Source organism: Citrobacter sp. Cf072, from assembly GCF_030334485.1.
GTDB lineage: Bacteria > Pseudomonadota > Gammaproteobacteria > Enterobacterales > Enterobacteriaceae > Citrobacter > Citrobacter freundii.
Genome location: NZ_JAOWDX010000015.1, coordinates 1 through 57,671, shown reverse-complemented (window position 1 = coordinate 57,671; position 57,671 = coordinate 1). Strand labels below are relative to the sequence as shown.

Below are 57,671 nucleotides of genomic sequence, written 5' to 3'. Positions count from 1 at the left end.
GGCGGAAGAAGGTTTTGGCGACGTGCTGGTTGGCGAGGTCTCTTCTGTTAATGACGACGACCACGACAACCATTTTCTGCAACCGATTTCCCGCTACAACGACATTGAAGAAGACGAACCGGCGCTGCTGGTACTGTGTAACGAATATCGCCTGTTCCGCTAACCAAGGAGCACATTATGCCGTTGATCTCACTCGCTGATGGCCTTGCCCATGCCCGCGAGCACCGCTATGCCTTAGGGGCGTTTAACGTTCTGGATTCACATTTCCTGCGCGCGTTGTTTGCCGCAGCAAAGCAAGAACGTTCGCCGTTTATTATCAACATTGCCGAGGTGCATTTTAAATATATCTCGCTAGATTCTCTGGTCGAAGCGGTCAAATTCGAAGCCGCGCGGCATGACATTCCGGTAGTGCTGAATCTTGACCACGGCCTGCACTTTGAGTCGGTGGTGCGAGCGTTACGCTTAGGTTTCAGCTCAGTGATGTTCGATGGCTCCACGCTGGAGTACGAAGAAAATATCCGTCAGACCCGCGAAGTGGTGAAGATGTGCCACGCCATCGGCGTGTCGGTGGAAGCTGAGTTGGGCGCAGTCGGTGGCGATGAAGGCGGTGCGCTGTACGGTCATGCCGACGAATCACTGTTTACCGACCCAATGCTGGCGCGTGATTTCGTTGACAGAACCGGGATTGACGCGCTGGCGGTCGCCATTGGCAACGCCCACGGCAAATATAAAGGCGAACCGCTGCTCGACTTCCCGCGTCTGGACACCATTCGCCAGCAGGCGGCAATCCCGCTGGTACTGCACGGTGGCTCCGGCATCAGCGACGACGATTTCAAGCGCGCAATTGAACTCGGCATTCACAAAATCAACTTCTATACCGGCATGTCGCAGGCGGCGCTGTCGGCAGTGGAGACGCGGATGGCGAATCGTCAGCCCTTATACGACGAATTCGCTGAACTGCTGCTCGGCATTGAGGAAGCCATTACCGATACCGTTTCAGAACAGATGCGCATTTTTGGCAGCGCGGGACGGGTCTGATGGAACGCAAAGGCGTTATCGCCGCAGGCAACATGCTGGTCGATCATGTGCATCAAATTGTGCAGTGGCCGGAACGCGGCTGGTTGGCGGAAATCACCCGTAGCGAACGCGCCACGGGCGGTGCGCCGCTTAATGTGCTGCTGACGCTGGCAAAAATGCACACTGGGCTGCCGTTGCAGGCGGTGGGGTTAATCGGTCAGGACAGCGATGGCGACTACATCATGGCGATGCTGGAGCAGTATCACGTTAATCGCCAACACGTGCAGCGCACGACATTCGCGCCCACGTCAATGTCGCAGGTGATGACCGATCCCAGCGGCCAGCGCACCTTTTTCCACTCGCCGGGCGCCAACAGACTGCTGGATTTGCCCGCTTTTGAGCAACTGGATACCTCGATGAAAATCTTCCATCTGGGATATCTGTTACTGCTCGACAGTCTGGACATGCCGGATAAGGAGTACGGGACGCGTAGCGCAAGGCTGCTGGCGCAAATGCGCGACAACGGCTTTGAAACATCGCTGGATCTGGTCTCACGCAAGGGCGACCCGCGCTACCAGCCACTGGTGATGCCAGCCTTGCGCCATCTCGACTATCTGGTAATTAACGAGCTGGAAGCCGGAGAATTTAGCGGGCTGGAGATCCGCCAGTCCAACGGCGAGCTACATATCCCGCATATCGCTACCGCCGCGCGCGAATTATTGGATGCAGGCGTACGCCAGCGGGTGGTTATTCACTGTCCGGAAGGTGCCTGGGGTGAAGCGCCGGATCTGCCGGGCGTCTGGATCCCGTCGCAGTACCTGGCGCAGGAGGAGATCGTTGGCAGCGTCGGGGCGGGTGATGCGTTTTGCGCCGGATTTTTGTATGGCTGTCATGAGCGCTGGTCGCTGACGGACAGCGTCAGGTTGGCACACGCCTGTGCGCGGGCAAGCTTGCTGTGCGCCAATGCGATAGACGGCGCGAAGACGCTGGCAGAGTTAAAAGCGACTATGGCTGATGCCTGATGCGCTACACTTATCAGGCCTACGGGGTCGTTATCGCTTTTGTAGGCCGGATCAGGCGTTTACGCCGCATCCGGCAACTGCACACGATCACGCCGCCTTATCGTGATGCTGCACGTCGGCGGCAAACACATAACCCAACCCGCGCAGGGTTTTGATCAACATCGGTTGATGCGGGTTAATCTCTATTTTTCGCCGCAAGCGCATGATTAACACGTCAATAGTGCGGTCAAACACCTCAACACTGTCGCTACGCGTCAGCTCCAGCAGTTGTTCCCGGCTCAGCACCCGGCGGGCATTTTGAGCCAGCGCCAACAGCAGGCTGTATTCCCCCTGCGTCAACTCCACCTTCAACTGCTGGGGATTACGAAGCTGGCAACCGGCGGTATCGAGATGCCAGCCATTGAAAGAAAGCCCCGTGGTCTGTGGGCCGCCGTTTTCTGCCGTTAACACGCCAACGCGTCTGAGCACCGCCTTTACCCGAGCCACCAGCACCCGCGCATTGAACGGTTTACCGATATAGTCGTCAGCGCCCATTTCCAGCCCGACCACCACATCCGACTCGCTGCCAAGCCCGGTCAGCATCACCACCGGTAATCCGGGCCTCATCTTTTGCACCTGCTGCAGCACCATCAGACCGTTGATGTCGGGCAACATCATATCCAGCAATACCAGCGCGATCTCCGGCTGAGTCTCAATGCAGCGCAACGCCTCCTGCCCGGTGTGACAAGCGGTCACCGCAAAGACGTGTTCGTTCAGCACATCCTGTAAAAGCGAGCAGACTGCCACGTCATCATCCACAACCAGAACAACGGGTTTCATCATTCGACTCCGTCCACTTCGTTATCATCTTATTGTGAGTAATATCAGGCGAAGTGAAAGAGCACACATGATCTATCTGATAAAAATATAATCCTTGTCACACTATTCAGTAAACATAATAGGTTTTCCTCTGCTCAGCACTTTGGGCACAAATACCTAATAAGAATAACTACGCAGATCACACTTCCTTTCTTTAAAATAAAACATTCGAACTTATGATAATGACAAAATTAAAGCAGCGATATTTACTATTTTAATAAATTCACAGTACATATGATAAATGGAGATTCATATGAATAAATCTCAGCCGTTCCGCCTGAGCAGGATTTTTATTGCATTGGTCGCGACTACCGGAATATTAGTTAATCCTGTATTTGCCAGTGAATCATCCCAACCAGCGTCACAATATACAAAGCAACAGAATCAGCGTTATTTAACATCATTACCTTTTGCCGATCGCCAGGATTTTGACGATGCGCAGCGTGGTTTTATCGCACCACTGCCTAACCAAGGTATTCTTAAAAATGCCGACGGAAAACCCTTTTATCGCGCAGAAGATTATAAGTTTGATATCAATGCCCCTGCACCAGAAACAGTAAACCCCAGCTTATGGCGACAGTCGCAGATCAACGGTATTTCGGGCTTGTTTAAAGTAACTGAACGGATGTATCAGGTACGCGGCCAGGATATTTCCAATATCACTTTTATCGAAGGTGATACAGGTATTATCGTTATCGACCCATTGGTTACCGCTGGGGCAGCAAAAGCCAGCCTGGACCTCTACTATCAACATCGTCCGCAAAAACCGATTGTTGCCGTTATTTATACCCATAGCCATACCGATCACTATGGCGGTGTGAAAGGCATTGTCTCTGAAAATGACGTGATATCTGGCAAAGTGCAGATTCTCGCCCCGGCAGGCTTTATGGAAGAAGCCATCAGCGAAAACGTCTTGCTGGGCAATATTATGAGTCGCCGTGCTCTGTTCTCCTACGGCCTGCTTCTGCCTCGTAACCCACAAGGAAATATCGGCAACGGTCTGGGCGTCACGCTGACAACAGGTCTGCCGACTATCATTGCCCCAACCCAATCAATCATCAAAACCGGTGAGAAAAAAGTCATCGACGGCCTGGAGTTCGATTTCCTGATAGCGCCAGGCAGCGAGGCGCCTTCCGAAATGCACTTATATATTCCGGCGCTCAAAGCGCTCTGTACGGCAGAAAATACGACGCACACGCTGCATAACTTCTATACGCTACGCAGTGCAAAAACACGCGATACCAGCAAATGGACCGAGTATCTGAACGAAACACTTGATATGTGGGGCAGCCAGGCAGAAGTGTTGTTTATGCCGCATACCTGGCCCGTCTGGGGTAATCAGCATATTAACGACTATATCGGTAAATATCGCGACACCATCAAGTATATCCACGATCAAACTCTGAATATGGCTAACCAAGGCTATACGATGAATGAGATTGGCAACATGATTCAACTACCACCAACGCTCGCCAATAACTGGGCCAGTCGTGGCTACTACGGTTCGGTCAGCCATGACGCGCGTGCGGTCTACAACTTCTACCTCGGCTACTTCGACGGCAACCCGGCAAATCTGGATCCTTACGGACAGACAGATATGGGTAAACGCTACGTCAAAGCGTTGGGTGGTGCAAAACAGACCATTGAGCTGGCTCAGGAAGCCTATGACAAGGGTGATTATCGCTGGACGTCAGAACTGCTCAAGCACGTGATTTCCGCTGAACCAGACAACCAGGCGGCTAAGAATCTGCAAGCGAATGCGTTTGAACAGCTGGGCTATCAGGCCGAGTCCGCCACCTGGCGCGGTTTCTACCTCACCGGCGCGAAAGAACTGCGTGAAGGCGTGCGTAAATTTACACACGGCACCACCAATTCCCCGGACACCATCAACGGAATGAGCGTAGAAATGCTGCTCGATTACATGGCCGTTCGTCTGGACAGTGAGAAAGCATCAGGTAAACACATCAGCCTGAACTTCAACCTGGACAAAGGCGAGAACCTGAATCTGACGCTCAACAACAGCGTGCTCAATCATCGTCAGACCCTGCAACCAGATGCCGACACCTCATTCTATATCAGCCGTACAGATCTGCACGACGTGCTGACAGGCCAGGTGAAAATGAGCGATCTGGTACACGCGAAGAAAGTCAAAGTGATTGGCAAAGCCGCGAAGTTGGATGAAGTGATAGCGATGCTGGATCAATTTGATTTGTGGGTTAATGTCGTTACACCCAATTAATAACAAGCCGCTTCCAGAGATATTTTCAATCTCTGGAAGCATATTTATTCACACAACAATGTGCAATCGCAAAAACAATAGAATAAATAAATGAGTTATGAACTCGGTGGGCATGCAAAGATATTTTATCTCGTTAAAAAATTGCCATGCTGCTGACGCTTTATATTTTTATATTCACTCATGATATTGTTCGCGATAAACAGGATGTATTTTGTTATGCAAACGGTTAACTCCAGCATTGTGATACCGCTGAGAATAATAGGCTGGTTCCTCTCGCTGCCATTATTAACAGGATGCAACTTCTCTCCCGCCATTCCGGTCATCGGTGCTTACTATCCCGACTGGCTGTTCTGCCTCATTGGCGGTGTCATCCTGACACTCATAACCCGAAAATTCATTCTGCATAAATATAGCGGATTGGCCTTTATCGGGATTATTTATACCGCCCTTTTTGCCCTCTACTCCATGCTGTTCTGGCTGGTATTTTTCTAACTTATTTTGAGACGCCCCTATGGAAAGCTCGTCGAAAAAAGCTCCGCGTAACAAACTTCCCGCGCTGATGCTGTTGGTACTTGCGCTGGTTATTTTGGTCTTCGTCATCTGGAAACTGGATAGCTCACCCGCGACCAATGACGCCTACGCCTCAGCCGACACCATCGATGTCGTGCCAGAAGTCAGTGGTCGCATTGTCGAACTGGCTGTTTCCGATAACCAGCAGGTCAAGCAAGGAGATGTGCTGTTTCGTATCGATCCCCGTATCTATGAAGCGAATCTGGCAAAAGCACAAGCGTCGCTCGCCGCTCTGGATAAACAGATCATGCTGACCCAGCGCAGCGTAGATGCACAACAATATGGTGCTGACTCCGTACGGGCTACGGTAGAAAAAGCGCGAGCAGCCGCTAAGCAAGCCAGCGATACTCTGCGCCGTACCGAACCACTACTGACGGAAGGTTTTGTCTCCGCGGAAGATGTTGATCGCGCCAGAACGGCACAACGCGCCTCAGCGGCAGATCTTAATGCGGTGTTATTACAGGCGCAGCAGGCTGCCAGCGCGGTGAGTGGCGTTGATGCCCTGGTAGCTCAGCGCATCGCCGTAGAAGCCGATATCGCCCTGACCAAACTGCATCTTGAAATGGCAACAGTACGCGCACCCTTCGATGGCCGCGTGGTGGCATTAAAAACCTCCGTCGGGCAGTTTGCTTCCGCCATGCGACCCATTTTTACCCTGATTGACACCCGTCACTGGTACGTAATCGCCAATTTTCGCGAAACAGAGCTGAAAAATATCCATGCAGGCACACCAGCCAATGTTCGCCTGATGAGCGACAGCGGCAAAGTGTTTGTCGGTAAAGTGGATTCAATCGGCTACGGTGTATTACCTGATGATGGCGGTATGGTGCTGGGCGGTTTGCCGCGTGTTTCCCGCTCTATCAACTGGGTTCGCGTTGCCCAACGCTTCCCGGTAAAAATCGTGGTAGATAAACCGGATGAAGAGATGTTTCGCATCGGCGCATCGGCGGTTGCTACCCTTGAGCCACAGAAATGAAAGCACTTAACTGTTTGCCTCTGCCACTGGTCAGGCTATTGGCGTTTTTTCACGAAGAATTAAGCGAACAACGTCCCGGAAGACTCCCACAAATCATGCAGCTCTGGGCGGGTTGCCTGCTGGTGGTACTGATCTCGATGACCTATGAGATCCCCTTCCTGGCGCTTTCGCTTGCCGTACTCTTTTATGGTATCCAGTCCAATGCTTTCTATACCAAATTCGTGGCGATTCTCTTCGTCGTCGCCACAGCATTAGAAATTGGTAGTTTATTTCTGATCTACAAATGGTCTTATAGCTACCCTCTGGTCCGTCTGATCATTGCCAGCCTGATCGTTCTGGCCTGCATGTTCCTGATGCGAACCCATCGTCTGGGGCTGGTTTTCTTTGCCGTGTCGATTGTTGCAATATACGGGCAATCTTTCCCCGGCATGCTCGACTACCCCGAGGTCGTCGTTCGCCTGACGTTATGGTGCATCGTCGTTGGTCTGTACCCCACGCTACTGATGACGCTGACCGCCGTTTTGTGGTTTCCCAGCCGCGCTGTCAACCAAATGCGCGAGGCCCTGCGTGCCAGGCTGGGTGATGCCCTCAATCACCTGACGGCACCGACAACACCGCTTGCGGAAAAATACATCGAACGAGAAGTGCTGGCGCTGCAAAAGCTGAACATCTTTTGTCTGGCAGATGACGCAGACTGGCGAGAAAAGAGTGCCTGGTGGCAGGCTTGCGTTGCCACAACCACCTATCTGTACACCACGCTCAATCGCTACGATTTCACGGCACATAACCCGGCAACCCGCGATCTCCAGCAGAAACTGTGCTGTGAAATAACCGCACTGCAAGATGCGGTTGCTCGAGGTATGCCCTGGCAAAGTGAATGGGAACTCAGTCAGGCAGAAGCCACAACGGCCCGCGAATGCGACCTGGAACCCCTGTGCCAAACCCTGCTACAGCTTGGTCACATGGACCCTAATACGCCGCCAGCTCCTGTCGCTAAACCGCCCTCAATGGTATCTGACGCGTTCACCAACCCAGGCTATATTCGCTACGCGTTAAAAACACTGCTGGCATGTCTGATTTGCTATGTCTTTTACTCCGGTACCGACTGGGAAGGCATTCACACCTGCATGCTGACCTGCATTATTGTCGCGAACCCCAGTATCGGCTCGTCATACCAGAAGATGGCACTGCGCTTCGGCGGCGCATTTTTCGGCGCAATTCTGGCCCTGCTGATGACGATTTTTGTCATGCCCTGGCTGGACAATATCGTCGAACTTCTCCTGGTGCTGGCGCCACTTTTTCTGATGGGTGCCTGGATTGCCACCGGCTCAGAACGTTCCTCTTATATCGGAACCCAAATGGTCGTCACCTTCGCGCTGGCAACACTTGAAAACGTCTTTGGCCCAACCTACGACCTGGTGGAAATCCGCGATCGCGCCTTCGGCATTTTGATCGGCACTCTTGTTTCCGCGGTGATCTACACCTTTGTCTGGCCGGAAAGCGAAGCCAAAGCGCTGCCACAAAAACTGGCAAGCTCGCTGGGACTGCTCAGCAAATTACTGCGGATCCCACGTCAGCAGGATGCTGTTCTCATGCGCACTTATCTTCAGATGCGTATTGGTCTCCATGCGACGTTTAACGCCTGTGATGAAATGTGCGAGAGGGTCGCGCTGGAACGCCAACTCCCCGGCGATGAACGCATGGCGCTTATTCAACGTAGTCAGCGCGTTATTCACCTGGGCCGTGACATTCTCTATGCCTGGGATACCACCCGAAATGACGCCCCGACGCTGGATAACGCGGTATTGCTGGAGAGCGCAACACACCTGGCCGATGCGCTGGAAAAATACGCAGCCGACCTGGCGACAGCATCCAGCCTTCCGCCGTCGATTGAAAACCTGTCCCCATCTCAAGACATTTTACCAACGTTACCCAAACAGGAGCGCTGCATCATACAGCAGATAACCTGTTTACCCGACTGGACTCACCCGACGCTAATACCAGCAAGCGAGCAGGAGCAAGGAACCTCCCAATAATGAACCGATATCTCCCTCGATTACTCCTCTGCGGCATACTCAGCGGCGCAACGGTCCTTTCCGGCTGTGCACTGATCCGCAAAGATTCTGCACCACATCCGCAATTACAGCCTGAGCAGATCTCACTGGCTAAAGACATTCATCTGGCAAGCTCAGGATGGCCACAGGCACAGTGGTGGCGGCAGTTTAACGACCCACAGCTAAACTCGCTTATTGAAGCAACGCTGTCTGGCTCCCATAACCTCGCCGAAGTGAAGCTGCGTGAAGAGAAAGCGCAGTCGCAGACTGAACTGCTGGAAGGGCGTTCTCAGCTCCAGATGGCAGCGCTGGGCATGGTTAACCGCCAGCGAGCGTCTGCCAACGGTTTCCTCGGCCCCTACGCACTGGATGCGCCACGATTAGGGATGGACGGCCCCTACTACACTGAAGCGACGATTGGTCTGGTCGCCGGACTGGATCTCGACCTGTGGGGCGAGCATCGTTCCGCTGTCGCGGCAGCTATTGGCGCACAAAATGCCGTGATTGCCGAAACCGCAGCAGTGGAACTCTCCCTGACGACCGGCGTCGCGCAGCTGTATTACAGTATGCAAGCCAGCTACCAGATGCTTGATTTGTTGCAGCAGACCCACGATGTTATTGATTATGCCGTGAAGGCCCACCAGAGTAAGGTCGCTCACGGGCTGGAAGCAAAAGTACCGTACCATGGCGCACGTGCGCAATTGCTGGCAGTGGACAAGCAAATCGTCGCGGTTGAAGGACAAATCAAAGAAACTCGGGAATCACTCCGGGCGCTGATCGGTGCCGGCGCAAAAGATCTGCCTGAAATCAAACCGGTCGCACTGCCAACTGTCGATACAGGAATACCCGCAACGCTCTCCTACGACCTGCTTGCCAGGCGTCCGGACTTGCAGGCTATGCGCTGGTATGTGCAGGCTTCGCTAAACCAGGTCGAGGCCGCTCGCGCCCTGTTTTATCCGAGCTTTGATATCAAAGTCTTCTTCGGTTTAGACGCTATCCATATCGATCAACTGTTCAAAAGCACCAGCAGGCAGATCAACTTCATCCCCGGCCTGCGTTTACCGCTGTTTGACGGAGGTCGTCTGAATGCCAATCTGGAAGGCGCCCGCGCAACCAGCAATATGATGATAGAGCGCTACAACCAGTCGGTGCTCAATGCAGTGCGCGATGTCGCGATTAACGGAACACGTCTGCAAACGCTCAATGAACAACGGGTAATGCAGATGGAACGCGTAGATGCCACGCATTACACGCAAGCAGCAGCAGACGCGGCTTACCAGCGAGGCCTGAGCAGTCGCCTGCTGGCAACAGAGGCCAAATTACCCGTGATCGCAGAAGATATGTCGCTCCTGGTCATAGATACCCAACGACTCATGCAGAATATTCAACTCATCAAAGCGCTTGGCGGAGGTTATCAAGCCCCTGCTAACAAGAAGTAGCGTTCTCCGACCTCGCCGCGTGATATCCGTCACGCGGCATTTTCTTTCGTCACGTCAAATATGACGACAGCCTGTTTTTCGTCAGGGTTTTGCGCAAAATTCGCCCGTAATATCGATGAATGCCCCTGATAAAAACATGGCATAAAAGATGCATAACTAAAGCGACAGCGCGTATGCGCGATTTGATTAACTGGAGCGAGACCGATGAAAAAAGTCGTCACGGTTTGCCCATATTGCGCATCAGGTTGCAAAATCAACCTGGTGGTCGATAACGGCAAAATCGTCCGGGCTGAAGCGGCGCAGGGGAAAACCAACCAGGGTACTCTGTGTCTGAAGGGCTACTATGGCTGGGATTTTATCAACGATACCCAGATCCTGACCCCTCGTCTGAAAACCCCAATGATCCGTCGCCAGCGTGGCGGCAAACTGGAATCTGTTTCCTGGGATGAAGCGCTTGATTACGTCGCCACTCGTCTGAGCGCCATCAAAGCGAAGTATGGCCCGGACGCTATTCAGACGACCGGTTCATCTCGCGGTACGGGTAACGAAACCAACTATGTAATGCAAAAATTCGCGCGCGCCGTTATTGGTACCAATAACGTTGACTGCTGCGCTCGCGTCTGACACGGCCCATCGGTTGCAGGTCTGCACCAATCGGTCGGTAACGGCGCAATGAGTAATGCTATCAATGAAATTGATAACACAGATTTAGTGTTCATCTTCGGGTATAACCCGGCGGATTCCCACCCGATCGTGGCGAATCACGTGATTAACGCTAAACGTAACGGGGCGAAAATCATCGTCTGCGATCCGCGCAAAATTGAAACCGCGCGTATTGCCGACATGCACATCGCGTTGAAAAACGGCTCGAACATCGCGCTGCTCAACGCCATGGGTCATGTCATCATCGAAGAAAAACTGTACGACCAGGCGTTCGTCGCCTCCCGTACGGAAGGATTCGAAGAGTACAGCAAGATTGTCGAAGGTTACACGCCGGAGTCCGTCGAAGATATCACTGGCGTTAGCGCGCAGGATATTCGTCAGGCTGCACGTATGTATGCCACGGCAAAAAGCGCGGCTATCCTGTGGGGTATGGGTGTTACCCAGTTCTATCAGGGCGTGGAAACCGTGCGTTCACTGACCAGCCTCGCAATGCTGACCGGCAACCTCGGTAAGCCAAGCGTGGGCGTTAACCCGGTTCGTGGTCAGAACAACGTTCAGGGCGCATGCGATATGGGCGCGCTGCCGGATACCTATCCGGGCTATCAGTACGTTAAGTTCCCGGAAAACCGCGAGAAATTCGCTAAAGCCTGGGGCGTGGAAAGTCTTCCTGCACATACCGGTTATCGCATCAGCGAACTGCCGCACCGTGCTGCGCATGGCGAAGTCCGCGCGGCGTACATCATGGGTGAAGATCCATTACAGACCGATGCTGAACTCTCCGCAGTGCGCAAAGGCTTTGAGGATCTGGAACTGGTCATCGTGCAGGATATCTTCATGACCAAAACCGCCGCTGCCGCAGACGTTATTTTACCGTCTACGTCATGGGGTGAGCATGAAGGCGTATTCTCCGCGGCTGACCGTGGCTTCCAGCGCTTCTTTAAAGCCGTTGAGCCGAAGTGGGATCTGAAAACGGACTGGCAGATTATCAGTGAAATCGCCACCCGTATGGGCTATCCGATGCACTACAACAACACCCAGGAAATCTGGGACGAGTTGCGTCATCTGTGCCCGGATTTCTACGGTGCCACTTACGAGAAAATGGGCGAACTGGGTTATATCCAGTGGCCTTGCCGCGACACCTCAGAAGCCGATCAGGGGACGTCTTATCTCTTTAAAGAGAAGTTCGACACCCCGAACGGCCTGGCGCAGTTCTTCACCTGCGACTGGGTAGCGCCAATCGACAAACTCACCCCAGAGTACCCAATGGTACTGTCTACGGTGCGTGAAGTCGGCCACTACTCTTGCCGTTCGATGACCGGTAACTGTGCGGCGCTGGCCGCGCTGGCGGATGAACCGGGCTATGCCCAGATCAACACCGCCGACGCAGAACGCCTGGGCATCCAGGACGAAGAACTGGTGTGGGTTAACTCGCGTAAAGGTCGGGTCATTACCCGTGCGGCAGTCAGCGATCGTCCAAACAAAGGCGCGATTTACATGACCTACCAGTGGTGGATTGGCGCATGTAATGAGCTGGTAACCGAGAACTTAAGCCCGATTACCAAAACGCCAGAGTATAAGTACTGTGCCGTTAACGTTGAACGCATTGCCGATCAGCGCGCTGCCGAGCAGTATGTTATTGATGAGTACAACAAGCTGAAAGCCAGTCTGCGCGAAAGCGCGATGGGTTAGTCCGTTTACGTACCTGTTCTGCAACAGCCTCCGCCCGGAGGCTGTTTTTTTATCCATACGATCTCTTTATACTGTTCATTCCGTACCCTAAATAAAACTCAAAATGAAACAACTCATTGCATTGATGTTCTTTATGACATTCTTTGCCCATGCCAGTGATACTGAGCCAGGAAGCCAGTACTTACAGGCCGCTGAGGCAGGGGACCGTCGCGCACAGTACTTTCTTGCCGATACCTGGTTCAGTTCGGGCGATTTGAGCAAAGCCGAGTATTGGGCGCAAAAAGCCGCCGACAATGGCGATGCCGACGCCTGCGCGCTCCTGGCGCAAATCAAAATTACGAATCCGGTCAGTCTGGATTACCCCCAGGCCAAAACGCTGGCGGAAAAGGCAGCCAAAGCGGGCAGTAAAGCGGGAGAACTGACCCTGGCGCGGATTCTGGTCAACACCCAGGCAGGACACACAGATTACCCCAAAGCCATTACCTTGCTGCAAAACGCCTCTGAAGATCTGGAAAATGACTCCGCCGTCGACGCGCAAATGCTGCTCGGGCTGATTTACGCCAACGGCGTGGGGATCCCCGCAGACGATGAAAAAGCGACGTGGTATTTCAAACGCAGCTCCGCCATCTCCCGCACCGGTTATTCCGAGTACTGGGCCGGAATGATGTTCTTAAACGGCGAGCAGGGCTTTATCGTGAAGAATAAACAGAAGGCGCTGCACTGGCTGAATCTGAGTTGTATGGAAGGGTTCGATACCGGATGCGAAGAGTTTGAAAAGTTAACAAACGGGTAATGGTTTGCATTGCCGGATGGCGGCATAAACGCCTTATCCGGCCTACAGTTCACCGTCTTCCGTAGGCCGGATAAGCGCAGCGCCATCCGGCAATCTTTCATTAATTAATGATTAGCGGTCTTATCAAATTTACCCAGCATCTCGCGCTCGTAAGCCAGCGCCTTCTTGCGGTCAAATTTGTGCTCCCACTTGGCGATAACCAGCACCGCCAGCGCATTCCCCACCACATTCAGCGCGGTACGCGCCATGTCGAGGATACGGTCAACACCGGCAATAAACGCCAGGCCTTCCAGCGGGATCCCCACGCTGCCAAGCGTAGCCAGCAGTACCACGAAGGAGACGCCCGGCACGCCCGCAATCCCTTTCGAGGTCACCATCAACGTCAACACCAGCACGATTTCCTGCCACAGCGACAGGTCGATACCATACAGCTGCGCAATAAAGATCGCGGCAATACTCTGGTACAGCGTTGAACCATCAAGGTTGAATGAGTAGCCGGTCGGCACCACAAAGCTGGTGATTGAAGCCGGTGCGCCATAGGCTTCCATCTTCTCGATAATACGTGGCAGTACGCTCTCGGAACTGGCGGTAGAGTAAGCCAGAATCAGCTCATCTTTCAAAATGCGGATCAGGATCCAGATGCTCAGACCGCAGATACGCGCCACAATCCCCAGCACCACCAGCGCGAAGAACAGGATGGCAAAATGCACCAACAGCACCAGTTTCGCCAGCGGCCACAGTGAGGCAAAACCGAAGTTCGCGACGGTCACAGCAATCAGCGCAAAAACACCGACTGGCGCATAACGCATCACCATGTGGGTAACTTTAAACATGGTTTCTGAAATCGAGCGGAACACAGTCACCAGCGGCTCGCGGTGGGTTGCTGGTAGTGAAGACAAGCCTAAACCAAACAGCACCGAGAAGAAGATAATCGGCAACATATCGCCTTTCGCCATCGACGCGACGATATTAGTCGGCACCAGCGACACAATCGTGCCCATCAGGCCATGTGCGTGGCTCTGCACTTCTGCGGTCGTATTTTGATATTTCGAAATATCCACGGTCGCCAGTTGCGACATATCAATCCCGGAACCCGGCTGGAACACATTCGCCAGCGTGATGCCAAGAATAATCGCTACGGTGGTGATCACTTCGAAATAGAGAATGGTTTTGGCGCCAATACGGCCCAGCTGTTTTGCATCACCCACCCCGGCAATACCAACCACCAGCGTGGAGATAACAATCGGCACGACGATCATTTTGATCAGATGGATAAAGATATCGCCCGCCGGAGACAGCAAGTTGACCACCAGCCATTCGCGGCTGTCGCTATGGTAATGCAGGTAACTCCCTAGCAGAATGCCCAGCACCATGGCGATTAGAATCTGCCATGCCAGGCTGACTTTCAAATTTTTCATAACAACGGACTTCCTCGATGGAGCGCTATTCCACATGCGGTGTGTGGGAATAGTACATACTGAAAGGGTATGAATTGTGTTGCGTTCGTTTATGGAGTTTTTTAACGCTTATTATCATTATCATCTGCATGGCATTCCGCGCAACCCTCTAAGAACAGGGCTTTTGGCTGAATTTATGCATAAAAATGCAATTTTATCGCGGTATTGATGAATAACTTTTTGTTATAAAAGAATTTTAATATGTTCAAAAATGAAGAAGTCATAGCGTGAGTTTTTTTCGCTCACCAGTTCGTTTGCCTGTTTTTTAAACAGGCAAAATGATACAAATCACAAATAAAACAAATTTATTTTTGCCGATTCTGCAACAACTTCGCCATATTAATAGAGTCAACGAGCTGTGCCCGGTTCACCCTCGGCGAGTTTAAATCCATAACTTTTTGCCAAACTGAAATAGCCTGGGCGTAGTCTGCCTGCATAAACGCATCTGAGGCTAACAACATCAGCGCGGTGACCTCTGCCGGGTCCAGCGCCAAGGCCTTATCAATCATCTCGCGAGTGGGCGGCGCCATATGTTGTCCGGCCTGGTAATACAATACCGTTGCCATCGCTGAATAGATCTCAGCATTTTCACCGCCGACACGCAGCGCCTGCTCGTAGGCCAGCAGCGCATTATGATACGCGTTTTGCCAAAGATAGTACTCCCCGAGTTGCGCCCATTTCACGCCGTCCCGTGGATTGGCTCGAATCTGCGATTGCAGCAAAAGCAACTGTTTTTCCTGAATATTTTCATCAGAGAAAGCATGTAAAGGGTCCGCCAGTCGCGTCTGCTCCTGACGAACCGCCTGCCATTTTGGCGTCAACAGGTAGCCTCCAATGCAGGCCACAACCATCAGTACCGCCGCAGCGGTCAGCCGCTTCACGGGCATTGGGCGTAACAGCGGCTCGCACTGGCTCATTATTCACCTTCCTCCGTATGCTGACGTCTTCTCACTCGCCAGACCACGACACCTACCAGCAACAACAACAGGCACGGCAACGCCCACAGCAGCAGCGTTTGCTCATTCAGCGGCGGATTATAACGAACGAAGTCACCGTAACGCTCGGTCATCCAGGTGGTTATCTCAGCTTCACTTTTCCCTTCCGCCACCATGCTATAAACCTGATGGCGCATACTGACCGCTACCGGCGCATTGGATTCCAGCAAATTTTGGTTTTGGCACTGTGGACAACGCAGTTGGCTGGCAATAGACAGCGCTTGTTCCTGCTGCTGCGGGTTGGCAAACGTCCATGTGTCCACAACCTGGGCATGCGTAGCGAAAGTAATGAAAAACAGGACGAGCGTTAAGAGTAATAACTTTCTGCCGGATGGCGCTGCGCTTATCCGGCCTACGGTTTGCGCACCTTGTAGGCCGGATAAGGCGTTTACGCCGCCATCCGACAACGCTGTGATTAATTTACGCATCGCGTTTCCTTCCTCGCCATCCGCTCAGCAGCGCGCCAAAGACCATTAATAGTCCCCCACCCCAAATCCAGCGCACGCCGGTCTGCACGTACAAGCGCATGGCATAACGGTCTGGTCCGGTTTTTTCACCCATTACCGCATACCAGTCATGCATCAGGTTCCATCGGATCCCCGGCTCCATCATCTGTTGACGACGCGCGGCATAGAAGCGCCTTTCAGGTTGCAGGCTGCCAATGCGTTTTTCATTGTGCCACAGCGTGATCTGCGCTTTTTCACTGGTGTAGTTACCTTTGGCTTCCAGGTCGAGACGCTCAAAACGGAAAATGTAACCCGCCAGTTCAACCTGCTGCCCAGGGCTCAGGTTCAGGCTTATCTCCTGACGGCTACCGCTGGAAAAGACGATCCCCGCCGCAAACACCAGCACTCCGGCATGCGCCAGCAGTGCCGGAAGTTGGATGCGGAAAGACACTTTGCGGCTTCTGACCATTGCCAGCACAATAACCAGCAGCATCAGTAGGCCAAAGGGCAGCGTAGCGCGGTTAAAGTACGGTGCGCCCACGGAAAGCCGCCCCCAGCCGAACAGCCCGTAAATCATCGGGTAGAGCGTGCCAATCAGCACAATCAGCAGCACCGCACTAAAGAGCAGCAGCGCAACCAGAATCAGCATCTCGCGTGACCAACCGCCAAAACGAGCATTCTGCCGGACTTGCTGGCCCCGCCAGGCGTACAGCCCGAGCGACGCCAGACTCAACACGGTAAACAGCGCAAACAGCGGCGCGGCACGAACGTTATCCAGCGCGAAAGCATGCACCGAAACGAGAATGCCGGAACGCACAATCAGCGTCCCCAGCAGCGATAAAATCAGCGTGACGATCGCCAGCAGCAGCGACCAGTGGCGGAAGATCCCGCGCTGGCGCGTGATATACAGGCTATGTAGTAGCGCGCTGGCAGAAAGCCAGGGTAATAAGGAAGCGTTTTCTACCGGGTCCCAGAACCACCAGCCGCCCCAGCCCAGCTCGCAGTAGGCCCACCAGGAGCCGAGGATAATCCCCAGCGTCAGCGCGCACCAGCCGGGCAAGGCCCAGCGCCAGCACACCCAGGCGCTCTGCGCATTAAAGTCACTACGTAGCAGCGAGGCCAGCGCCACGCCTGCCGCCACCATCAAACCACCGTAACCCAGGTACAGCAGCGGTGGATGGAGGATTAACCCGAGATGTTGCAGCATCGGGTTAAGGTCGCGCCCTTCAATGGCTGGCGGAAAGATACGCACGAACGGATCGGACCATACCACCACAAACAGCAGCAGCAGGGCCGTTATCATTGAAAGGACACTGAGCGTCAGCGGAAACAGCGCGTTGGTATTACGCCGATAGCGAAGAGCAAATAGCGCGCTCCAGGCGGAAAGAAACAGCACCCACAGCAGCAGCGATCCTTCATGACCGCCCCACACCGCCGCCAGTTTTAATCCCCACGGCAGCAGGCTGTAGCTGTGCTGGGCAACGTAGACCACCGAAAAATCGCTGGTCAAAAAGCAGAATACCAGAATGGTAAAGGCCAGTAGCAGCAGGGCAAATTGCGTCCACACGCCCACGCTTGCCAGGCGCATCACCCCCTGCCAACGCTGGCGGACACCTACCAACACGGCAAGCGGGGTCAACACGTTGACCCCGAGGCTTAATAACAGCGCCAGAAAACCGGCTTCAGGAAGGAGAACGTCCAGATATCACCTTACGCAACGGTTAGCTGACCCGCATAGAGGATAAAAAAGCGCAGCAGCAGTACGCCGGTCAGGCTAGCGCCGCACACTGCCAGCACGCCATGAAACGTCGAACTGCGGTTGGCCCAGGGTTTTAGCAGCATCGGCAGTATCAACCCAAGCCCAGCCACGCCAAGCCAGAACCACCAGGTCCAGAATCCGCCGCCCAGTGCCGCCGCCAGCGCACGCATTTTGCCGTCATCGCCCAGCGCCAGGCCGACGAAGAACGCCGCCAGCAGGAAGATCTCCAGCCATACGACCGGGACTTCCATGCGATGCACAAAGTGCGCTTCCGTACTGTGCGGGTTGCTACGATGGCGTAACGCCATGGCGATCAGCGCCACTGCCGCGCCGGAGGAGATCCCGGAGAACAGAAACAGCACCGGCAGGATCGGGTTATTCAGGAACGGATAGGATTTCAGCGCCGACAGCAGGAACCCGGTATACGCCCCGAGCAGGACCGCCAGCACCAGCATCAGCGTCTCAAGCGCGCGATGGAACGGCGTGATTAGCGTCAGTAGTTTTGACACAATCGTCAGTCGCGGCACGAACCGCTGTTGCAGGGCAATCACCTCTTTTTCAAAGATTTTTGCCAGCCACAGCACTAACACCACCATATACAACTGGAACAGCATGACCCCCATCGACATCACCGAGGTGAAGCTATAGTGGAACATCAGTTTCCAGAAAGTCCATGGACGCGTCAGGTGGAACACCAGAATCAGCAAACCGAGGATAATTGCCCCCGGCCCTAACACCAGCGTGGTGCGCAGCAGCGTGCTGTCTGAACCGCCCGCCTCCGGATGGAAGCGACGCAGCAGAATCGCCAACGTGACCAGTCCGGCAGAGATACCTATCAGGAACAGATAGATGGCAATGGGCCAGTCCCACACCAGTGATTCAAAATGAAATGCAGAAGCGGATGTCATTGGCTCACCTCCCCAAATTTAAAGGGAACGCGGTAGACCTTCGGTTTTGTACCCAACGCCAGTTTGTAACGGTAGGTAGTTTTCTGCTGCAACAAACGGGATATATCGCTGTTGGGATCGTCCAGATTACCAAACGTCAGCGCCTTCGTCGGGCATGACTCAACGCAGGCAGGCTGTTTGCCCGCTTTCAGGTTGGTTTTCCGGCAGAAATCACATTTATCCGCCGTTTTGCTCACCGGATGGATAAAGCGTACGCGATAAGGACACGCGGCGATACAGTACTGGCAGCCAACGCAAAGGTCCGGGTTCACATCCACAATGCCGCTGGCGGCATCGCGATACGATGCCCCCGTCGGGCAGACGTCAACGCAGGGAGCGTGGTCGCAATGCTGGCACGAGTGACGGAAGAAGCGATACTTCACATCAGGAAATGTCCCTTGCGGCTCACTGCGGATAATCGTCAGACGCGATACGCCTTCCGGCACGTTGTTAACTTCCCGACAAGCATCCATGCAGGCCGTACAGCCAATGCATAAAGACTCATCATGAACCATACCGTAACGCACGCCGTTGATGCTCAGCGTCTTCGCCACAACGCGCCCCGCCGTCCCGCTCACTGCCACCAGCGCGCCGACGCCGGTGATAAACTGGCGACGAGAGCAACTCATGGATGCTCCTTAAGCAACGGAACCGACGCCGGGTTAAAGTTCGGATTGTTACGTTGATCGCTGTGGCAATCGACGCAAATCTTGATCCGTCCTTTATCGCTCAGCGTCTGCATCGTGTCTTGCTTCGGATGCAGTGAGTGACAGCTGGCACACGCCACTTTGGTTACGTGGACATCGTGCGGCCAGAACGCTTTTTGCAACTGCTCAGGCAGGTGACAGGACATACAGACGCTGTTCTGCTGCTCCACGTTGTACATCGGCTCATTAAAGCGCATCACATCTTTCACCCCTTCGCGGTGGTTCGGTGACGGCTGGCCGTGACAATTGGTGCAGGTGACAGGCAGTTTGTTATTCGGGTTGATGGCTTCCGCATGCTTACCATGCATACCTTCGGTATCCGGCTTGTGACAGTCCAGACAGGCGGCATCCGGATTACGCTGTTGGGTAACCGTCCAGCGTTGATCCGACTCCTGCGGCGTTGGCGTGGCAGTGATTCCACTCAGGCTCCATAACAAGCCTGACGCCAGCACCCCAGCAGTTAATAACGAACGTAATACGCTCATATTCACTCCGTTGAGTTATCCGCCCCTTGCGGGGCGAAATGGGGTTATTGGCTTAACAGACCGTTTTTACGCGCCTGTTCTTCCCACTGCGGAATCACCGTTTTGATGAAGTCCTGCTTCTCAGCATTGATTTGCTGCATGTTCAGACCAATCGCCGCCTGGGCTTTCTCTTTGGTAGAGATATCCGGTAACGGGATTTCATGCGTGATGCCTTTGGTCGCCAGCAGACGGACCAGTTTGGTACGTGCGTCAGCGGCTTTATCCATTGCGCTACCCAGCATCCGCAGACCTTCTTCCGGGGCGTGCATGTGAATACCGTGTGAGGCGATAGACAGGTCCCAACGCCATTGCGCGTGACGGATATCTTCCAGAATCGGCTTCATTTCCGCTTCGGTCGCACCCGCATCCCATGCGGCTTTCGCTTCGAAGTGCGCACGAACAAGCTGGTCTTCAACTTTGATTTTCAGGTCATGAATGGCCTGTTTACGCTCGGCGACCACTTTTTGCAGGGACGCTTTGTCCTGGGTGTGGCAGTTCGCACAGGTCTGAGCGAAGTTATCGAACGGATTACCAATCTTATGGTCGGTGTAAATCTTGCCTTCCGCGTTCTGCACTTTCGGCATGTGGCAGTCGATACAGGTCACATTGTTCTTGCCGTGAATGCCTGCGCTCCAGGTTTCATACTCCGGGTGCTGCGCTTTCAGCATCGGGGTTTTAGACAGGGAGTTGGTCCAGTCAGAGAAGGCGATGGTGTCGTAGTACTTCTCCATGTTCTCGACTTTCATGCCGTCGTCCCACGGGAACTTAACGGCTTTGTTTTTACCGTCGAAGTAATATTCCACGTGGCACTGGCCGCAGACCATGGATTGCTGGTCAAAGCGACCGGCTTTCTCAAACGGTTTGCCGATTGTTTCCATCGCGCGTTCAGCATAAGGACGCGACAGCGTCAGTTCTGGCTTGCCTTTGGCAAAGTCTGGTGACGCGGTGTTATGGCAATCGCCGCAGCCAAGATTATTAACAATTTCAGGACCGCCGCGCGCCCATTTACCGTGGAAGTAGCCATCTTCACCGTCTTTCTGGATCAGACGCGCCACATCCGGGCTTTTACAGCTCCAGCAGGCCATCGGCAACGGACCATCTTCTGCCGTTTTGGGTGCGCCGGTACGTAAGGTTTCACGAACATCGGTCACTGCATACGCGTGCCCGCGCGGTTTGTTGTAATCGCGCGAGAAGGGATATCCCGCCCACAGGATCACCAGACGAGGATCTTCTGCCAGCGCATCTTCACGGGCTGATTGCTCAGACGTGGCTTTCCAGGAGAGATATTGATCGGGATGCTGAGGGGCGAAGACTTCATTCTTCGCTTCAACGGTGACGGTTTTTGCGGGTACGGGGGTTTGTTCAGCGTGAACTGCAGAGATAAATAATAAAGGTACTAACAGGCTGAAGAAACGGCGTACGCGTGATTTTATCCTTGCCATAGGGGTCTCATCCAGATGACGCCATTATCTGCAATGGCGGTTCTTTTATTGTTTTCCATAACAGCAACCACACGAATACTGTCATGACATTGCTCCACCCTATTTGTAACAAGAAACCACACTGAAAATGTTGTCTTTAATCAATTGTAAGTGTATGTAAAATACCACTTTAGAGTTAGTAACTCCCTTTGATTGCTCCCTCTTTTGTCTAATTCAGAGACAGATCACCTTTTCAACAATCCTTTAGATAACCACATGTTATCGCGAGATTTAGTCAATTTTGCTAGCTCCCTTCAAAATTCAGTTTGTCGCTAATTTGCACAATTCGTTTATTGCGTGATCTGCCGCGCAAATACTAAACAAAACTCTCAAAGCCCCTACATTTAACGTTTATGAGACATATTATTAACATCCTACAAGGAGAACAAAAGCCATGAGCCAAATACATAAACACGCTATTCCCGCAAACATTGCGGATCGTTGCCTGATAAATCCGGAGCAGTACGCAGAGAAATACCAGCAATCCGTTAACGAACCCGACACATTTTGGGGCGAACAGGGAAAAATTCTTGATTGGATCAAGCCGTACAGCCAGGTGAAGAACACTTCCTTCGCACCAGGCAACGTGTCAATTAAATGGTACGAAGACGGCACTCTGAATCTGGCCGCAAACTGTCTTGACCGCCACCTGCAGGCAAACGGCGATCGTACCGCCATCATCTGGGAAGGCGATGACGCAACCCAAAGCAAAAACATTACCTATCGCGAGTTGCATCGCGATGTCTGCCGTTTCGCCAATACGCTACTGAATTTAGGCATTAAAAAAGGTGACGTGGTGGCCATTTATATGCCGATGGTGCCGGAAGCTGCGGTCGCCATGCTGGCCTGTGCCCGTATTGGCGCGGTGCATTCGGTCATCTTCGGTGGTTTCTCACCGGAAGCCGTCGCCGGACGTATTATCGACTCCAATTCACGCCTGGTGATCACCGCCGACGAAGGCGTACGCGCCGGGCGCGCTATCCCACTGAAAAAGAACGTGGATGATGCGCTGAAAAATCCAAATGTGAAAACCGTTGAACATGTGGTCGTGCTCAAACGTACCGGTGGAAAAACGGAATGGCAGGAAGGTCGCGACCTGTGGTGGTCCGATCTTATCGAGAAGGCCAGCTCAGAACATCAGCCGGAAGAGATGAACGCGGAAGATCCGCTGTTTATCCTGTATACCTCCGGCTCAACCGGCAAGCCGAAAGGCGTACTGCACACTACCGGCGGGTATCTGGTCTACGCCGCCACCACCTTTAAGTACGTGTTTGACTACCATCAGGGCGATATTTATTGGTGTACCGCTGACGTAGGCTGGGTAACCGGGCACAGCTACCTGCTGTACGGTCCGCTGGCCTGCGGCGCAACCACGCTGATGTTCGAAGGCGTGCCAAACTGGCCTACCCCGGCGCGTATGTCGCAGGTTGTGGACAAGCATCAGGTCAATATTCTGTATACCGCACCGACCGCCATTCGCGCCCTGATGGCGGAAGGCGATAAAGCGATTGAAGGCACTGACCGTTCGTCGCTGCGTATCCTGGGTTCAGTTGGCGAGCCGATCAACCCGGAAGCATGGGAGTGGTACTGGAAGAAGATCGGCAACGAAAAATGCCCGGTCGTCGATACCTGGTGGCAGACTGAAACCGGTGGATTCATGATCACCCCGCTGCCGGGCGCCACCGAACTGAAAGCCGGTTCTGCAACCCGTCCATTCTTTGGCGTACAGCCTGCGATTGTCGATAACGAAGGTAATCCGCTGGAAGGCGCGACCGAAGGCAATCTGGTGATTACCGACTCGTGGCCGGGCCAAGCGAGAACGCTGTTTGGCGATCACGAACGCTTTGAGCAAACCTACTTCTCTACCTTCAAGAATATGTACTTCAGCGGCGACGGCGCGCGCCGTGACGAAGATGGCTATTACTGGATCACCGGACGTGTGGACGATGTGCTGAACGTCTCCGGCCACCGTCTGGGAACGGCTGAAATCGAATCGGCGCTGGTGTCGCATCCGAAGATTGCCGAAGCCGCGGTGGTGGGGATTCCGCATAATATTAAAGGCCAGGCGATCTACGCATACGTTACGCTGAATCACGGTGAAGAGCCGTCACCTGAGTTGTACGCCGAGGTTCGCAACTGGGTGCGTAAAGAAATTGGCCCGCTGGCAACGCCAGACGTGCTGCACTGGACCGACTCCCTGCCGAAAACCCGCTCCGGCAAAATTATGCGCCGTATTCTGCGTAAAATCGCGACGGGCGATACCAGCAATCTGGGCGATACCTCGACCCTCGCCGATCCTGGCGTCGTGGAGAAACTGCTCGAAGAGAAGCAGGCCATCGCGATGCCATCATAACCATAACTGTGAAATGCCCGATGGGCGCAGCTTATCGGGCCTACAAATCCTATCCCTACCCCTCCCCTGACCGGGAGGGAAATATAAAAACCCTCCCCCAAAGGATTTCGCGTTGCAGGAAGGCGGCAAGCGAGCACATCCCCAGGAGCATAGTTCACTATGTGACTGGGGTGGGCGAGTGCGGCCAACGCACCTGCGGCCTGAAAGACGAAGGGGGCCTCTGGAGAACTCTGTGATGAATGACCAAATTTATCAGCGGATAGAAGACAGTGCGCGTTTCAGGGAGTTAGTAGAAAAACGGCAACGGTTTGCCACCATTCTGTCCATCATCATGCTGGCAGTTTATATCAGCTTTATTTTACTGATTGCCTTTGCGCCTGGCTGGCTGGGTACGCCGCTCCACGCGGGAACCAGCGTCACCCGGGGTATTCCGATTGGGGTCGGTGTGATCCTTATCTCCTTCATTCTGACCGGGATTTATATCTGGCGGGCAAACGGTGAATTTGATCGCCTGAACAATGCGGTTTTGCACGAGGTTAAAGCATCATGAAGAGAGTCCTGACGGCGCTTGCCGCCACGCTGCCCTTCGCCGCAAACGCGGCGGATGCTATTAGCGGTGCAGTTCAACGCCAGCCAACCAACTGGCAGGCGATTGTTATGTTCCTGATTTTCGTCATCTTTACGCTCGGCATTACCTACTGGGCGTCTAAACGCGTACGTTCGCGTAATGACTACTACACCGCCGGCGGTAACATCACCGGTTTCCAGAACGGGCTGGCGATTGCGGGCGACTATATGTCGGCGGCATCGTTCCTTGGAATTTCCGCGCTGGTATTTACCTCCGGTTATGACGGGCTGATTTACTCACTCGGCTTCCTGGTCGGCTGGCCAATTATCCTGTTCCTGATTGCTGAGCGTTTGCGTAACCTCGGTCGTTACACCTTTGCTGACGTTGCTTCTTATCGTCTGAAACAGGGTCCAATCCGTATTCTGTCGGCCTGTGGTTCCCTGGTGGTGGTCGCGCTGTATCTGATCGCCCAGATGGTCGGCGCAGGTAAACTGATTGAGCTGCTGTTTGGTCTGAACTATCACATCGCCGTCGTACTGGTTGGCGTACTGATGATGATGTACGTTCTGTTTGGCGGCATGCTGGCAACCACCTGGGTACAGATCATTAAAGCTGTTCTGCTGCTGTTCGGCGCCAGCTTTATGGCCTTCATGGTAATGAAGCACGTCGGCTTCAGCTTCAACAACCTGTTCACCGAAGCGATGGCAGTACACCCGAAAGGCTCCGCGATTATGAGCCCGGGCGGTCTGGTAAAAGATCCGATATCCGCCCTGTCGTTAGGTCTTGGATTGATGTTCGGTACAGCAGGTTTGCCGCATATTCTGATGCGTTTCTTCACGGTCAGCGATGCCCGCGAAGCGCGTAAGAGCGTATTCTATGCCACCGGCTTTATGGGTTATTTCTACATCCTGACCTTTATCATCGGCTTTGGCGCGATCATGCTGGTAGGCGCTAATCCAGAGTACAAAGATGCTGCAGGCGCACTGATCGGTGGTAACAACATGGCGGCGGTTCACCTGGCGAATGCGGTGGGCGGTAACCTGTTCCTCGGCTTCATCTCTGCAGTGGCGTTTGCCACCATCCTGGCGGTGGTTGCCGGGCTGACGCTGGCGGGCGCTTCGGCAGTTTCTCACGACCTGTACGCCAACGTATTCCGCAAAGGCGCAACCGAACGTGAAGAGCTGAAGGTGTCAAAAATCACCGTACTGGTACTGGGTGTGATAGCCATCCTGCTCGGCGTGCTGTTTGAGAACCAGAACATCGCCTTCATGGTGGGTCTGGCGTTCGCCATCGCGGCCAGCTGCAACTTCCCGATCATCCTGCTTTCCATGTACTGGTCGCGTCTGACCACCCGTGGCGCAATGCTGGGTGGCTGGTTAGGTCTGTTAACAGCGGTAGTATTGATGATTCTCGGCCCAACCATTTGGGTCCAGATCCTCGGTCACGAAAAAGCCATTTTCCCGTATGAATATCCAGCGCTGTTCTCCATCAGCATAGCGTTCCTCGGGATCTGGTTCTTCTCTGCTACCGACAACTCAGAAGAAGGCAACCGCGAACGCGAGCAGTTCCGTGCTCAGTTCATCCGCTCCCAGACCGGGTACGGCGTAGAACAAGGTCGCGCGCACTAACCTCCCCTCTCCTCCGGCTTTCGGGCCGGAGGATTACATCCTTTCTTAGAACATCAGCCTCGCGACCAGCGGCGCCACCAATACCATCACCACACCGGAAAGCATCATCACCAGGCTGGCAACCACGCCCTCCTGCTGACCAAGCTCATAAGAGCGCGCCGTGCCTGCGCCATGCGATGCGGCGCCAAATCCTGCGCCTTTCGCCATTCCTTCACGAATGGAAAGGCGTAAAAACAGCACATCGCCGACCGCCATGCCGAATACGCCGGTCACCACCACGAACAAGGCCACCAGGTCCGGCTGCCCGCCCAATGGCTCTGCCGCTGCCAGCGCAAATGGCGTGGTGACGGAACGCACCGCCAGACTGCGTTGGATCTCATCAGGCAACATAAACAGGCGCGCCAGCCACACGGAACTGGTGACGGCCACCAGCGTTGCCGTTACCACGCCCGCCGTCAGCGACATCCAGTGACGCTTAATCACCGCAAGGTTGTCATACACCGGAACGGCAAAAGCGATGGTCGCCGGTCCTAACAACCACAGCAACCAGTGCGATTCACCAATATAGTTTTGCCAGGAGATATGGCCGAAGACTAGCATCAGCACCAGCAGGGCTGGGGTGAGAACTAATGGCATCAGCGGTAATTTACGAAAACGGCGATACAAACGCTTATTAGCAAAGTAGATACCCAGCGTAATCACCAGACACAGCACGCTTAGCTGAAAATTACTCACGGTTTAACCTACTCATTTCATAGCGATACACTTTATCCACCACCCACGCCGTTGCGCCGAGCACCATCAGCGTACTGATCGCAATGACGGCAAATATACGCCAGCCATCAACCAGCAACAGCTGCGTGTAGTTCACAACGGCGACCACCGCCGGGACAAAAAACAGCAGCATTTCAGCCAGTAACCAGCGAGCACCTGCGCGAATCCAGTTCAGCGGGATAACCCGGCAGACAATTAACGCCAGCATCAGCACCATCCCTACCAGGTTGGCAGGAAGCGGCAGATGCAGCCAGGAGACAAGATATTGAGCAAATACAAATAGACCTGCGTACAACAGAACCTGAACGGGGATCTGGAGTCGATGAATAACAGCAGGCGTTACGCGGCTTATCGCCACAGCCATGAGGGTATGTCCTTAAAAAATAGAGAGCGCCAGTATAGAGAGCCCCCGTCCAGGACTGAAATGAATTAAACTCATTGCAGGCATAGTCTTAAGGAATAATCATGGATATCAGAACGCTGCGATATTTTGTTGAGGTGGTTCGTCAGCAGAGCTTTACTCGCGCAGCGGAGAAGCTTTTTGTCACCCAGCCCACCATCAGCAAGATGTTGAAGAACCTTGAAGACGAGCTTAATTGCACGTTGCTCATCCGCGACGGGCGGCGGTTGTTGTTAACCGACACCGGGCAGGTCGTTTTCGAACGCGGCCTGGCGATCCTCGCTGAGTTTCGCCAGCTTGAAGCCGAACTTAGCGACATTAATCACCTCAACAGGGGTGTGCTGCGCCTCGGTATCCCGCCGATGGTCGGTATGTTGATGGCCGGGCCTATTAGCCTGTTTCGCCAGCGCTATCCCGGCGTTGAGCTGAAGGTCTCTGAATTTGGCGGCTTAACCGTCCAGCAGGCGGTGATGAACGGCGATCTGGATGTCGCGATGACCGCGCTGCCGGTTGAAGAAGAGAGTGGTCTGGCGACCTTACCGCTTTTCAGTCATCCGCTCTGTGTGCTGGTCCCCCGCTCCGGTCAGTGGACAACATGCGAATCCATTTCCCCCGAGGCACTGGCGGAACATCCGCTACTGATCTACAACGAAGATTTCGCGTTGAGCCGCCAATTGCTTGAGCTGTTTAGCCAACACAACGTCAAGCCCCGCATCGCGGTACGCAGCGGGCAGTGGGATTTTCTGGCTGCGATGGTACAAGCCGGAGTCGGGATTGCCATTTTACCGGAGCCGATTTGCCAGCGTCTGGATAAGCAAACATTGCGCTGGATCCCTCTGGAGAGTGATTTACGCTGGCAGTTGGGCATGATTTGGCGCGAAGGTGTGTATCTGTCGCACAGCGCCCAGGCGTGGCTCAAATGCTGTGAAGGGTTTTGGCTACCGCAAGCGTCGTAAAATGCCGGATGCAGCGCAAACGCCTTATCCGGCCTACAACGTGCTGCCGTTTACTGATTCTCGATCAACAGCGCTTCCAGCAAGTCCAGATCGTGCAGCAGCTTTTGCAGCGTTTCATTACTGATTTCCCGCGTCGCGCGCAGGTGATAAAGCTCTGCGCGTTCTGAACGCAACGCTGCCAGGCGGAAACGTCGCTCGAGGTTTTCTTCCTGCATCGAGCTTTCCACATCGTTGCGTCCGTCGGCGCGACGACGCAGGTTACCAATCACGCGGGAACTCACCTCGGTGAGTAACTGGTTATCGATGTTCTCTTCGGTGTCCGCGGCCAGTCGCTCCTCCATTTTCTGGATCGCGACAATCGCCACTTCTGCCGTAGCAGCGCGAGCAATACGTTCCTCTTTCTGCTGCTGCGAGTGGTCTGCCACTTCCAGATGTTGTAGCAGAATCGGCAACATCACCACGCCAACAAACAGCGAGAACAGAATCACGCCTGCGGCAAGGAAGATCAGCTCATATCGCGCCGGGAATCCGCTACCGTCCGGTAACAACAGTGGAATGGAGAGCACACCGGCGAGGGTAATTGCCCCGCGCACGCCCGCAAAAGAGGCAATCAGGATTTCACGCGTTGTCCAGGAGCCGAATTCCATTGGTTTTTTCTTCAGGAAGCGCAGACTGAATTTTTTCATCGTCCACAGCCAGCCAAAACGTACCAGCATCAGCGCCACGTAAATCAGCACGATATCGGTAAACAGCATCCAGATTTCAACGTTCGGATCGACCTCTGCCGCCGCTAAGGAAGACTCCAGAATCCCCGGTAACTGTAGCCCTAACAATAAGAAGACCATGCCGTTAAACACAAACTCCAGCATTGCCCAGGTACTGTTAGCACGTAAACGCATCGCCAGTGGCGCGCGGCGCATCACCCCGGAACGGGTGATCGTCATCCCGGCAGCGACCGCCGCGAGGATACCGGAAACGCCGATGTGTTCCGCAATCAGGTAAGACGCAAACGGCAGCAGGAACAGCAGGACGATTTGCGTTGCCGGCTCGTCACCGCCCCAGCGGCTGAGGAAGCGCAGGGAGCGCCCGTACAGCCAACTGACGACAAAACCAGCCAGGATACCGCCAATCGCCACTTTGAAGAACTCAAGCGTTGCGCCACCAACGGTAAATACCATCGTCCCCATCGCCACGGCGACGGCAAACTTCAGAGAGACCAGACCGGAGGCGTCGTTCATCAACGCTTCGCCTTGCAGGATGCCCATGATTTTCTTCGGTATGCGCCCCTCCCCCACAATGCCGGAAAGGGCAACAGCATCGGTTGGCGAAAGGACGGCGGCCAGCGCAAAGGCTGGGATAAGCGGTATCCCCGGCACCAGCCAGTAAATCATAAATCCAATGCCGACCACCGTGACCAGCACCAGCGCCAGCGCAAGGCCGAAGATCTCTCGCCCATGCTCGAGAAACTCACGCGTTGGCGTCTTCCAGCCATCGGCAAAGAGCAGCGGCGGGATGAACAGCACCAAAAACAGCTCAGGATCGAATTCCACATGCAAACCAAACGTCGGCCACGCCAGCAAGGCGCCGATGGCGATCTGCATTAGGGGTAAAGGGAGTTGGAAGGGCAATACGCGAGTAAATACCCCCGACAGCGAGACCACAAGGGTCATGATGAGTATGGTGAAAAAGATTTCCATGCGTTCCCTGTTTGCGATGTTTCTTATGATTGGTGATGAGAGGCGTCGTGCCTCAATTCTATCTAATTGAGAGTAACGCAAAAGACAACGAGTGTGTTCTGAAAATAAAAACGGGCGGCCAAAGCCACCCGTTTTGAGGATCTTTATCGAATAAAAATCAGATAGCCCAGCCGCCCGCGTAGAAGGCCACCAGCGCGATAGCGATAACCACCGTGCCGATGTTCAGCTTGCGCCATTCGCCAGAGACTAGACGGCCAATCACCAGGGTAGCAAAGCCAATCATAATGCCGGTAACGATGTTACAGGTCAGCACGATAAATACGGCCGTTACCAGACCCGCCATTGCGTCGACAAAGTCAGCAAAGTCGATTTTCGCAACGTTGCTCAGCATCAACAGGCCCACATACATCAGTGCAGGCGCCGTTGCGTATACCGGTACAAGATACGAGAGCGGAGAGAGGAACAGGATCAGCAGGAACAGGACGCCAACGGTGATCGCCGTCAGGCCAGTTTTACCGCCTGCCGCCGTACCCGCTGCGGATTCAATGTATACCGCCGCAGGAGCAGCGCCCACCAGACCAGAGAACACGCTGCTCAGGGAGTCGGTGGTCAGCGCTTTGCCGCCGTCGATAATCTGTCCGTCTTTATCCAGCAAATTCGCCTGTCCGGCTACGGCACGAATGGTGCCGGTCGCATCGAAGACGGCGGTCATAACAAGCGCCAGCACGCTCGGCAGAACGATAGGATTCAGTGCGCCCATAATATCCAGGCTGCCGATCAGCGAGTTGCCGTTTTCGTCGCTCAGAGACGGCATGGCAAAAATACCGGAGAAATGCACGGCCGGGTCGAAAATCAGGCCAACAATGGAAATACCGATAATAGTCAGCAGGATGCCGCCCGGTACTTTCAGTTTTTCGAGGCCAATAATCACCGCCAGACCAACCAGCGACATAATCACCGGGAAGGTATCGAAATCGCCCAGCGCAACCGGCAGACCGTCCAGCGGATTCTTAATCACCAGACCAACGCCGTTTGCCGCAATCAGCAGCAGGAACAGGCCGATACCGATTCCCGTACCGTGCGCAACGCCCTGCGGCAGATTGCGCAGGATCCAGCTACGAATACCCGTCGCGGAAATGATGGTAAACAGGACACCCATCAGGAACACCGCGCCCAGCGCAACGGGCACGCTGATATGTTGCCCCAATACCAGGCTGAATGCGGTAAACGCCGTCAGAGAAATGGCGCAACCAATCGCCAGCGGCAGATTTGCCCACAGGCCCATCACAATAGAACCGATGCCCGCGACCAGACAGGTTGCCACAAATACAGCGGCAGGCGGGAATCCGGCTTTACCCAGCATCCCTGGAACCACAATAACGGAGTAAACCATGGCGAGGAACGTCGTTAATCCGGCAACGACTTCCTGACGAACGGTACTGCCACGAAGCGAAATTTTAAACCAGGCGTCGAGTGAACCGCCGGTACGCGCTGAAGGCGTAGACATAGAAAACATCCCCTGAGAGTTTATTTTTTCGTCATTATGCGTGCTGGACAATCCACTGCCTGCTAAACGTTTTCTCCATGTGCCAGGTTTGCGTCATTAGGGGTGTCGCAAAAAAGCAAACGTTTAGCTCCGCGCATAAAAAACGGGTGGTAAAAAAAAGCAAACGATTATCCAGCGATCATACGCCGGTTTTCAACTGAACTTTGCCGCTTTTTACTCATTTCTTCTTATAACGCACAATAAACAACCAGTCGATGCGCAAACGTTATCGTCAATGCGCAATCTGGTAACAAATTTCGCCAGATTGTCGCAACAATCGTTCTTATTTTTCGCGCAAACTCGCACAAGAAAACCGGTGAAGATGCGGTAAATTTTTTGGCTAAAAAATCATCGTTTCACTGGCAAATGAAGGGAGGTAGCTTACACTTACATTATCAACACAGGCCGGAACCTCCCCTAATGTGCTCGACTGAGGGGTGTTGATGTCGGGGGAAACCCTCCCGTGAACCAGCGGGATAGAGTGAAAGACAAAGACCGGAACCAAACTAAAGCGCCCTCTGTGGCGCTTTAGTTTTATACCCGTCATACTTCACGTTGCAGGTGTGTTGGCTGCGTTTACTCACCCGAATCACTTAGTTTACTAAGCTCATCGGGATTCGTGCTCTTGCCGCCTTCCCACAACGCGAATTATTTAGGGTATATATCCGTCATATATTTAAACCAATCAATCATCTTCCAGCAGACGCGCCCCGGTTCCTTGCTCGCCCAACTGATCGCCTGGGTTACGCAACGGGCAATCGCTGCGCGACAAGCAGCCGCAACCAATACATCCATCCAGCTCATCGCGTAGCGACACCAAAGTATGAATGCGTCGGTCCAGCTCTTCACGCCATTGCGAAGAGAGCTGTTTCCACTCTTTAGCGCTAAGTGAATGTCCTTCAGGTAATACGCCCAGCGCGTCGCCAATCGTTGCCAGCGGGATCCCAATACGTTGAGCAATCTTGATAATCGCCACGTAACGCAACACATCACGTTTGTAGCGACGCTGATTACCGCTGTTGCGCATGCTGCTGATTAACCCTTTGCTTTCATAGAAATGCAGGGTCGAAACTGCCACGCCGCTACGCTTTGCAACTTCACCTGGCGTGAGCAGCGCTTTTATCCGGGGTAATTTCTTTTCCATAAATCGCTTTACCTCAAGTTAACTTGAGGAATTATACTCGCCCACAGACAAAACGACGAATCGAATACTGAGAAAGAGGCAGCCCTATGTCCCATCAGCAGATTATTCAGACCCTTATTGAATGGATTGATGAACATATCGATCAGCCGCTGAACATTGAGGCGGTTGCGAAAAAATCAGGTTACTCGAAGTGGTATTTACAGAGAATGTTCCGCACGGTGACGCGCCAGACGCTGGGTGACTACATCCGCCAGCGACGACTTCTGCTGGCGGCGGTTGAACTGAGGACGACTGAGCGACCTATTTTCGATATCGCGATGGATCTTGGTTATGTATCGCAACAAACCTTTTCGCGCGTGTTTCGCCGCGAGTTTGATCGTACCCCCAGCGATTACCGCCACCGCCTGTAAGCTTATTGCCCGCTCTGCGTCAGTATGGCGGGCGACCGTTGTATCCAGTGCATGAACTCCTGAGACGGTAGCGCCTTCGCAAAATACCAGCCCTGACAATACTGTACGCCGCGTTCAAGCAGCCATTCGATTTGTTCCTTCGTTTCCACCCCTTCCGCAATCGTCTTCAGGTGTAAGCTTTGCGCCATCTCAATAATATGTTCGGCAATCAAGTGGCTGGTGCTGTTAGTGGACAACGTGCTAATAAACGATTTGTCGATCTTCAGGATATCGACATTCAGCGCTGATAAATTATGCAGATTGGAATATCCCGTGCCAAAATCATCAAATGCCACTTCATAACCCGCCTTGCGGAACGCCTGGATTACTGGGGTCATTTTATGTACATCTATGAACCCCCGCTCCGTCACTTCGACTTTAATTTGCTGGGCCGCCACGGAGTACTCACGATTTTTGTCGTTAATCAGAGCAATCAATCGGGATGAATGAAAGTCAGAAGCGGAAAGGTTAATCGAGATATAAAGCTGAGGATGCGCCGAAAGAAAATACCCCAAATCGTTGAATACCTCTTCAACGACATAATCCGTGATCCGCTCAATCATTCCCTCTTTTTCAGCCAACGGAATAAACTCCGTCGGGCTCATCACCTCACCTTTACAACCCGGCCAGCGCAGCAGAGCTTCAGCACCAACACATTGTCCATTCTTAATATCAATGATCGGCTGGTAATGCAGGCAAAGCTGACGTTTTTTGATCGCGCGTTTTAGTAAGCGCCGGGGAGATAAGTATTCCTGGCGCGTGCGCCACCACATTAGCAGTATCAGGATGCTGCAGATAATCCCGAAGGGAATGGTTAACGCCGCCTCGTGATAGAAAATCTGACTTACGCGGTTGTGTGAGGTCGACACAATGATCGCAATTGGGCGTTTTTCTGAATGCACGATGGTGTAAAAGCGATCGTCTTGTTGAAAGGTCGAAGCTTCACCGCGTACGAGAGGCGCGAATTGCGCAATATTTGCCGCTTCGCTGGCAGAGAAAAACGTATCTGTTACTGTGTCATATACGCCCCAGGACAGATCCGGATCATCTGACATGACTTCGCTGTAGGATAATGGATTTATGACTGCGACGTAGTTCCCACGTTGCATGTACGTCATTCTGTAGCCAGCGAAAAAAGGGGTATCGCGGTAGTAATAGATGGCGATATCCGGCGTACGTTTATAGTCGGCTGTCGGCATAATATAAGTAACAGGCGGCGCCATAGACGTAGAGCACAAAAAATGATCGCCCTGCGCATAAATTAGCTCACTGATATATAAACGACCGCGAATAATATTCAGCATACTTTTCTGATGTGCCGGGGTACACATCTTACCCTGATACAACTGGGCCATATCACGCGCCAAATCGGCTTGTAGGATTACCAATTCTGTTTTATTTAACACCAGTTGAGCAAAAGAGCGGAGTTGGTTATGGGTTTCGGTCATCGCCCGGATATGTGCAAACCAAATCGCCAGCACCACGGGGAACAATACCACCATGAATGTTCCCAGGAACTTCAGCATCTTGCGTCGCGCACTGTGATTCATGTCAGCCCTATTTCCCTGTTTCGTATATGCCAGAACCCATCAAGGCAGGATGCTATAAACACCGACTGATTAAGTTGCATGAATCTATCAGTATTAGCAACAGACTTCTCTATGTAAAAGTCTGATAATAGTTGATGATGATATTATTTTTCCGTAAGGCAAACTTAAAGTTATGCTTATTTCATAACGTTATTATCCCCACGGAGTAATTTTTTATGAGCATTATCCTGGCTGCGTTTAAGAAATTCATTAAAGTTTTTTAACGTTTAATTTAGGATAAATATAACAAGCAGACTAAATACATGTTTAAAACATGGTTATTTATTATCAACCCTTCATTAAATTAAACCACACAATCAGAGTGGTTTTAGGCCTACAAAAATAGCGTCCAATAGTGGTGAACAAACGAGCACTTGTGATATAGTTCACAAAAATAATGTAACAGAAACAATGTTTCATTCATGTTATTGCCCGTCGATAGCCAGAGTACTACACCCTCGGTGAACACCCCCGCGCTGTCCTGGGCATCCAGACTTTCTGAGGACGTTTTTCATGGCAACGATAACAACTGGCGTGGTTCTTCTGCGGTGGCAATTACTCAGTGCAGTGCTGATGTTTTTAGCCAGTACGCTCAATATCCGTTTTCGTAAATCAGACTATATTGGCCTGGCCGTCATTAGCAGCGGTTTGGGGCTGGTGTTTGCCTGCTGGTTTGCGACTGGATTGCTCGGCATAACCCTGGTGGATATGTCCACTATCTGGCAGAACATTGAAACCGTGATGGTTGATGTGATGAGCCACACACCGCCAGACTGGCCGATGGTGTTGAACTGATAACAAAATTGCATATGGCTACCCCGGTCTTGAGGTAGCCATAATTTTCAGCGAAAAGCAGAAGGATTAGAACGGAATATCGTCGTCGAAATCCATCGGCGGTTCGTTAGACGGCGCTGCCGGAGCGGACTGCTGCGGACGAGACTGCGCGCCGCCGCTGAACTGATTGCCGCCCTGCGGCTGCTGAGGCTGACCCCAACCACCCTGCTGCTGGCCGCCACCTGCCGGAGCACCACCGCCCTGACGACCGCCCAGCATTTGCATGGTGCCGCCAACGTTAACAACAACCTCAGTGGTGTACTTTTCTACCCCGGACTGATCGGTCCATTTGCGGGTACGCAGCTGACCTTCGATATAGACCTGGGAACCTTTACGCAGATATTCACTGGCCACTTCCGCCAGTTTGCCAAACAGCACAACGCGGTGCCATTCAGTCTGCTCTTTCATTTCACCGGTCGCTTTATCACGCCAGGATTCGGAAGTAGCCAGCGTAATGTTGGCAACTGCGCCACCATTCGGCATATAGCGTACTTCCGGGTCCTGGCCCAGATTACCGACGAGAATCACCTTGTTTACGCCTCTGCTGGCCATGATCGTGTCTCCTGAAAAACGTTACTGAATAAGTGTAAGCGCGGGATTGTAGCATTTCCAATAGCGCTTTTACTACGTTGCGAAGTTGATTCCAGTAAACAACCCCCGCCAGACATTGTTGCACAGGAACATGCGTTTTGCATTCCAATACTGTATATCCATTCAGGTCAGGTTGTGTCATAATTAACCGTTTGTGATCGCCGGTAGCACCATGCAGCCAGGCAAAAAAGCGTTTAATCCGGGAAAGATGAATGGATAAGATCGAAGTTCGGGGCGCCCGCACCCATAATCTCAAAAACATCAACCTCGTCATCCCGCGCGACAAGCTGATTGTCGTCACCGGGCTTTCGGGCTCAGGCAAATCTTCGCTCGCTTTCGACACCTTATATGCCGAAGGGCAGCGTCGTTACGTTGAATCCCTTTCCGCGTACGCGCGTCAATTTCTGTCGCTGATGGAAAAACCGGATGTCGACCACATTGAGGGGCTCTCTCCTGCCATCTCAATTGAACAAAAATCGACGTCCCATAACCCGCGATCCACGGTAGGTACAATTACCGAAATTCACGACTATCTGCGTCTGCTGTTTGCCCGCGTTGGCGAGCCGCGCTGTCCGGATCACGACGTTCCCCTGGCAGCGCAGACCGTTAGCCAGATGGTGGACAACGTCCTGTCGCAGCCGGAAGGCAAACGTCTGATGCTGCTGGCGCCGGTAATTAAGGAGCGTAAAGGCGAGCACACCAAAACGCTGGAAAACCTGGCGGGCCAGGGCTATATCCGCGCCCGTATCGACGGCGAAGTGTGTGACCTTTCCGATCCGCCCAAGCTTGAGCTGCAAAAGAAACACACTATTGAAGTGGTGATTGACCGCTTTAAAGTACGCGACGATCTCACCCAACGACTGGCTGAATCCTTTGAAACCGCGCTGGAACTGTCCGGTGGTACGGCGGTGGTCACCGATATGGACGACCCGAAAGCGGAAGAGCTGCTGTTCTCCGCTAACTTCGCCTGCCCTATCTGCGGCTATAGCATGCGCGAACTGGAACCTCGGCTGTTCTCGTTTAACAACCCAGCGGGCGCGTGTCCAACCTGTGACGGTCTCGGCGTGCAGCAGTATTTCGATCCTGACCGGGTGATTCAAAACCCGGAACTGTCGCTGGCCGGTGGTGCTATTCGTGGTTGGGATCGCCGTAACTTCTATTATTTCCAGATGCTTAAATCTCTGGCTGAACACTATAAATTCGACGTTGAAGCCCCATGGGCCAGCCTGAGCCCTACCGTGCATAAAGTGGTGCTGTACGGTTCGGGTAAAGAAAATATCGAATTCAAATACATGAACGATCGCGGCGATACGTCCGTACGTCGTCACCCGTTTGAAGGTGTGCTGCACAATATGGAGCGCCGTTATAAAGAGACGGAATCCAGTGCAGTACGCGAAGAATTAGCCAAATTCATCAGTAACCGACCGTGCGCCAGCTGTGAAGGGACGCGTTTACGTCGCGAGGCCCGCCACGTATTTGTTGAAAATACGCCGCTGCCCGCGATTTCCGACATGAGCATCGGTCATGCAATGGATTTCTTCAACAATCTGAAGCTTGCGGGTCAGCGGGCGAAGATTGCTGAGAAAATTCTTAAAGAGATTGGCGATCGTCTGAAGTTCCTGGTCAACGTCGGCCTCAACTATCTGACGCTATCGCGGTCGGCGGAAACGCTATCCGGCGGTGAGGCCCAGCGTATTCGTTTGGCAAGCCAGATCGGCGCAGGTCTGGTTGGTGTAATGTACGTGCTGGATGAACCGTCTATCGGTTTGCATCAGCGCGATAACGAGCGTCTGCTGGGTACGCTTATCCACCTGCGTAATCTGGGTAATACCGTCATTGTAGTCGAGCACGATGAAGATGCGATTCGCGCCGCTGACCACGTTATCGATATCGGCCCCGGCGCGGGTGTTCACGGTGGTCAGGTCGTCGCCGAAGGGACGCTCGACGACATCATGGCAGTGCCTGAGTCGCTGACCGGCCAGTACATGAGCGGTAAACGCAAAATTGAAGTACCGAAACAGCGCGTGGCGGCTGACCCAGAGAAAGTGCTGAAGCTCACCGGCGCACACGGCAATAACCTGAAAGATGTAACCCTGACGCTGCCGGTAGGTTTATTTACCTGCATTACCGGGGTTTCCGGTTCGGGTAAATCGACGCTGATTAACGATACGCTGTTCCCGATTGCGCAGACGGCGCTGAACGGTGCGACGCTGGCTGAACCTGCGCCGTATCGCGACGTTCAGGGCCTGGAACATTTCGACAAAGTCATCGATATTGACCAAAGCCCGATTGGCCGTACGCCGCGTTCTAACCCGGCAACTTACACCGGCGTGTTTACGCCAGTGCGCGAACTGTTTGCCGGCGTGCCGGAGTCACGTGCACGCGGTTACACCCCGGGGCGTTTCAGCTTTAACGTCCGCGGCGGACGCTGTGAAGCCTGTCAGGGCGACGGCGTGATCAAAGTCGAAATGCACTTCCTGCCGGATATCTACGTGCCGTGCGATCAATGTAAAGGCAAACGCTATAACCGCGAAACGCTGGAAATTAAGTACAAAGGCAAGACTATCCACGAAGTGTTGGATATGACGATTGAAGAAGCACGCGAGTTCTTCGATGCCGTTCCGGCGCTGGCGCGTAAGCTGCAAACACTAATGGACGTTGGCCTGACGTACATCCGACTGGGTCAGTCCGCTACCACACTCTCGGGCGGCGAGGCGCAGCGCGTGAAGCTGGCGCGCGAACTGTCAAAACGCGGTACCGGGCAAACGCTGTATATTCTCGATGAGCCGACCACCGGTCTGCATTTTGCGGATATTCAGCAACTGTTGGACGTGCTGCATCAGCTCCGGGATCAGGGCAACACCATCGTGGTGATTGAGCACAATCTGGACGTGATTAAGACCGCTGACTGGATTGTCGATCTCGGTCCGGAAGGCGGCAGCGGCGGCGGCGAAATTCTTGTCTCCGGCACACCAGAAACGGTCGCTGAGTGTGAAGCCTCACACACGGCACGTTTCCTCAAGCCACTGTTGTAATTACGCAACACTTATCAGGCCCACAGAACAGGCGTAAAGCTTGTAGGCCTGATAAGGCGCTTGCGCCGCATCAGGCAACGGTTGTACCTGATGGCGCTACGCTTAACAAGACCGTTCAGGGCTGCGTCAGTATCCGCCGTTTATCAGCAGGCAGCGTGTTCACAGCCTGCTGATAAGAGGCGTCAACCAGATAATAAATCTGTGAATCCGGTAGCGAGCCGTCCAGATACACCGTACTCCAGTGCGCCTTATTGAGATGCCTGCTTGGCCGAACATCGCTATGCTGCTGGCGCAACAACTCTGCCAGTTCTGGGCTGGTTTTCAGAGACACCGCCGGGCGTTCTTCCACCTCTTTTACCATGGCAAAAAGCACATCTTCGACTTTGATTTGCGTGGCCTTCCAGTCACTGTGAACGCTCTGCTCCGCGCCCATTTTTGCCATGCAGTATTGCAGCAACTCCGAATTCGTCATCTTTATTCCCCTTACCAGCATATTGCCTAATGAGAACATCATTTATTCAGTGTGCAGCAAGTCCGCAAAAGGTAAAAGCCAGCAATGTAAATTTGTTTAAAAAAACAGCAACCCGCAGCCAGTGTCCTCAATATTCCGAGTTGACGATCACCTCTTCACCAAACGCACCGGCCTGTGGCAGCGGCTTATAAGTGGAGTTAGAGGCGCGCAAAATGCGAATACCACGAATGCCCACGTCGCGAGCGGCAGTGATGTCATTATCGGAGTCACCGTAGAACATGCGGATATTTTTATCCTGTAACCACTGCGTTTTGGTGTTCTGGCCCGGCTTATCGCCGGCAAAAATGACCGGATTCATATTGCCTGCCGGGATGTGAAAGTTATCAGACAACGTTTTCGACACCGTTTCAGTCTTCGTCTGGCTACGCCCGGTCACGAAAAAGATGCTGTCACCACGACGCACATGCATATCAATTAGCTGGCGCGCGACTTCTTTTGGAATACTGAACTCGTCCCAGCCGTTATTCATTTTTTCCCAGAAGGCCGGATTCTTCAGGTAATCCTCACTGTCCGGAGAATACGTTTTTTTACCGCGCCAGAAGCCTGGGCTGGAAAAGAGGACAGTGTCATCGATATCAAACCCGACCGCCATCGGCGGACGTCCGGTCAGGCTGTTTTCAATTTGTGCCACGGAGACCCAGTGAATGGGAGCCTGCTCAGCGAGCGTTGCAACATTGGTGCCTGGATTGAGCTGAGAGGGAGAAGAAACGAGTGCCTGGGCTGGCTGATTTAGCGTGAACAATAAACAAACGGCACTCAGTGCCAACGTAAACTTGCGCATATTTTTCCCTAAGTAGTCAGTTAGTTATCATTTTTTTATTAACAACTGGTCAAAAAACTATCTGACCTTACCCCTTAGGAGGAGGGAAAGGAAGGATTTTCTCTGGTTTTGCCCTGGAAAAGGAGCACGATCACACAGGAAAGCGAGCCTGATGGCACGACGCTTATCAGACCTACAAACGAAAATCCATATACCTTTGTAGGCCGGATAAGGCATTTACGCCACCATCCGGCAACATTCAAAGCCGGTTACATGACGGCGGCAAATGCCTTTGCCACGCGCTGCACGTTACCGTGATTCAACCCAGCTACGCACATGCGACCGCTGGCGATCAGGTACACACCGAACTCATCGCGCAGGCGATCAACCTGGGCTGCGCTAAGCCCGGTATAGCTGAACATACCGCGCTGTTGCAACAGGTAGTCAAAGTTACGGCCCGGGATCTCTGCATTCAATACGTTAACCAGCTCCTGACGCATCGCCAGAATGCGGGTACGCATCTCTTCGACTTCTACCAGCCAACTGGCTTTCAGCGCGTCATCACCCAGTACCGCGGCAACTACCTGCGCACCAAAGTTTGGCGGGCTGGAGTAGTTACGACGCACCGTCGCTTTTAGCTGCCCCAGAACGCGGCTGGCGGTATCACCATCTTCACATACGACAGACAGTCCGCCGACACGCTCGCCGTACAAGGAGAAAATCTTCGAGAATGAGTTACTGACCAGAGCGGGCAAACCGGCGCTGGCAATGGCGCGAATCGCATAGGCGTCGTCTTCTATTCCACCACCGAAGCCCTGGTAAGCAATGTCCAGGAACGGAATCAAATCGCGTGCTTTCAGGATCTCAATAACGCTATCCCACTGCGCAGGAGTTAAATCCGCGCCCGTCGGGTTATGGCAGCACGGATGCAGCAGCACGATGCTGCGCGCCGGTAAGGTATTCAGCGTTGCCAGCAGGTCGTTGAAACGAACGCCGTTAGTCGTGTCGTCATACCATGGGTAAGTGCTTACTTCGAATCCAGCCCCCTCAAAAATCGCGATATGGTTTTCCCAGGTCGGATCGCTGACCCATACGCCAGAATCAGGGAAATAGCGTTTCAGGAAGTCTGCGCCAACCTTTAACGCACCGGAGCCGCCCAGCGTCTGAATAGTTGCGACGCGCTGCTGCTGGAGAACCGGATGATCTGCGCCAAACAGCAGCGGCGCAATAGTATGACGATACGTGTTCAGACCTTCCATCGGCAGATACAGCGAAGCACCATGCGGTTTGGCATTAAGTCGAGCTTCCGCTTCCGCCACCGCTTTAAGCTGAGGAATAATTCCGTCTTCGTTGTAATACAGGCCGATGCTGAGGTTCACTTTGTCGCTACGTGAATCTTCTTTGAAGCGCTCCATGAGCGATAAAATCGGGTCGCCGGCGTAGGCGTCAACTTTTTGAAACACGTGTGGTTCTCCAGGTTTACAGGCAAGGGTTAAGAACACAATAAACCGTAAGCGGGAGAAGATCGAGAGGATGTTGAGGGTAATATTGCCGGAAGGCGGTGTAACCGCCTGTCCAGCACATCATTCTGCTAATCGATATACTTCATCGCCACCCTTGAGGTCAGACGCGTAATAAGTTCGTAAGCACTTACTTTCGTCATTTCAGCAATGCGTTCAACGGGCAGTCCCTCACCCCACAGAATCACCGAATCGCCGGCTTTATCCTGCGCTTCGGGGCCTAAATCGACGCAGATCATATCCATCGCAACGCGACCGACGATCGGCACTTCACGGCCATTGACCAGTACCGGCGTCCCAGACGGCGCCGCGCGCGGATAACCATCACCATAGCCCATTGCCACCACACCCAGACGCGTGTCGCGCTCGCTCAACCAGGTACCACCATAACCAACCGGCTCGCCCGCTTTGTGCTCACGCACCGCAATCAGGCTGGAGGTCAGCGACATCACCGGCTGGCAGCCAAAATCAGCACCGATAGAGTGGTTTTCCAGTGGCGACACACCATACAGAATCAGTCCCGGACGCGCCCAGTCGAAGTGAGACTGTGGCCACAGCAGAATACCGCCCGATGCGGCAATCGAACGCTGCCCAGGTTTGCCCTCGCAAAAGCTGTTGAAGATATCGAGCTGTTTTTCGGTCGCGCCGCATTCAGGTTCGTCTGCGCGCGCAAAATGGCTGACGATATTGACCGGCTGGCGCACATTTTCACATTGCGTTAGGCGCTGATAAAACGCCTCGGCCTGCTCAGGGCGTACGCCCAGGCGGTGCATACCGGTATCGAGCTTCATCCAGACGGTAACGGGTTCAACCAGATTAGCTGCTTCCAGGGCTTCGAGCTGCTCCTGGTTATGGACGGCTGTATGCAGACGCTGCGCGGAAATAGTCGGCAGATCGGAGGCATCAAAAAATCCCTCCAGCAGCAGGATGGGCTGCGTGATCCCTCCCGCTCGCAACCGCAGGGCTTCTTCAAGACGAGCGACACCAAAAGCGTCCGCATCGGGGAGCGTTCGCGCGGTCTCTAACAGACCATGGCCGTAGGCGTTCGCTTTCACGACCGCAACCAGTTTACTGGCAGGGGCCAGTTCACGCAGACGTTGCAGGTTGTGTCGCAGAGCGCGGCGGTTAATGACTACAGTTGCCGCTTGCATTTGTATTCCTTAGAAATTACTCATCATCATATTGAGGACCGGCATAGTTGTCGAAGCGGGACCACTGTCCGTTAAACGTCAGGCGCACCGTACCGATCGGACCGTTACGCTGCTTACCAATAATAATTTCGGCGATGCCTTTTAAGTCACTGTTTTCGTGATAAACCTCATCACGATAGATAAACATGATTAAGTCGGCATCCTGTTCGATGGAGCCGGATTCACGCAGATCCGAGTTAACCGGACGCTTGTCGGCGCGTTGTTCCAGAGAGCGGTTAAGCTGCGACAGCGCCACCACCGGCACATGCAATTCTTTCGCTAACGCTTTCAGCGAGCGGGAGATTTCTGCAATTTCCAGCGTACGGTTGTCGGAGAGTGACGGCACGCGCATCAGCTGCAGGTAGTCGATCATGATAAGTCCGATACCACCATGTTCACGGGCGATACGACGGGCACGCGAGCGCACTTCCGTTGGCGTCAGGCCGGAGGAGTCATCAATATAGATGTTTCGTTTCTCCAGCAAAATACCCATTGTTCCGGAAATTCGTGCCCAGTCTTCATCATCCAGTTGACCGGTACGGATTTTGGTTTGGTCTACGCGTGAGAGCGAGGCCAGGGAACGCATCATGATCTGTTCCGAGGGCATTTCAAGACTAAAGATAAGAACCGGCTTATCCTGCAACATCGCCGCATTTTCGACGAGGTTCATCGCAAATGTTGTTTTACCCATCGACGGACGCGCGGCGACGATAATTAAGTCTGACGGCTGCAAACCCGCCGTCTTTTTATTGAGGTCGTCATAACCGGTGTTCACCCCGGTGACGCCGTCGTGCGGCTGCTGGAACAGTTGCTCGATACGCGCGACGGTGGCGTCGAGCACATCAGTAATATTTTTCGGCCCTTCGTCTTTATTTGCGCGGCTTTCCGCGATTTTAAAGACACGGGATTCAGCAAGGTCCAACAGATCTTCACTGGAACGGCCTTGCGGATCAAACCCGGCTTCCGCGATTTCGTTCGCAACCGAAATCATGTCACGAACAACGGCACGTTCGCGGACGATATCCGCATAAGCGCTAATATTCGCCGCACTTGGCGTATTTTTAGATAACTCAGCCAGGTAAGCAAAACCGCCAACGCTGTCCAGTTGTCCCTGAACCTCCAGCGACTCTGCCAGTGTGATCAGATCGATGGGTTTCCCCATCTCCTGCAGGCGATGCATTTCCGTAAAGATATGCCGGTGCGGCCGGGTATAAAAATCTTCCGCCACCACACGCTCGGCGACATCGTCCCAGCGTTCGTTATCCAGCATTAAACCGCCCAACACCGACTGTTCCGCTTCAATCGAGTGCGGCGGTACTTTCAGCCCGGCGACCTGGGGATCGCGCTCACGAGCATCAGTCTGTTGTTTGTTGAAGGGTTTATTTCCTGCCATAGTGAATGGAGTTACCGAGATAATGATTGGGTCGAAAGATTACCACATTTCTTTTGGAGGAAGCATGGCAACACGTATTGAATTTCACAAGCATGGTGGCCCTGATGTACTCAAGGCGGTGGAGTTTACACCCGTAGACCCGGCGGAAAACGAAATCCAGGTCGAGAACAAAGCTATTGGGATCAACTATATCGACACCTACATCCGCAGTGGTCTTTATCCGCCGCCATCTCTGCCCAGCGGCCTGGGTACCGAAGCTGCCGGCGTAGTCAGCAAAGTCGGCAGCAAAGTGACACACATTAAAGCTGGCGATCGCGTGGTGTACGCCCAGTCTGCCCTTGGTGCCTACAGCTCAGTGCATAACGTTCCGGCCGATAAAGCCGCCATCCTACCCAACGCTATCTCATTTGAACAAGCCGCAGCCTCATTCCTGAAAGGGTTAACCGTTTTCTATCTGCTGCGTAAAACCTATGAAATTCAGCCTGATGAGCCGTTTTTGTTCCATGCGGCTGCGGGCGGCGTCGGGATGATTGCCTGCCAGTGGGCAAAAGCATTGGGCGCGAAGCTGATTGGTACCGTCGGCAGTGCGCAAAAAGCGCAAATTGCGCTGCAGGCCGGCGCATGGCAGGTCATTAACTATCGTGAAGAAAGCATAGTTGAGCGAGTGAAAGAGATAACCGGCGGAAAAAAAGTACGGGTGGTGTATGACTCGGTGGGGAAAGATACCTGGGAAGCCTCGCTGGATTGTTTACAGCGCCGGGGACTAATGGTCAGCTTTGGTAATGCTTCCGGGCCGGTGACTGGCGTGAACTTAGGTATTCTGAACCAGAAAGGTTCGCTGTACGTGACCCGTCCTTCACTCCAGGGGTATATCACCAATCACCGCGAATTAACCGAAGCCAGCAATGAGCTATTCTCGCTAATTGCCAGCGGAGTAATCAAAGTGGATGTCGCGCCTGGTCAGACGTTCGCACTGCGCGATGCACAGCGTGCTCATGAAGTACTGGAAAGCCGGGCAACGCAGGGATCGAGTTTGCTAATCCCATAATGCTTCGACTTCCCCTAAATAATTCAAATTGCAGGAAGGCGGCAATTGAATGAATCCCCAGGAGCTTACTGGAGTAAGTGACTGGGGTGAATGAAAGCAGCCAACACACCTGCGGTTTGAATTATGACGGGGAAGTAAAGAATTAGGGCTTCCCGTGGGAAGCCCTTTCTTTTTTTAGTTCGGCTGTATGTAGGGTACAGCTCGATGAATTCGTTAACCTGGCAATAGTGACAGATTTGATAATCAATTCCTATTTGGTTCTAAAGGCAATGTTGCAGGTTGTGACGCACCACTCAATACCTTAGTAAAATCGACGGTTATTGCGCTGATACTGTGGGACTTTTGGCGCTTTTATCGCCTTGATAACCCACACCACGGCAACAGCCAGTAGCAGCCAGGGCAACAGTTTAATCATCAAGGCAAATAGTCCGCCCAGAAACATCACTGCGGTGGCTACGACCAATGCAGCCAGAACGCCCAGCAAAGATACGCCGGTGACCATCAGCATGATAAAAAATCCAATCACAAAAAGTAGTTCCAGCATGGCTCTCTCCCGAAATGAAATTCTCTCCATTGCTTTACAAGAAACATGCCAAAAATAATGTATTGATTTATAAAGAAAACGCCCCGCGACAAAGCGCAGGGCGTGGTGAAATTAACTAACTTTTGGCGAAAACTTAACGCTTGTCAGCGACCAGCTTCAGCGCATGCTCCAGTACGTTAATATCTGCCCCGGCTTTATGCGCATTTTCGCTCAGATAGCGACGCCACTGACGAGCCCCAGGGATCCCCTGAAACAACCCCAACATATGGCGCGTCACATGTCCCAAATAGGTCCCCTTACTCAGTTCACGCTCAATGTACGGGTACATGGCGCGCACCACGGTAACCGGATCGGTATCTTCGCTGGTAGCTGCAAAAATCTCGCGGTCAACGGACGCCAGAATTCCTGGGTTTTGATAAGCTTCACGACCTACCATCACGCCATCCATATGTTGCAGATGAATTTTCGCTTCTTCCAACGATTTAATGCCGCCGTTGATCGACATCGTCAGATGCGGGAAGTCACGCTTTAGCTGATAAACACGGTCATAATCCAGCGGTGGAATTTCGCGATTTTCTTTCGGGCTTAACCCGGACAGCCAGGCCTTGCGGGCGTGAATGATAAACATCTCACATTCGCCGTTGCCAGATACCGTGTTGATGAAATCGCAGAGGAATTCGTAGCTGTCCTGATCATCAATGCCGATACGCGTTTTCACCGTTACCGGAATCGACACCACGTCGCGCATTGCTTTGACGCAATCGGCGACCAGTTGCGCATTCCCCATCAGGCAGGCGCCAAACATGCCATTCTGCACGCGGTCGGAAGGGCAACCCACGTTGAGATTGATTTCGTCATAACCCCGCTGTTCAGCGAGCTTTGCGCACTGCGCCAGCGCCGCAGGATCGCTCCCGCCCAGTTGCAATGCGACCGGATGCTCTTCTTCGCTATACGCCAGATAATCGCCTTTACCATGAATGATCGCGCCGGTGGTTACCATCTCCGTATAGAGCAACGTCTGGCTGGACAGTAAGCGCAAAAAGTAGCGGCAGTGTCTGTCCGTCCAGTCGAGCATCGGCGCGATAGAAAAACGATGAGCGGGAAAAGCGGTAGACTGAGATTCAGGCAGCATGGCGAATATTCAAGCATCCGGTTAAAAAAGGGGCGCTACTATAGCATAGACCGTTACGATAGTGAGCCACATCCTCGCGGCTCACTCCCCCTGCCCCTCAACGAACGCTATTTACGCCCCAGTTTTCCGTCGTGTGATCCGAAAAACTGCGGCGGATGGTCGACCCAGCGATCCTCACGTGTAGCGGCATAGACCGGGTTAAGCGGATAATAAATGCGGTTATATTTTTTGTTCGCCTCACCCACGACTAACAGACGCACCTCTTCACTGGTGTTATTGATAAAGGTATGGCACACGCCTGTACCTGCCGGGAAACCGACGCTGTCGCCCGGCTCTAGCTTCCATAAATACCCGTTAATCCAGGCCTCAGGATAACCTTCCAGCACATAGATAAACTCTTCCTCATCGCTTTCAGCGTGCGGGTACGACGTGCGCCGACCCGGCGGCAGGCGTTCATGATGAATGCCGAGTCGTCCTAACCCCAATTTGCGGGCAAGCGGCGCGCCAATAGCAAATAGCTCATCGCTGTCGGGATAAGTGGAGTCATCAGCCCCCTCAACCTCACGCCAGTGGCGAATACAATCGGGTCTTTTCATGGTTATTTTCCAGTATTGCGATGCGTCAGGTATAGCACACCGCGGTGGATCTCGGCGTTTTAAGCAGAACATGTTAAAGTAAGGGATTAACCTTCCACGCAAATCGAGGCGCCAAATGGACAAAACCACTACGCAAGAGTTATTGGCTCAAGCTGAAAAACTCTGTGCGCAACGCAACGTGCGGCTTACGCCACAGCGTCTCGAAGTGTTGCGCCTGATGAGCCTGCAGGAAGGGGCTATCAGCGCCTATGACCTGCTCGACCTGTTGCGGGAAACTGAGCCGCAGGCCAAGCCGCCAACCGTGTATCGTGCGCTCGATTTTCTGCTGGAACAAGGGTTTGTGCATAAGGTGGAATCCACCAACAGCTATGTCCTTTGCCATCTGTTCGATCAGCCAACGCACAGTTCCGCGATGTTCATTTGTGACCGCTGTGGTGTGGTAAAAGAAGAGTGCGCAGAAGGTGTGGAAGACATCATGCATACGCTGGCGGCCAAAATGGGCTTTGCTCTGCGACATAATGTTATTGAAGCACACGGGCTGTGTCCGGCCTGTGTAGAAGTTGAGTCATGCCGCCATCCTGGCGAGTGCCAGCATGACCATACGATTCAGGTGAAGAAGAAAGTGGGGCGCTAGGTAAGCGGGAGAGCGTACATCCTTGTACTCTCAGGAGGGAGGGGTTAATTACCAGCGGTAATCATTACGTTTTTCCCAATCGTTAACTTCTTTCTCCGCCTGATCTTTCGCGTAACCGTAACGCTCCTGGACTTTACCGACCAGTTGGTCACGTTTACCTTCAATGACCGTCATATCATCATCGGTCAGTTTGCCCCATTGCTCTTTCACTTTACCTTTAAACTGCTTCCAGTTGCCGCCGACTTCGTCTTTATTCATCATCAAGTCCTCATCGTTAGGTTGTGAATAGCGAGAGTGCCATGTCCAGACACATGCTGTTTTTGCTGGACGTGAGAATAAGTGTAGTCAGTGATTCTGGGTTTTATTTACTATTCGGAATTTTTAACCATCCAGATTAGGCAAACCAGGTTCCATTACGCCAGTGACGCCGCCAGATAAAGGCCAGCGACAGCCCACGCAACGCGAGGAAAACGGTTAACGCCAGCCACAAACCATGATTTCCCAGCCACGGCAACGTCAGGAGCGTTAAGGCGAATCCCACTGCGGCAACGGCCATACTGTTGCGCATTTCTGCAGCCCGCGTCGCGCCAATAAACATTCCGTCGAGCAGATAACACCAGACACCCACCAGCGGTAACACCACCTGCCAGAAGAGATAGCGATCGGCCAGTAGTTGGATTTGCGGCAGCGAGGTCAGTAGCGCAACAATCTGCTCGCCAAACAGGGCATAAACCAGCGAAAACAGAATAGCCACAATACCGGACTGCCGACAGGCCGCCCGCCAGACGTCCAGTAACTGGCTACCATCTCGCGCCCCATAGGCCTGGCCCGAATGCGCTTCCACGGCATAGGCAAATCCATCCAGCGCGTAGGCGGTAAAGGTTAGCAGGGTCATCAGAACGGCATTAACCGCAATAATATCGCCTCCCAGACGTGCACCCAGCACCGTGATAGCGCCAAAACAGAGCTGCAGCAGCAGCGAGCGCAACATGATGTCACGGTTAAGCGCCAGCAAACGACGGAAGTTGCCACGCCACGCCTGCTTCAGCATTGCCAGCGAAATTCCGCGCATATGCAGGACTTTGCGCACCATCATCAGGCCGATCAGTAAGGTGGCATATTCAGCAATCACCGTCGCCAGTGCCGCACCTTGCACGTTCATATGCAGGCCCATCACCAGCCATAAATCGAGCACAATGTTAAGAATATTGCCAACAATCAACAGGATAACCGGCGCACGCGCATACTGAACGCCAAGCAGCCAGCCGAGCAGCACCAGATTAGCCAGCGAGGCGGGTGCGCTGAGCCAGCGGATTTCAAGGAAACGCCGGGCTTGTTCCAGTACCGCTTCACTTCCCCCGACAATATGCAGCGCTACATCGATAATCGGCGTACGAAACAGTGCGATAAGCAACCCCGCGCCCAGCGCCAGCATTAGCGGCTGCAACAGTGCGCGCGCCAGCGCCTGTGGATTTTTCGCACCAAATGCCTGGGCAGTAAGACCCGTGGTGCTCATGCGCAGAAAAAGCAGCAGCATAAAGAGAAAACTGGTTGCCGTAGCACCAACCGCAACACCGCCAAGATAGACCGGACTATCCAGATGACCAATCACCGCGGTGTCCACCAGTCCCAGCAGGGGAACGGTGATATTGGAGAAGATCATCGGTAAGGCGAGGTGCCAGAGTGCTTTATCAGAAGAGGTAAAGAAAGGCATACAGGAGGGCCTGAGAAGAAGTTAGACGAACTGGGCAATGTGATGCAGGCCCGGCAAGCGTAGCGCTACCGGGCACATTGCCGGATGGCAACGTAATCGTCTTATCCGGCCTACAGAGATTCAACAGAAAATCAGAGCCATTCACCGTTACGAATGACACCTACCGCCAGCCCTTCAATGGTGAAGCTTTGCTCACGCAGGTCGACAACGATAGGTTTAAATTCGCTATTTTCTGGCAGAAGTTCAACCTTGTTGCCCTGCTTTTTCAGGCGCTTAACCGTAACTTCGTCATCAATACGGGCAACAACAACCTGTCCGTTACGCACGTCCTGAGTTTTATGCACCGCCAGCAAATCGCCGTCCATAATACCGATATCTTTCATAGACATACCGCTAACGCGCAGCAGAAAATCGGCGTTCGGTTTGAACAATGAGGGATCGACCTGGTAGTGGCCTTCGATGTGCTGCTGCGCCAGAAGTGGCTCGCCTGCCGCCACACGACCGACAAGCGGTAATCCCTCTTCTTCTTCCTGCAGCAGTCTAATACCGCGCGATGCGCCGGAGACAATTTCCAGCACACCTTTACGCGCCAGCGCTTTCAGATGTTCTTCAGCGGCATTTGGGGAACGGAACCCCAAACGCTGCGCGATCTCCGCACGCGTCGGTGGCATACCTGTCTGGCTGATGTGATCTCTAATGAGATCAAACACCTCTTGCTGCCTGGCCGTTAACGCTTTCATTCCGCCCCCTGGGTGTATATACAGTTATGCTGTGAGTATATACAGCTAAAGGTGATTTTGGAACCGCAAACTGCACAAAAAGCAGGAGATTTATGAAGATGTGGAATCCTTATCGCAAATGCGACCACAACAGGATGCCCCAGGTAATCAGAGCGACAAAAATAGACAACAATACCGCCGCCGACCCCATATCTTTCGCCCGGCCGGAAAGTTCGTGATACTCAGAGCCTATACGATCAACTACCGCCTCAATCGCACTGTTGAGGATTTCAACGATCATCACCAGCATCACGGAACCAATCAACAGCACGCGAGTAATCGCATCGACGTCCAGCCAGCAGGCGATAGCTACGCCCAGCAGTACGGCAACGCTTTCCTGGCGGAATGCCGCCTCATTGATCCATGCGGCGCGAAAACCTTTCCAGGAATAGCCTGCAGCTTTGATAATTCGGGTGAATCCAGTGGTATTATTGGCCATCAAAAAGAACCTTTTTACATTATTAGCGTCAATGTCATTGTAACGTTACCCCGTTTGTTTCAGGGTGTGGCAAAGCAGCGCGAAGTATGACGGGATACCACAGAAATTCACTAAACTTTCTGATATCCTTGCAGCGCATTTGCATTATTAACCAGAGGCTTTACATCGTTTATGTCCGGCTGGCCACGAATTTACTACAAATTACTGAATTTACCATTAAGCGTCCTGGTAAAAAGCAAGTCTATTCCGGCAGAACCTGCCCCGGAATTGGGACTCGATACGTCTCGTCCCATTATGTACGTCCTACCGTACAATTCAAAAGCAGACTTGCTGACGCTGCGTGCCCAATGTCTGGTGCACGATCTCCCCGATCCCCTGGAACCGCTGGAGATAGACGGGACTTTACTGCCGCGCTACGTGTTTATTCACGGCGGCCCGCGTGTGTTCACCTATTACACGCCAAAAGAAGAGTCCATCAAGCTGTTCCATAACTATCTCGACTTACATCGCAGCAATCCAGACCTGGATGTGCAGATGGTGCCGGTTTCGGTGATGTTTGGCCGTGCGCCAGGGCGTGAAAAAGGTGAAGTTAATCCGCCGTTACGTATGCTAAACGGCGTACAGAAATTCTTTGCGGTTTCCTGGCTGGGTCGCGACAGTTTTGTCCGCTTCTCCCCGTCGGTCTCCCTGCGTCGTATGGCGGATGAACACGGTACGGATAAGATCATTGCCCAGAAGCTGGCACGCGTGGCGCGTATGCACTTTGCTCGCCAGCGTCTGGCCGCTGTCGGCCCGCGCCTCCCTGCCCGCCAGGATCTGTTTAATAAACTGTTAGCTTCAAAAGCGATCGCTCGCGCGGTAGAAGATGAAGCGCGCAGTAAAAAAATCTCCCACGAAAAAGCGCAGCAAAATGCCATTGCGCTGATGGAAGAGATTGCCGCCAACTTCTCCTACGAAATGATCCGTTTGACGGACCGTATCCTGGGCTTTACCTGGAACCGTCTGTATCAGGGGATTAACGTTCATAATGCGGAGCGTGTACGCCAGTTGGCGCACGATGGGCATGAAATCGTGTACGTTCCGTGCCACCGCAGCCATATGGACTATATGCTGCTGTCGTACGTTCTGTACCACCAGGGTCTGGTTCCGCCGCACATCGCAGCCGGTATCAACCTGAATTTCTGGCCAGCGGGTCCGATTTTCCGTCGTCTGGGCGCATTCTTTATTCGTCGTACCTTCAAGGGCAACAAGCTCTACTCCACCGTATTCCGTGAATACCTGGGCGAGTTGTTCAGCCGCGGCTACTCGGTTGAGTACTTTGTCGAGGGTGGACGTTCACGTACTGGTCGTTTGCTCGACCCTAAAACCGGCACCCTGTCGATGACTATTCAGGCGATGCTGCGCGGCGGTACGCGTCCTATTACTCTCGTACCGATCTACATCGGCTACGAGCACGTAATGGAAGTGGGCACCTACGCAAAAGAGCTGCGTGGCGCGACGAAAGAGAAAGAAAGTCTGCCACAAATGCTGCGTGGCTTAAGCAAGCTGCGTAACCTGGGTCAGGGCTACGTCAACTTTGGTGAACCAATGCCATTGATGACTTACCTCAACCAGCATGTGCCAGAATGGCGTGAATCTATCGATCCTATCGAGTCTATCCGTCCGGCCTGGCTGACGCCGACGGTGAATAACATTGCTGCCGATCTGATGGTGCGCATTAACAACGCTGGCGCGGCCAACGCCATGAACCTGTGTTGTACCGCGCTGTTGGCTTCCCGCCAGCGCTCTCTGACCCGTGAACAGTTAACCGAGCAGCTCGACTGCTACTTGAGCCTGCTGCGCAACGTGCCGTACGCGGCGGACTCAACCGTTCCTGCGCAAAGTGCCAGTGAACTGATCGACCACGCCTTGCAGATGAACAAGTTTGAGGTCGAGAAAGACACCATCGGTGACATCATTATTCTGCCGCGCGAGCAGGCGGTCTTGATGACGTACTACCGCAATAACATTGCGCATATGCTGGTTCTGCCTTCGTTGATGGCAGCCATTGTGACTCAGCATCGTCGTATTTCACGCGTCGCGCTACAGCAGCATATTGATGCGTTGTACCCGATGCTGAAAGCCGAGTTGTTCCTGCGCTGGGAGCGCGATGAGCTTGCCGGGGTGATTGACGAACTGGCCAGCGAAATGCAGCGCCAGGGGCTGATTACTCTACAGGATGGCGAGCTGCATATTAATCCTGCCCGCTCCCGTACGCTGCAGCTGTTGGCTGCGGGTGCTCGCGAGACGTTGCAACGCTACGCCATCACCTTCTGGCTACTGAGCGCCAACCCGTCGATCAACCGTGGCACGCTGGAGAAAGAGAGCCGCACCGTGGCACAACGCCTCTCAGTGCTGCACGGCATTAACGCGCCGGAATTCTTCGATAAAGCGGTGTTCAGCTCTCTGGTGCTGACGCTGCGTGACGAGGGATTCATCAGCGATACCGGGGATGCCGAGCCGGAAGAGACGATGAAGATCTATCAGATGCTGGCCGAACTGGTGACGTCGGATGTCCGTCTGACCATCGAGAGCGCCACACAGGGCGAGTAAGCATTAAAAAAACCGGTCGAAATGACCGGTTTTTATTTTGCAGGCTAAGCCAAACTCAAAAGTGCCAGTAGCTCATCGCCAGTCCTAAGAACAGTATTAGGCCTACATAGTTATTGTTCATAAACGCTTTAAAACAGGCATCACGCTCACGATTAACGATCAGCTTCTGCTGATACACAAACAGCGCACCCGCCACCAGCAGAGACCAGTAATAGCCCGGTCCCAGCCCGTTCAGCCACCCAACCAGCGCCATCAGCACCAGTACACCGACCTGCAGAATACCAATAATGAGTTTGTCGTTCTGGCCGAACAGGATCGCGGTCGATTTAATGCCAATCTTCAGGTCATCATCCCGGTCAACCATCGCATACTGTGTGTCATAGGCCACCGCCCAGAGAATGTTGGCGAGGAACATCAGCCAGCAGCTCAGTGGTACAGACTCGCTCACGGCGGCAAACGCCATCGGTATAGACCAGCCAAACGCCGCGCCCAGCACCACCTGCGGCAGATGCGTGTAGCGTTTCATGAAGGGATAGACCCACGCCAGCGCTAGCGCCGCAACGGACAATAAAATGGTCATCGTGTTGAGCGTCAAAACCAGCAGGAAGGCCAGCAACACCAATACGACGAACAGCGTTCGGGCTTCTTTTTCGGTGACGGCACCGCTCGGCAGCGGTCGATTCGCGGTGCGTTTAACGTGGCCGTCAAATTTCCTGTCGGCATAATCATTCACCACGCATCCAGCGGCGCGCATTAACCAAACGCCGGCGACAAATACCGCTAGGATCCACAGTTGCGGCATGCCTGGGGTCGCCACCCACAATGCCCATAGCGTTGGCCAGAGCAGCAGTAAGGCGCCGATCGGCTTATCCGTACGCATCAAGCGGTGAAACGCCAGCAGCTTATTCTGCGTCAGACTCCACTCCATCTTTATCTTCCTCTCAGTACAACGGCGATGCAGGCAGAAAAAGCTCGGTAAGCATCAACGGCTTACCGCTCAGCCGCAGGCGGGAACGACGCCCCCACAGCGCTGCATCGCGGCCAATCTCAATAAAATCTCGGGTCAATGTCGATGACGTAAACAGGTAGCGTCCGAGCGGGGTTTTCCCCAGGTTTTGTAAAGCCAGTTCAGGGCCACACAGGGTAGATTCAGGCACCACGGTACGCCCGGCAAGCCAGGGTTCACCATCCGCGCATAACAGGATTTCGCGTAACCAATAGCGGGACTCTTTAGGCAGCAGCGTCAGTTCTTCAGCCACCTCATTTTGCCCAACGAACGCTTCGCGAATCAACGTGACGGTGACTTCTTTGCCCTGCTGCTCAAAACGTTTGGTCATGGAATCTTCCAGTAACAACCAGTCGAGCAGTTGCGGGGCCAGCGCCGGGATCGCATCAAAATAACGCAGCGCACGCAGTTGCGTTAACGCAGGGTGTGGCATGCCTTACTCTCCGATTTATAACCTAAAGGCATTGTATCGCAGAAAAGGCATTACGGGGTGAGCAAACACAATTAAGTGATCGGCAGAGCAACATAAGTGTAACAATCAGCATAGAAAGCTAAAAATTACGGGGAACCCTGCCCTCTAGTTAAAAACAGAGTAATTTTCTGTTGTGCTCGACTCTGCCGGCACATCGCAGGTTCTGATTTGCAAAAAATTTAGCTAACCAGTGACCAGTATTACTTGACCGCTATAAACCGACAACGGCAGTGTCAATCACCATGCCCCCTCCACTTCCAGTGTTAAGCGCTGTCCATTTTAGTGATATAACTTTTTCCCTTTTATATCAGCGTATATCAACCGATGTTGACTGTACCGCTGCCGATAACCACGCCGCCGCAGTCAATGGCGTCACCGGTTCTGGCGGCAGGGAGGCCGTCAATAAACACAGTGCCTGAACCACTGGCTATCTTACGTGGGTGAGGCGGATGTTTGGGTTTATCGTGGGGTGTCAGTGGGTCACCCATACGGGCTGCAGGTAGTCCGTCGACAGAAACCGTTGGAGAACCCGCAGTAATAACGGTTTCGTGATAACCATCGTGCTGGGTGCCTTTGTCGTTAAGTCGGGCTGCTGTGGGCATGGGGATTCTCCATCGATCATATGAACGTCTGACAGCAGAGCAAGATCACGGATCTTTTATCTGAGAAAATTCTATTTATGTATAAAAATAAACTTTTCATGCTCTTTCTCTGCCTGGATGTTGTGTCCGTCGGATATACTCAATAATATTTTCTCAATTTCATTCAATAATTACCTTTCCTTTTCATCAAATTAAAGTGTTTCATAAGAAAAATAAAAAATGGGAAATAACACCATCCAATTAACATCACCCATGACATCATGAAAAGTACGCGCCATCGGATGATTACCCCCTCCCCTAATATTATATCAGTGATGAGCAACGAACAAAATGACACAAACCATCCACAGATACAACCGATAAACAAAGTCCATACAGGTTTCATTGTATAGAAAATGTCAAATACTACCAATAAGAAAATTGAAGATAAAAAATATATAACAAAATAAATAAAAAAATAAAAATCATGAACCTGATGTTTTTCTACAGCTTTATACAAAAAATGAAAATGAATAACCATAAAAATAAAAAGCACTAAAAAAATGAAAGCCGTTTTAAACATTTTCATCTGGCAGTATCCTTTTCTTCCAGTCTACGCTTTCTTATCTCAACCACAGCTGCCCATAACGAATTTGGTAGCGTATACGTATCCATATCAGGCTCTATATGTTGTAGCAATTTTGAAGACCATTCAGCACAACTAAATGCTCCGGGCTCCTCATCACCATCATCTAAAGCAATAGCGGCGTTTTTTAGCACCACTATCTCTTCATCCGTAACAGGTAAAGATACCATTTTAACTTTATATGGAAACCATTCACTTTCAAGTTTATCTTTCGATTCGCCCTCAGGATTTTCCTGATAAGCAATGAAATCATTCAAATTTGCAAATTCACCACTAAATAAAAAACCTGATCCACGTTGTCCATGTCCATTTTCTAGTTTCTTATATGGATTATAACTTCCATTAGGATCAAAAAGATACGGCCCCAAAGAATCATTTTTGATGTTAAAATACACAGCAGAATGATCTCCACCGATTTCATATGTTGAATGCTTTTCTATTATAGTTGATGTTATAAGTATGACTTCCGATGTATAATTTTTTTCTTTCCCGTTTATGGCGAACTCTGATTTACTATTAACCACCTTGCGTGCTGTCTGTCCGTATTGTTCTGGTTCGCCCTGATCTGTTATTTCTTCTTTTGTACCATCAGGAAAATAAGCAATATGTCTTCCTGACTCATCATCACCTAACGCCGCCAGTACACTCGGTTGTAACGTCCCTACTGGTGTTCCCGGACTCCCCCCGCTGTTGAGATTGATTTTCGGCCCCATAATGTCCACGCCGCCCGGGTGGATGACCACAAACGAACCGCCCACCTTCAGGCTTATCCGGCTGCTGCTTTCCAGCACAATATCGTCCTGTACCTTGAGCCCCAGCGCGCCGCTTATCTTCTGCGCCAGGTCTCCCTTCACCTCCAGGCTCTTCATCCCTTTCACCAGGCTGATATGGTC

General features: G+C 52.9%; 50 protein-coding genes and 1 pseudogene (1 of these 51 running past the window's edge). 20 read left to right on the top strand and 31 right to left on the bottom strand.

The window, feature by feature from the left end; all coding sequences use genetic code 11:
- The 3 genes in view from OGX66_RS01160 to OGX66_RS01150 are tightly spaced (at most 14 nt apart) and all read left to right on the top strand, a layout consistent with a single transcriptional unit that may run on beyond the window.
- A protein-coding gene (locus OGX66_RS01160; protein WP_088902833.1) for a D-lyxose/D-mannose isomerase crosses the window boundary here: on the top strand, nucleotides 1-163 show its final stretch. It extends 521 nt beyond the left edge of the window; the window shows 163 of its 684 coding nt (coding positions 522-684); the start codon falls outside the window, past its left edge; it ends in the stop codon at nucleotides 161-163.
- Between the two features lie 14 nt (nucleotides 164-177).
- Nucleotides 178-1,038: a ketose 1,6-bisphosphate aldolase gene (locus tag OGX66_RS01155; RefSeq protein WP_286510764.1), complete on the top strand. Its 861-nt coding sequence runs from the start codon at nucleotides 178-180 to the stop codon at nucleotides 1,036-1,038.
- The gene (locus tag OGX66_RS01150; RefSeq protein WP_179154422.1) at nucleotides 1,035-2,039 is read left to right on the top strand and encodes a carbohydrate kinase family protein; all 1,005 of its coding nucleotides are present in this window, start codon (nucleotides 1,035-1,037) and stop codon (nucleotides 2,037-2,039) included. Before OGX66_RS01155 ends, OGX66_RS01150 begins: the two co-directional genes overlap by 4 nt.
- A gap of 87 nt (nucleotides 2,040-2,126) precedes the next feature.
- On the opposite strand, the gene OGX66_RS01145 is transcribed toward OGX66_RS01150, so the two are convergent.
- Nucleotides 2,127-2,858, bottom strand: coding sequence for a response regulator transcription factor (locus tag OGX66_RS01145; protein WP_044702176.1), 732 nt, complete (start codon nucleotides 2,856-2,858; stop codon nucleotides 2,127-2,129).
- Nucleotides 2,859-3,150: 292 nt separating this feature from the next.
- Here OGX66_RS01145 and OGX66_RS01140 point away from each other — a divergent pair, with 292 nt between their 5' ends.
- The 7 genes from OGX66_RS01140 to yjcO all read left to right on the top strand — a co-directional run bounded on the left by OGX66_RS01140 (nucleotide 3,151) and on the right by yjcO (nucleotide 13,320).
- A complete protein-coding gene (locus OGX66_RS01140) occupies nucleotides 3,151-5,136 on the top strand; it encodes an alkyl/aryl-sulfatase (protein ID WP_270936157.1) in 1,986 nt (661 codons plus the stop codon).
- A gap of 216 nt (nucleotides 5,137-5,352) precedes the next feature.
- Nucleotides 5,353-5,628: a YtcA family lipoprotein gene (locus OGX66_RS01135; RefSeq protein WP_003844749.1), complete on the top strand. Its 276-nt coding sequence runs from the start codon at nucleotides 5,353-5,355 to the stop codon at nucleotides 5,626-5,628.
- A 19-nt stretch (nucleotides 5,629-5,647) separates the two neighbouring features.
- Nucleotides 5,648-6,682, top strand: coding sequence for a multidrug transporter subunit MdtN (mdtN, locus tag OGX66_RS01130; protein WP_044714891.1), 1,035 nt, complete (start codon nucleotides 5,648-5,650; stop codon nucleotides 6,680-6,682).
- Nucleotides 6,679-8,718, top strand: coding sequence for a multidrug efflux transporter permease subunit MdtO (gene mdtO, locus OGX66_RS01125; protein WP_248891225.1), 2,040 nt, complete (start codon nucleotides 6,679-6,681; stop codon nucleotides 8,716-8,718). The genes mdtN and mdtO overlap by 4 nt, the downstream gene beginning before the upstream one ends.
- Complete coding sequence (locus OGX66_RS01120; RefSeq protein ID WP_032941068.1) at nucleotides 8,715-10,175, top strand: MdtP family multidrug efflux transporter outer membrane subunit; 1,461 nt, start codon at nucleotides 8,715-8,717, stop codon at nucleotides 10,173-10,175. The genes mdtO and OGX66_RS01120 overlap by 4 nt, the downstream gene beginning before the upstream one ends.
- Nucleotides 10,176-10,379: 204 nt before the next feature.
- On the top strand, nucleotides 10,380-12,527 hold the full coding sequence (fdhF, locus tag OGX66_RS01115; protein WP_080602221.1) for a formate dehydrogenase subunit alpha: 2,148 nt from the start codon (nucleotides 10,380-10,382) through the stop codon (nucleotides 12,525-12,527).
- Nucleotides 12,528-12,630: 103 nt separating this feature from the next.
- Nucleotides 12,631-13,320, top strand: a complete 690-nt coding sequence (gene yjcO, locus OGX66_RS01110; protein WP_003031775.1) for a Sel1 family TPR-like repeat protein YjcO — start codon at nucleotides 12,631-12,633, stop codon at nucleotides 13,318-13,320.
- 104 nt (nucleotides 13,321-13,424) lie between these two features.
- Here the strand turns inward: yjcO and gltP are convergent, their stop codons facing one another.
- From gltP to nrfA, 7 genes and pseudogenes are all read right to left on the bottom strand, one after another.
- Complete coding sequence (gene gltP, locus OGX66_RS01105) at nucleotides 13,425-14,738, bottom strand: glutamate/aspartate:proton symporter GltP (protein ID WP_003031773.1); 1,314 nt, start codon at nucleotides 14,736-14,738, stop codon at nucleotides 13,425-13,427.
- Between the two features lie 344 nt (nucleotides 14,739-15,082).
- The gene (nrfG, locus tag OGX66_RS01100; RefSeq protein ID WP_049003568.1) at nucleotides 15,083-15,694 is read right to left on the bottom strand and encodes a heme lyase NrfEFG subunit NrfG; all 612 of its coding nucleotides are present in this window, start codon (nucleotides 15,692-15,694) and stop codon (nucleotides 15,083-15,085) included.
- Nucleotides 15,694-17,920: pseudogene (gene nrfF, locus OGX66_RS01095) on the bottom strand (heme lyase NrfEFG subunit NrfF). The gene nrfG and the pseudogene nrfF overlap by 1 nt, the downstream one beginning before the upstream one ends.
- Before the next feature lie 8 nt (nucleotides 17,921-17,928).
- Nucleotides 17,929-18,885 (bottom strand): cytochrome c nitrite reductase subunit NrfD, encoded by a 957-nt coding sequence (nrfD, locus tag OGX66_RS01090; protein WP_003031764.1) that lies wholly within the window; start codon nucleotides 18,883-18,885, stop codon nucleotides 17,929-17,931.
- Nucleotides 18,882-19,553: a cytochrome c nitrite reductase Fe-S protein gene (gene nrfC / locus OGX66_RS01085; protein WP_199400508.1), complete on the bottom strand. Its 672-nt coding sequence runs from the start codon at nucleotides 19,551-19,553 to the stop codon at nucleotides 18,882-18,884. The genes nrfD and nrfC overlap by 4 nt, the downstream gene beginning before the upstream one ends.
- A complete protein-coding gene (gene nrfB, locus OGX66_RS01080) occupies nucleotides 19,550-20,116 on the bottom strand; it encodes a cytochrome c nitrite reductase pentaheme subunit (protein ID WP_003031758.1) in 567 nt (188 codons plus the stop codon). Before nrfB ends, nrfC begins: the two co-directional genes overlap by 4 nt.
- A 44-nt stretch (nucleotides 20,117-20,160) precedes the next feature.
- Nucleotides 20,161-21,597, bottom strand: coding sequence for an ammonia-forming nitrite reductase cytochrome c552 subunit (gene nrfA, locus OGX66_RS01075; RefSeq protein WP_003031755.1), 1,437 nt, complete (start codon nucleotides 21,595-21,597; stop codon nucleotides 20,161-20,163).
- A 433-nt stretch (nucleotides 21,598-22,030) separates the two neighbouring features.
- On the opposite strand from nrfA, the gene acs reads away from it, so the two are divergent.
- The 3 genes from acs (at nucleotide 22,031) to actP (ending at nucleotide 26,185) form a co-directional block, all read left to right on the top strand.
- Nucleotides 22,031-23,989: an acetate--CoA ligase gene (gene acs / locus OGX66_RS01070; protein WP_275388267.1), complete on the top strand. Its 1,959-nt coding sequence runs from the start codon at nucleotides 22,031-22,033 to the stop codon at nucleotides 23,987-23,989.
- A gap of 235 nt (nucleotides 23,990-24,224) precedes the next feature.
- A complete protein-coding gene (locus OGX66_RS01065; protein ID WP_003031750.1) occupies nucleotides 24,225-24,539 on the top strand; it encodes a DUF485 domain-containing protein in 315 nt (104 codons plus the stop codon).
- Nucleotides 24,536-26,185 (top strand): cation/acetate symporter ActP, encoded by a 1,650-nt coding sequence (actP, locus tag OGX66_RS01060; RefSeq protein WP_003031747.1) that lies wholly within the window; start codon nucleotides 24,536-24,538, stop codon nucleotides 26,183-26,185. Before OGX66_RS01065 ends, actP begins: the two co-directional genes overlap by 4 nt.
- Nucleotides 26,186-26,230: 45 nt before the next feature.
- Here actP and OGX66_RS01055 read toward each other — a convergent pair whose 3' ends face one another.
- Together OGX66_RS01055 and OGX66_RS01050 are read right to left on the bottom strand one after the other, a co-directional pair.
- A complete protein-coding gene (locus OGX66_RS01055; RefSeq protein WP_003031745.1) occupies nucleotides 26,231-26,920 on the bottom strand; it encodes an LrgB family protein in 690 nt (229 codons plus the stop codon).
- Complete coding sequence (locus OGX66_RS01050) at nucleotides 26,913-27,323, bottom strand: CidA/LrgA family protein (RefSeq protein ID WP_003031742.1); 411 nt, start codon at nucleotides 27,321-27,323, stop codon at nucleotides 26,913-26,915. The genes OGX66_RS01055 and OGX66_RS01050 overlap by 8 nt, the downstream gene beginning before the upstream one ends.
- A gap of 101 nt (nucleotides 27,324-27,424) precedes the next feature.
- Here OGX66_RS01050 and OGX66_RS01045 point away from each other — a divergent pair, with 101 nt between their 5' ends.
- Nucleotides 27,425-28,315 carry a LysR family transcriptional regulator gene (locus tag OGX66_RS01045; RefSeq protein ID WP_003844732.1) on the top strand — a complete coding sequence of 297 codons (891 nt, stop codon included), beginning with the start codon at nucleotides 27,425-27,427 and terminating at the stop codon, nucleotides 28,313-28,315.
- 50 nt (nucleotides 28,316-28,365) lie between these two features.
- Here the strand turns inward: OGX66_RS01045 and OGX66_RS01040 are convergent, their stop codons facing one another.
- The 3 genes from OGX66_RS01040 to soxR form a co-directional block, all read right to left on the bottom strand.
- Nucleotides 28,366-30,012 (bottom strand): Na+/H+ antiporter, encoded by a 1,647-nt coding sequence (locus OGX66_RS01040; RefSeq protein ID WP_003031737.1) that lies wholly within the window; start codon nucleotides 30,010-30,012, stop codon nucleotides 28,366-28,368.
- A gap of 157 nt (nucleotides 30,013-30,169) precedes the next feature.
- Nucleotides 30,170-31,519 carry a guanine/hypoxanthine transporter GhxP gene (gene ghxP / locus OGX66_RS01035; protein ID WP_044715246.1) on the bottom strand — a complete coding sequence of 450 codons (1,350 nt, stop codon included), beginning with the start codon at nucleotides 31,517-31,519 and terminating at the stop codon, nucleotides 30,170-30,172.
- Nucleotides 31,520-32,243: 724 nt separating this feature from the next.
- Complete coding sequence (gene soxR, locus OGX66_RS01030) at nucleotides 32,244-32,702, bottom strand: redox-sensitive transcriptional activator SoxR (RefSeq protein ID WP_003031733.1); 459 nt, start codon at nucleotides 32,700-32,702, stop codon at nucleotides 32,244-32,246.
- Between the two features lie 86 nt (nucleotides 32,703-32,788).
- Here soxR and soxS point away from each other — a divergent pair, with 86 nt between their 5' ends.
- Nucleotides 32,789-33,112, top strand: a complete 324-nt coding sequence (gene soxS / locus OGX66_RS01025; RefSeq protein WP_003031731.1) for a superoxide response transcriptional regulator SoxS — start codon at nucleotides 32,789-32,791, stop codon at nucleotides 33,110-33,112.
- 2 nt (nucleotides 33,113-33,114) lie between these two features.
- Here soxS and pdeC read toward each other — a convergent pair whose 3' ends face one another.
- Entirely contained in the window at nucleotides 33,115-34,701 is a 1,587-nt protein-coding gene (gene pdeC, locus OGX66_RS01020; RefSeq protein WP_003031729.1) for a cyclic di-3',5'-guanosine monophosphate phosphodiesterase PdeC, read from the bottom strand.
- Between the two features lie 552 nt (nucleotides 34,702-35,253).
- On the opposite strand from pdeC, the gene OGX66_RS01015 reads away from it, so the two are divergent.
- Complete coding sequence (locus tag OGX66_RS01015; protein ID WP_044715249.1) at nucleotides 35,254-35,535, top strand: YjcB family protein; 282 nt, start codon at nucleotides 35,254-35,256, stop codon at nucleotides 35,533-35,535.
- A 66-nt stretch (nucleotides 35,536-35,601) separates the two neighbouring features.
- On the opposite strand, the gene ssb1 is transcribed toward OGX66_RS01015, so the two are convergent.
- Entirely contained in the window at nucleotides 35,602-36,126 is a 525-nt protein-coding gene (gene ssb1 / locus OGX66_RS01010) for a single-stranded DNA-binding protein SSB1 (RefSeq protein ID WP_003826621.1), read from the bottom strand.
- Nucleotides 36,127-36,377: 251 nt separating this feature from the next.
- Between ssb1 and uvrA the strand changes: the two genes are divergently transcribed.
- Nucleotides 36,378-39,200, top strand: coding sequence for an excinuclease ABC subunit UvrA (gene uvrA / locus OGX66_RS01005; RefSeq protein ID WP_270936131.1), 2,823 nt, complete (start codon nucleotides 36,378-36,380; stop codon nucleotides 39,198-39,200).
- 115 nt (nucleotides 39,201-39,315) lie between these two features.
- Here uvrA and OGX66_RS01000 read toward each other — a convergent pair whose 3' ends face one another.
- The 5 genes from OGX66_RS01000 to dnaB form a co-directional block, all read right to left on the bottom strand.
- Nucleotides 39,316-39,672, bottom strand: a complete 357-nt coding sequence (locus OGX66_RS01000; protein ID WP_003031719.1) for an MmcQ/YjbR family DNA-binding protein — start codon at nucleotides 39,670-39,672, stop codon at nucleotides 39,316-39,318.
- Between the two features lie 127 nt (nucleotides 39,673-39,799).
- Complete coding sequence (aphA, locus tag OGX66_RS00995; RefSeq protein WP_044702294.1) at nucleotides 39,800-40,513, bottom strand: acid phosphatase AphA; 714 nt, start codon at nucleotides 40,511-40,513, stop codon at nucleotides 39,800-39,802.
- A 248-nt stretch (nucleotides 40,514-40,761) separates the two neighbouring features.
- Entirely contained in the window at nucleotides 40,762-41,955 is a 1,194-nt protein-coding gene (tyrB, locus tag OGX66_RS00990) for an aromatic amino acid transaminase (protein ID WP_087879458.1), read from the bottom strand.
- Nucleotides 41,956-42,083: 128 nt separating this feature from the next.
- Nucleotides 42,084-43,163 (bottom strand): alanine racemase, encoded by a 1,080-nt coding sequence (gene alr, locus OGX66_RS00985; RefSeq protein ID WP_003844721.1) that lies wholly within the window; start codon nucleotides 43,161-43,163, stop codon nucleotides 42,084-42,086.
- A 16-nt stretch (nucleotides 43,164-43,179) separates the two neighbouring features.
- Nucleotides 43,180-44,595 (bottom strand): replicative DNA helicase, encoded by a 1,416-nt coding sequence (dnaB, locus tag OGX66_RS00980; protein ID WP_003826610.1) that lies wholly within the window; start codon nucleotides 44,593-44,595, stop codon nucleotides 43,180-43,182.
- A gap of 64 nt (nucleotides 44,596-44,659) precedes the next feature.
- Here dnaB and OGX66_RS00975 point away from each other — a divergent pair, with 64 nt between their 5' ends.
- Nucleotides 44,660-45,643: a quinone oxidoreductase gene (locus OGX66_RS00975; RefSeq protein ID WP_049003575.1), complete on the top strand. Its 984-nt coding sequence runs from the start codon at nucleotides 44,660-44,662 to the stop codon at nucleotides 45,641-45,643.
- 301 nt (nucleotides 45,644-45,944) lie between these two features.
- Here the strand turns inward: OGX66_RS00975 and pspG are convergent, their stop codons facing one another.
- The 3 genes from pspG to OGX66_RS00960 all read right to left on the bottom strand — a co-directional run bounded on the left by pspG (nucleotide 45,945) and on the right by OGX66_RS00960 (nucleotide 47,915).
- Nucleotides 45,945-46,187, bottom strand: a complete 243-nt coding sequence (gene pspG / locus OGX66_RS00970) for an envelope stress response protein PspG (protein WP_003031713.1) — start codon at nucleotides 46,185-46,187, stop codon at nucleotides 45,945-45,947.
- Nucleotides 46,188-46,320: 133 nt separating this feature from the next.
- Nucleotides 46,321-47,319, bottom strand: a complete 999-nt coding sequence (gene dusA, locus OGX66_RS00965; protein WP_048220033.1) for a tRNA dihydrouridine(20/20a) synthase DusA — start codon at nucleotides 47,317-47,319, stop codon at nucleotides 46,321-46,323.
- Nucleotides 47,320-47,426: 107 nt separating this feature from the next.
- A complete protein-coding gene (locus OGX66_RS00960) occupies nucleotides 47,427-47,915 on the bottom strand; it encodes a cupin domain-containing protein (protein WP_275225855.1) in 489 nt (162 codons plus the stop codon).
- A gap of 115 nt (nucleotides 47,916-48,030) precedes the next feature.
- On the opposite strand from OGX66_RS00960, the gene zur reads away from it, so the two are divergent.
- Nucleotides 48,031-48,549, top strand: coding sequence for a zinc uptake transcriptional repressor Zur (zur, locus tag OGX66_RS00955; RefSeq protein ID WP_003031709.1), 519 nt, complete (start codon nucleotides 48,031-48,033; stop codon nucleotides 48,547-48,549).
- Nucleotides 48,550-48,597: 48 nt separating this feature from the next.
- Here the strand turns inward: zur and OGX66_RS00950 are convergent, their stop codons facing one another.
- The 4 genes from OGX66_RS00950 to OGX66_RS00935 form a co-directional block, all read right to left on the bottom strand.
- Nucleotides 48,598-48,807 carry a CsbD family protein gene (locus OGX66_RS00950; protein ID WP_003031706.1) on the bottom strand — a complete coding sequence of 70 codons (210 nt, stop codon included), beginning with the start codon at nucleotides 48,805-48,807 and terminating at the stop codon, nucleotides 48,598-48,600.
- Between the two features lie 136 nt (nucleotides 48,808-48,943).
- Nucleotides 48,944-50,263 (bottom strand): MATE family efflux transporter DinF, encoded by a 1,320-nt coding sequence (dinF, locus tag OGX66_RS00945; RefSeq protein ID WP_071685128.1) that lies wholly within the window; start codon nucleotides 50,261-50,263, stop codon nucleotides 48,944-48,946.
- A gap of 131 nt (nucleotides 50,264-50,394) precedes the next feature.
- Nucleotides 50,395-51,003 carry a transcriptional repressor LexA gene (gene lexA / locus OGX66_RS00940; RefSeq protein WP_003031703.1) on the bottom strand — a complete coding sequence of 203 codons (609 nt, stop codon included), beginning with the start codon at nucleotides 51,001-51,003 and terminating at the stop codon, nucleotides 50,395-50,397.
- A 109-nt stretch (nucleotides 51,004-51,112) separates the two neighbouring features.
- Entirely contained in the window at nucleotides 51,113-51,481 is a 369-nt protein-coding gene (locus tag OGX66_RS00935; RefSeq protein WP_003826594.1) for a diacylglycerol kinase, read from the bottom strand.
- 171 nt (nucleotides 51,482-51,652) lie between these two features.
- Between OGX66_RS00935 and plsB the strand changes: the two genes are divergently transcribed.
- On the top strand, nucleotides 51,653-54,073 hold the full coding sequence (gene plsB / locus OGX66_RS00930; RefSeq protein WP_003841366.1) for a glycerol-3-phosphate 1-O-acyltransferase PlsB: 2,421 nt from the start codon (nucleotides 51,653-51,655) through the stop codon (nucleotides 54,071-54,073).
- A gap of 55 nt (nucleotides 54,074-54,128) precedes the next feature.
- Here the strand turns inward: plsB and ubiA are convergent, their stop codons facing one another.
- The 4 genes from ubiA to OGX66_RS00910 all read right to left on the bottom strand — a co-directional run.
- Nucleotides 54,129-55,001 carry a 4-hydroxybenzoate octaprenyltransferase gene (gene ubiA / locus OGX66_RS00925; protein ID WP_088902841.1) on the bottom strand — a complete coding sequence of 291 codons (873 nt, stop codon included), beginning with the start codon at nucleotides 54,999-55,001 and terminating at the stop codon, nucleotides 54,129-54,131.
- A gap of 13 nt (nucleotides 55,002-55,014) precedes the next feature.
- Nucleotides 55,015-55,512 (bottom strand): chorismate lyase, encoded by a 498-nt coding sequence (gene ubiC, locus OGX66_RS00920; RefSeq protein ID WP_057102444.1) that lies wholly within the window; start codon nucleotides 55,510-55,512, stop codon nucleotides 55,015-55,017.
- 356 nt (nucleotides 55,513-55,868) lie between these two features.
- Nucleotides 55,869-56,153: a type VI secretion system PAAR protein gene (locus OGX66_RS00915; RefSeq protein ID WP_044715431.1), complete on the bottom strand. Its 285-nt coding sequence runs from the start codon at nucleotides 56,151-56,153 to the stop codon at nucleotides 55,869-55,871.
- A gap of 564 nt (nucleotides 56,154-56,717) precedes the next feature.
- Nucleotides 56,718-57,671 (bottom strand): hypothetical protein (locus OGX66_RS00910; RefSeq protein WP_233596131.1); only part of this gene is annotated, 954 nt, incomplete at its 5' end.

Excerpts from the sequence above, each read along its gene's own strand:
- OGX66_RS01015 (WP_044715249.1), top strand. The coding sequence starts at position 35,254 with ATGGCAACGATAACAACTGGCGTGGTTCTTCTGCGGTGGCAATTACTC.
- OGX66_RS01155 (WP_286510764.1), top strand. The coding sequence starts at position 178 with ATGCCGTTGATCTCACTCGCTGATGGCCTTGCCCATGCCCGCGAGCAC.
- aphA (WP_044702294.1), bottom strand. The coding sequence starts at position 40,513 with ATGCGCAAGTTTACGTTGGCACTGAGTGCCGTTTGTTTATTGTTCACG.
- gltP (WP_003031773.1), bottom strand. The coding sequence starts at position 14,738 with ATGAAAAATTTGAAAGTCAGCCTGGCATGGCAGATTCTAATCGCCATG.
- dnaB (WP_003826610.1), bottom strand. The coding sequence starts at position 44,595 with ATGGCAGGAAATAAACCCTTCAACAAACAACAGACTGATGCTCGTGAG.
- nrfA (WP_003031755.1), bottom strand. The coding sequence starts at position 21,597 with ATGGCAAGGATAAAATCACGCGTACGCCGTTTCTTCAGCCTGTTAGTA.
- OGX66_RS00935 (WP_003826594.1), bottom strand. The coding sequence starts at position 51,481 with ATGGCCAATAATACCACTGGATTCACCCGAATTATCAAAGCTGCAGGC.
- mdtO (WP_248891225.1), top strand. The coding sequence starts at position 6,679 with ATGAAAGCACTTAACTGTTTGCCTCTGCCACTGGTCAGGCTATTGGCG.
- soxR (WP_003031733.1), bottom strand. The coding sequence starts at position 32,702 with ATGGAAAAGAAATTACCCCGGATAAAAGCGCTGCTCACGCCAGGTGAA.
- OGX66_RS01140 (WP_270936157.1), top strand. The coding sequence starts at position 3,151 with ATGAATAAATCTCAGCCGTTCCGCCTGAGCAGGATTTTTATTGCATTG.
- actP (WP_003031747.1), top strand. The coding sequence starts at position 24,536 with ATGAAGAGAGTCCTGACGGCGCTTGCCGCCACGCTGCCCTTCGCCGCA.
- ubiA (WP_088902841.1), bottom strand. The coding sequence starts at position 55,001 with ATGGAGTGGAGTCTGACGCAGAATAAGCTGCTGGCGTTTCACCGCTTG.
- ghxP (WP_044715246.1), bottom strand. The coding sequence starts at position 31,519 with ATGTCTACGCCTTCAGCGCGTACCGGCGGTTCACTCGACGCCTGGTTT.
- dusA (WP_048220033.1), bottom strand. The coding sequence starts at position 47,319 with ATGCTGCCTGAATCTCAGTCTACCGCTTTTCCCGCTCATCGTTTTTCT.
- lexA (WP_003031703.1), bottom strand. The coding sequence starts at position 51,003 with ATGAAAGCGTTAACGGCCAGGCAGCAAGAGGTGTTTGATCTCATTAGA.
- yjcO (WP_003031775.1), top strand. The coding sequence starts at position 12,631 with ATGAAACAACTCATTGCATTGATGTTCTTTATGACATTCTTTGCCCAT.
- nrfB (WP_003031758.1), bottom strand. The coding sequence starts at position 20,116 with ATGAGCGTATTACGTTCGTTATTAACTGCTGGGGTGCTGGCGTCAGGC.
- OGX66_RS01050 (WP_003031742.1), bottom strand. The coding sequence starts at position 27,323 with ATGGCTGTGGCGATAAGCCGCGTAACGCCTGCTGTTATTCATCGACTC.
- acs (WP_275388267.1), top strand. The coding sequence starts at position 22,031 with ATGAGCCAAATACATAAACACGCTATTCCCGCAAACATTGCGGATCGT.
- zur (WP_003031709.1), top strand. The coding sequence starts at position 48,031 with ATGGACAAAACCACTACGCAAGAGTTATTGGCTCAAGCTGAAAAACTC.
- alr (WP_003844721.1), bottom strand. The coding sequence starts at position 43,163 with ATGCAAGCGGCAACTGTAGTCATTAACCGCCGCGCTCTGCGACACAAC.
- pspG (WP_003031713.1), bottom strand. The coding sequence starts at position 46,187 with ATGCTGGAACTACTTTTTGTGATTGGATTTTTTATCATGCTGATGGTC.
- dinF (WP_071685128.1), bottom strand. The coding sequence starts at position 50,263 with ATGCCTTTCTTTACCTCTTCTGATAAAGCACTCTGGCACCTCGCCTTA.
- OGX66_RS01065 (WP_003031750.1), top strand. The coding sequence starts at position 24,225 with ATGAATGACCAAATTTATCAGCGGATAGAAGACAGTGCGCGTTTCAGG.
- OGX66_RS00915 (WP_044715431.1), bottom strand. The coding sequence starts at position 56,153 with ATGCCCACAGCAGCCCGACTTAACGACAAAGGCACCCAGCACGATGGT.
- OGX66_RS01000 (WP_003031719.1), bottom strand. The coding sequence starts at position 39,672 with ATGACGAATTCGGAGTTGCTGCAATACTGCATGGCAAAAATGGGCGCG.
- ubiC (WP_057102444.1), bottom strand. The coding sequence starts at position 55,512 with ATGCCACACCCTGCGTTAACGCAACTGCGTGCGCTGCGTTATTTTGAT.
- nrfD (WP_003031764.1), bottom strand. The coding sequence starts at position 18,885 with ATGACATCCGCTTCTGCATTTCATTTTGAATCACTGGTGTGGGACTGG.
- plsB (WP_003841366.1), top strand. The coding sequence starts at position 51,653 with ATGTCCGGCTGGCCACGAATTTACTACAAATTACTGAATTTACCATTA.
- OGX66_RS01145 (WP_044702176.1), bottom strand. The coding sequence starts at position 2,858 with ATGAAACCCGTTGTTCTGGTTGTGGATGATGACGTGGCAGTCTGCTCG.
- soxS (WP_003031731.1), top strand. The coding sequence starts at position 32,789 with ATGTCCCATCAGCAGATTATTCAGACCCTTATTGAATGGATTGATGAA.
- nrfC (WP_199400508.1), bottom strand. The coding sequence starts at position 19,553 with ATGAGTTGCTCTCGTCGCCAGTTTATCACCGGCGTCGGCGCGCTGGTG.
- OGX66_RS00950 (WP_003031706.1), bottom strand. The coding sequence starts at position 48,807 with ATGAATAAAGACGAAGTCGGCGGCAACTGGAAGCAGTTTAAAGGTAAA.
- nrfG (WP_049003568.1), bottom strand. The coding sequence starts at position 15,694 with ATGAGCCAGTGCGAGCCGCTGTTACGCCCAATGCCCGTGAAGCGGCTG.
- OGX66_RS01045 (WP_003844732.1), top strand. The coding sequence starts at position 27,425 with ATGGATATCAGAACGCTGCGATATTTTGTTGAGGTGGTTCGTCAGCAG.
- ssb1 (WP_003826621.1), bottom strand. The coding sequence starts at position 36,126 with ATGGCCAGCAGAGGCGTAAACAAGGTGATTCTCGTCGGTAATCTGGGC.
- OGX66_RS01040 (WP_003031737.1), bottom strand. The coding sequence starts at position 30,012 with ATGGAAATCTTTTTCACCATACTCATCATGACCCTTGTGGTCTCGCTG.
- OGX66_RS00975 (WP_049003575.1), top strand. The coding sequence starts at position 44,660 with ATGGCAACACGTATTGAATTTCACAAGCATGGTGGCCCTGATGTACTC.
- uvrA (WP_270936131.1), top strand. The coding sequence starts at position 36,378 with ATGGATAAGATCGAAGTTCGGGGCGCCCGCACCCATAATCTCAAAAAC.
- OGX66_RS01135 (WP_003844749.1), top strand. The coding sequence starts at position 5,353 with ATGCAAACGGTTAACTCCAGCATTGTGATACCGCTGAGAATAATAGGC.
- mdtN (WP_044714891.1), top strand. The coding sequence starts at position 5,648 with ATGGAAAGCTCGTCGAAAAAAGCTCCGCGTAACAAACTTCCCGCGCTG.
- OGX66_RS00960 (WP_275225855.1), bottom strand. The coding sequence starts at position 47,915 with ATGAAAAGACCCGATTGTATTCGCCACTGGCGTGAGGTTGAGGGGGCT.
- pdeC (WP_003031729.1), bottom strand. The coding sequence starts at position 34,701 with ATGAATCACAGTGCGCGACGCAAGATGCTGAAGTTCCTGGGAACATTC.